Source organism: Haemophilus pittmaniae (genome assembly GCF_900186995.1).
GTDB classification, from domain to species: Bacteria; Pseudomonadota; Gammaproteobacteria; order Enterobacterales; family Pasteurellaceae; genus Haemophilus_D; species Haemophilus_D pittmaniae.
In genome coordinates, this window is sequence record NZ_LT906463.1 from 978026 (window position 1) to 1035696 (window position 57671).

The window sequence follows — 57671 nt, forward strand, 5'->3', positions numbered from 1 at the left end:
CAGGCGCAACTGGTGCTACTGGTGCAACAGGTGCTACAGGTGCAACCGGTGCAACAGGTGAAACAGGCGCTACAGGTGCTACTGGTGCTACTGGTGCAACAGGTGAAACTGGTGCTACAGGCGCAACTGGTGCTACTGGTGCGACAGGTGCTACTGGTGCAACAGGTGCTACAGGTGCTACAGGTGAAACAGGTGCTACAGGTGCTACAGGTGCAACTGGTGCTACAGGTGCTACAGGCGCAACCGGTGAAACTGGTGCAACCGGTGCGACAGGTGAAACTGGTGCTACAGGCGCAACTGGTGCTACAGGCGCAACTGGTGCTACTGGTGCTACAGGCGCAACTGGTGCGACAGGTGCAACAGGTGCAACAGGTGCAACAGGTGAAACTGGTGCTACCGGCGCAACAGGTGCTACAGGCGCAACCGGTGCGACAGGTGAAACAGGTGCAACAGGTGCTACTGGTGCAACAGGTGAAACTGGTGCGACAGGTGCGACAGGTGCAACTGGTGCTACAGGCGCAACAGGTGCAACAGGTGCAACCGGTGCTACAGGTGCTACAGGTGCGACAGGTGCAACTGGTGCTACAGGTGCAACCGGTGCGACAGGTGCAACTGGTGCTACAGGCGCTACCGGTGCTACAGGTGCTACAGGTGCAACCGGTGCAACAGGTGAAACAGGCGCTACAGGTGCTACTGGTGCTACTGGTGCTACTGGTGCAACAGGTGAAACTGGTGCTACAGGCGCAACTGGTGCTACTGGTGCGACAGGTGCGACAGGTGCAACTGGTGCTACAGGCGCAACAGGTGCAACAGGTGCAACCGGTGCTACAGGTGCTACAGGTGCGACAGGTGCAACTGGTGCTACAGGTGCAACCGGTGCGACAGGTGCAACTGGTGCTACAGGCGCTACCGGTGCTACAGGTGCTACAGGTGCAACCGGTGCAACAGGTGAAACAGGCGCTACAGGTGCTACTGGTGCTACTGGTGCTACTGGTGCAACAGGTGAAACTGGTGCTACAGGCGCAACTGGTGCTACTGGTGCTACAGGTGCTACAGGTGCAACAGGTGCTACAGGTGCTACAGGTGAAACAGGTGCTACAGGTGCGACAGGTGCAACTGGTGCTACAGGTGCTACAGGTGCAACTGGTGCTACAGGCGCAACTGGTGCTACTGGTGCTACAGGCGCAACTGGTGCGACAGGTGAAACTGGTGCAACCGGTGCAACCGGTGCAACAGGTGCTACAGGCGCTACCGGTGCTACTGGTGCGACAGGTGCAACAGGTGCAACCGGTGCTACAGGTGCTACAGGTGCTACAGGTGCAACCGGTGCAACTGGTGCTACAGGCGCTACCGGTGCTACAGGTGCTACAGGTGCAACAGGTGCTACTGGTGCAACAGGTGAAACTGGTGCGACAGGTGCGACAGGTGCAACTGGTGCTACAGGCGCAACAGGTGCAACAGGTGCAACCGGTGCTACAGGTGCTACAGGTGCTACAGGTGCAACCGGTGCAACTGGTGCTACAGGCGCTACCGGTGCTACAGGTGCTACAGGTGCTACAGGTGCAACCGGTGCAACAGGTGAAACAGGTGCTACTGGTGCTACTGGTGCTACTGGTGCAACAGGTGAAACTGGTGCTACAGGTGCAACCGGTGCGACAGGCGCAACTGGTGCTACTGGTGCTACAGGCGCAACTGGTGCTACAGGCGCTACTGGTGCAACAGGTGAAACTGGTGCTACAGGTGCAACCGGTGCGACAGGCGCAACTGGTGCTACTGGTGCTACAGGCGCAACTGGTGCAACAGGTGCTACAGGCGCTACTGGTGCTACAGGCGCAACCGGTGCTACAGGTGCGACAGGTGCTACAGGCGCTACCGGTGCGACAGGTGAAACTGGTGCTACAGGTGCTACAGGTGCTACAGGCGCAACAGGTGCTACAGGCGCAACAGGTGCTACAGGTGCTACAGGCGCAACCGGTGCTACTGGTGCGACAGGTGCTACAGGCGCAACCGGTGCGACAGGTGAAACTGGTGCTACAGGCGCAACTGGTGCTACAGGCGCAACCGGTGCGACAGGCGCAACTGGTGCGACAGGCGCTACAGGTGCTACAGGCGCAACTGGTGCGACAGGTGCTACAGGTGCAACTGGTGCTACAGGCGCAACTGGTGCGACAGGTCCTAAAGGTGATACAGGTCCAGAAGAGCATGTAAGTGTTGTAGCTAAAGATAACACCGTAAATGTTGACAATACGGCTAGAAACGCCAATGGAACAGTTAAGTACGAAGTAAGTGCTAATACCACTAACGTGACCGTAAATCCAAACGGAACTACGAAAGTAGATACCACTAATGGCGGTACAGGTGATAACTTAGTGAACGCAACCACAGTTGTGAATGCGATTAACAATGCATCATTTAACGTGACTACTGGTGCTCATGTAGATGCAGTAGTAACTGATACTGCTGGCGGTGTAACGACACAAGTGAAACCGGGATCAACCGTAACTATCACTTCCGGTAAAAACGTAGCAGTAAATCAAACTGTTGATGCACAAGGTAATCCGACTTTCGTTATCTCAACAACGAATGATGTAAGTCATAACAATGTGACTGCGAATAATGTGACTGCAACCAACGTTACAGCACAAAATGTAACCGCGAACAATGTAACTGCAAACAATGTAACCGCAGGTAATACAACCACAACTAACCTAACAGTTAAAAATGGCGGTAATATCGATATGGGCGGTAACCAAGTTCATAACGTAGCTAACGGTACTAATCCAACTGATGCGGTGAACTTGAGCCAATTGAATGCAACCAAAACTGTGGTGAAAGAAGGTAACCAAACTAAAGTTACTGCAACACCTAATGCAACTACCGGCGGTACGGATTACAAAGTGGATGTAAACACCACTAACTTATCCAACAATACTACCGATGGTAAAATCACTGTTCCGAGTGATGGTGGTTTAGTGACAGCAATTGATGTGGCTAACGCAATCAATGCAGCTTACTGGAAAGTGGGTGATAATGCAGGTACTGTGAAACACAATGTTTCTGCTGGTCACCAAGTGAACTTCGTAAACGGTAAAGCAACAAGCTCTAACGTTACTGTTGAAGCGAATGGTGTAAGTACTGTGACTTACGATGTGAATGCTGGCGATGGCTTACATATCGATGGCAATAATAAATTAGTTGCAAATGTTACCGACATTCAAGCTGGTGATAATGTTACTGTGAACAATAACAATGGTGTTTACACCATCAGTGCAAACAATACGCAAGCTAGCGTAAGTACTGATCCAAACAAAGGTATCACTGTAACTCCAACCACTAACGCGAACGGTACAACTAACTATAAAGTAACCGTTGATATCGATAACGACACTATTACCGTGAATAATCAAGGTAAATTAGTGGCGACAGCGAGTGGTTCAACTAACTTTAACGTGTCCACATCCAATGCGGGCAATAAAGTAGCCAATAAAGAAAGTGGTACGAAGACAACGCATATTACCGGCGGTAAAACCATCAATTACGCTGCAGGTAAAAACATTGCGATTGACCAAAACAATGGCGATATCCTCATCTCAACAACTGAAGATGTAAGCCATAACAGCGTAACCACTAACGACTTAACAGTGAATGAAGGCGGTAACATCAATATGGGTGGCAACCAAGTTCATAACGTGAAAGCCGGTACAGAAGATACGGATGCAGTAAATGTTTCTCAATTACGTAGCAACATCACTAACGTGAACAACCGTATCAATAAAGTACAAAAAGAAGCCCGTGGCGGTATCGCTGGTGCTAACGCTGCAGCTGGTTTACCACAGGTTTACATCCCTGGTAAATCCATGGTGGCTGCTTCTGCCGGTACTTTCAAAGGCGAAAGCGCATTAGCAGTGGGTTACTCACGCTCTAGCGACAACGGTAAAGTGGTTCTTAAAATCCAAGGTAACGCCAACACCCAAGGCGACTTGGGTGGCTCTGTGGGCGTCGGTTACCAATGGTAATCTCTAGCGTTTAGCTACTAACTCAAACCCGGCTTCGGCCGGGTTTTTTGTTTTTTATTTGTAGGAACAGACTTTATGTCTGTCCTAATAGGTTACGAGGAGTAAGGCGAAGTATAAAAGCTGTTTCTGATGTTTGTGAGGCCTTATCAAACGCCCCTATGAAATCCAAAGTTTTTTCGAAAATGATGTATAAGTCATTGATTTTATTGATATTTATTTAAAAGGGCGGGATCGCGGGAACAATATTAAGGTTTCCGCTTGAGTTTTGGGGCGATCAGGGTTTTAGGATATAATCTGGCTATCTTATAGATTTGATTATTTAGAGAAAAAACATGATAAAAGAGACAATTGCTGTTTTATATATTGTTCAGGGGAATGATTTTGCGGCTTGGGATAATTTTTACCGCTCATCGGAAGAATTTCTTTTGCCGGGACAACATAAGCAATATTTTGTATTCAGTGATGATGAATCTATTACTCGTAATAGCAACGTCTCAATAGTGAGAACGAATGGCTTAAAGGATAGCAAAAGTCGTTTTTGGTTATTCTCTGCTATTGAAAATCAGCTAGCGGAATTTACTTATGTCTATGCGTTTTCTTCTCACATTCGCTTCGTATCACCAGTCGTGTCTGAAGACATTACACCAACACCGAATAGTCCTTTTGTAGTTTACCGTCAATATCCGAATCTTGATCATGTTTTAGCGAATGAATTTCCTTATGAAAGAGCCGTGAATGCAAATAGTTATGTACCCTATGGCGCGGGAGAACAGTATTTGACTTGTGCGCTATTTGGTGGAATGCGGGATTCTTTTATTTCTGCTTGTCGATGTATTGATGCTGCGATTGAGGATGATCGTTATCGTCACATTGCCTCACTTAACGCTGAGGATAAGCAACTAAATCAGTATTTTCTTTATAAAAATAATATGAACGTGCTATCGGCAAATTGGATTCGGAAAGCAAATGAGCCCTGGAAACGTTATGCCAAAATGCTTGATGTCATTCAGGAGGGCTCTTTTGACATACCGGTAGATGTACTGGAGAGCGTTAAAAATATCCATGAAATATTTCGTTATGCACCGCATAGCTCTTTTCTCGATTTGCAGGAAAACGTAGCAAAAAGTTGGCGTGCTTTATTAAAGGCTTATTTGTATGGTCAATTAACGACATTTGATTTTCCAGCGAAGAAACCTGACTTGGTTGGCAAGAACATTATTTGGCAATATTGGGGGCAAGGCATTGATGATGGGTTACCAGAACTCACAAAGGTGTGTTTTGCTTCAGTCGATAGAAATAAAGGGGATTATACGGTTATTCGGGTAGATGATGCCTCTTTGGCTGAATATATCGATTTGCCGGACTTTATGTGGCAAAAGAGAGGTGGTGCATTTTCTGCGGCATTATTTTCCGATGTGGTACGTCTGGTTTTGTTATATGTGTATGGTGGTATCTGGGTAGATGCGACAATTATTTTTTCCTCACCTTTACCAAAAGAACTTTTAGAGCAGGATTTCTTCCTTTTCCATCGGGATATTGGCAATTCCAATAAGGCCTATTGGGAACGGATTAATAAGGATTATTTCTGTTGGAACAAGGAACATAAGGTGAATAGTCTAAATAGTTTCATTATTGCGAAGCCTTGGCATGTTGTGACAGAAACCTTGTTACAGTTGCTATTAAATTATTGGAAAACGCAAGATCATGTACCTTGTTACTATATTTTCCAGATTCTTTTTGATCAGGTGATGAAATATGATTTAGATAATCAAAGACTATTGATTCGGGATGATACGTTTCCTCATGAACTATCTATGAAATTGTGGAGTGACTATAACGCGGAAGAAATTAATGATTTGTTTAGTCGTTGTAGTGTACATAAGTTGACGGGTCATGCGAATCTAGCCGATTGCGGAGAAAATTCGGTGTGGCAACATTTAAAAAGAGAATACTTAGGTTAGTTTTTAAATAATGAAAAAGAGGGCTATAAAACAGCCCTCTTTTTTATGAGTATTCAAACAATACTGTTATTGCGTTAATCTTTCTTTAGCAAAATTTAGGTTTGCTTGGAAACGTTCTTTATCACGCTGAGGAATTGTTGGATTGGCCAATAATTCGACGCAGAGGTCATGACAAAGTTGATAATTTTCTACCCAGTAAGCACTTACTGCCAATTCGTCCTTAGCTTGCCATTCGTAAATTGGGTAGTTTACAAAGAGTCTATCATTACTTGGTGGAATACTTACCGCAGCCATTGCGTAGATGTAGGCTAATTTAATCCGATCATTAAGGCGTAAGTGACGCGCTAAGAAATATAAACTTTCAGCGCGTTGTGGGCGGTATTCATAAGCCGTGAGAAATGCTTGTTGCACTTCATCTAATGGGTAATCTAATTGTGCTTTTAATTGCGCAATTCGTAGTAATGAGTAATAAATTTCTTCTACCCAACCACCAAGTGCGACCCGCTTTTTGTAGGTATCTAATGCTTTTTTCAGATTACCGGAGTCATGCCAGGTTTGTGCTAAATAGAAGGTACAGCGTTGGATGAGACCTTCTCTACGATCCCAGAGACCTTCTTCCATTGCTTTTTGTTTTTTTGCTTCGCTGGCTTTTTCGAGCGCTTTCAGTTTTCTAATTTCAGCAGTTAATAATTTGGCATCGCGTTCAAATTTATCACTTTTAGAACCTCCGTCTGTAAAATCTGGAAGTTCGATACCGGTCAATAATTCTGAAGTACCATTGCCTTCAATAGAATCACAGTATTCATGGGTTGCTCCCCAATAACGGTAACGCTGACGGCCGGTTAATCGACCATTTACTAGACGAATATTGGAATATCTTATGGCGGTATTTTTTTGAATGACGGAATAGGCTGGTGCGCCTTGTAACTGTGATTTCCATTCTGGATCGATCACTTCTAAGGTCATATCGGCATCGCATAAGAAAATATAATCGGCTTTGTTTTCAGCCAATTCCAATGCTTCGCTACGATTGTGGGAAAAGTTGACCCAAGGTCGTTCAACTAATTCACCAGGGATTTTATGTTTCGCCATAAAATCTTTAATGATTTGTTGGGTGCCGTCGGTTGAGCCGGTGTCTACCACAACCCAATAATCAATTTGATCAACCATGGAACTCATGCAGCGTTCGATGATTGCTGACTCATTTTTTACGATAGCATTCCAGCAAATCGTCTTTTTATCGGTTTTCTTTGTTGCAGTCATTTTGGATTCCTTTAATTATGCTGATTTACTTAAGTGCCGGCATTACGGCGAAACATCAGTATTATAGCGGAAATGTGGTAGGTTTTTTATTTTAGGGGGATTTTATTTTGATTAAGTGGGAATTTTTATTCGCTTCATAAAATAAAAGTGCGATTCATTGAATCGCACTTTTTCTTTGAGTTAGCGGTTTATTTTGACTCGCTTTCTTGGCGAAGTTTAGCCGCTTTTACGAAACCTTCGAATAATGGATGACCATCACGAGGTGTGGAGGTGAATTCCGGGTGGAATTGACAAGCCACAAACCATGGGTGATTTGGAACTTCGATGATTTCTACTAATTTACGATCCGCAGATAAACCTGTTACTTTTAAGCCGGCTTTTTCGATTTGCGGAAGTAGGTTGTTATTTACTTCATAGCGGTGACGGTGACGTTCTTCAATGGTTTCTTTACCATAAAGTTCACGGGCCTTGGAACCTTCAATCAAGTGGCATTGTTGTGCCCCAAGACGCATAGTACCGCCGAGATCAGAATTATCATCACGAACTTCCACATTACCTTCAGCATCTTGCCATTCGGTGATAAGACCAACAACCGGTTGTTCGCAATTGCGATCAAATTCGGAGGAGTTAGCTTTTTCTAAGCCGGCAACATGGCGGGCATATTCGATCAAGGCAATTTGCATCCCTAAACAAATACCTAAATAAGGCACGTTATTTTCACGGGCATATTGCGCGGTTAAAATTTTGCCTTCCACACCACGGTAGCCAAAGCCGCCAGGGACTAAAATACCATCTAGGCCTTTTAATACATCAGTGCCTTTAGTTTCTACATCTTGTGAATCAATGTATTTGATATGTACGCTTAAACGATTTTTCAAACCGGCATGCTTTAAGGCTTCATTCACTGATTTATAGGCATCCGGCAATTCAGTATATTTACCGACCATACCAATGGTGACATCGCCAACCGGGTTGGCTTCTTGATAAAGCACTTGTTCCCATTCAGAAAGGTCTGCTTCCGGGCAATTGAGACCAAAACGTTGACAAACAAATTGATCCAAACCTTGGGATTTTAGTAGTGCCGGAATTTGATAGATTGAATTCACATCTTTGAGTGAAATGACAGCACGTTCCGGTACGTTACAGAATAATGCAATCTTAGCGCGTTCATTTGGTGGGATCATGCGATCTGAACGGCAGATTAAAACATCCGGTTGGATACCAATGGACAATAATTCTTTTACGGAATGTTGAGTTGGTTTAGTTTTTACTTCGCCCGCAGTCGGAATATATGGCACGAGGGTTAAGTGCATAAATAGAGTATGTTCACGACCGACTTGCACGGCAAGTTGGCGTAGCGCTTCTAAAAATGGTAGGGATTCAATATCACCAACCGTACCGCCCACTTCCACAATTACCACATCATGGCCTTGTGCTCCGGCGATGACACGATCTTTAATTTCATTGGTGATATGCGGGATAACCTGAATCGTTGCACCTAAGTAGTCGCCGCGGCGTTCTTTACGCAATACTTCAGAGTAAATCTTACCGGTGGTGAAGTTGTTGCGTTTGGTCATTTTGGTGCGGATAAAACGTTCATAGTGACCTAGGTCGAGATCGGTTTCAGCACCGTCTTGGGTCACGAATACTTCACCGTGTTGGGTAGGGCTCATGGTACCCGGGTCAACGTTAATATAAGGATCCAATTTCATAATAGTGACGTTGAGTCCGCGGGCTTCCAAAATTGCCGCAAGAGATGCTGCGGCGATGCCTTTACCTAAGGAAGAAACCACGCCGCCCGTGACAAAGATATAATTTGTAGTCATAGATAATCCTAAAAGATGTTGGGATATATAAAGGTTGAGCCAATCACAAACCAGCGCTAAAAGATGCGGTTTTCAAAAGTGAAGAATTTTGAGAGTTGGATTGAGATAAGTGGCTATCAGGACGGGCGGATAGTCTACAGGAATTGGGGCGCGAACTCAAACGGCAATTACAATTCAAAAATTTCTAAAAAACACAAATAAAATCAATTGCAAATGGTTATCAAAGTAGTGCTTTGTCCATAAAAACAATGCGGGATTTTGATTGTGTAAATTTAGGTTCTCTGTATAATGCCAGCAATTTCTTTATAGGAATGTGAAGAGGAGAAGAGCTATCATGCGCTATTATGTGGGGTATTTTTATGAATGAGAAATATCTTTTTGCACATTACTTGCGGGGGCTCGCAGTTTTAAGCGTATTATTCTGTCATTTAGGGGCTGCTTTTTTTGTGGATAATGCGCATTTATCTTCTTTAATTAATGTTCCTCCAATTCCTGAACCTAGCTATCCTTGGATAACAAGAGAGCTTGTACCTAGTGATTTTCCTGCCTTTATGGGGCCATTCGGTGTGGCTGTATTTTTTCTAATCAGTGGTTTTGTAATACCCATTTCGATTGAAAAATATAACCTTAAAAAATTCTTATCTAAGCGTTTTTTCAGGTTATATCCAACTTATGTTGTAGTATTTACTCTGAATATGATAATTGCTCTGATTGGATATTTCATTTATAAGAATGATATACAGGAATATCCATATTCATTCTTTGATGTTGTAACTTCATATTTTATTGGGTTAAATACCTATATTGCTGGAACAAGATGGTTAGATCCTGTTGCTTGGACGCTTGGTATTGAGATTGCCTTTTATGTTGTATCAGTAAGTTTCTTTAAACTTTTTTCATTAATTTTTAAAAGACCGACGATCTCTATTTTTGATGTGATTATTCTTGGCTTGCTACTTCATATTACTTCAGTATTCATATCCCATCATTCAGATATTATTTTTCAAAAATTTAATTTCATCAATGTTGGTACTTTTATCAAGGCTTCATACTTGATGTCTTTTATGTTAATGGGGACGTCATTTTTCTTGTATGTTAAATCTAGAATCAAATTAAATACTTTAATATATGTTTTATTGTGGCAGTATTTCTCATTCATGTATACCTTGATGCAGCTTAGACCTGAGCATCTTTACCAGCCTATAAATAATTTAATGAGTTGGTTTGCGATTGCTATTCTAGTGTTTAGTCTTGCATTTTCTTATAATGATAAGATGAAGGAACATAGAATAATGGCTTTTTTGGGCGATATTAGTTATTCACTTTATCTTTGTCACTCATATATTGGTTACTTTTGTTTAACAATAATTATTAACCATGGTCTTATGTCAAGATCGGCAGCTGTTCTTTTTTCAGCAGGAATTAGTATTATTATTTCATATTTTATTCATAAGAAAATAGAAATAAAGTCAACAAAAATTACTTTTCAAAACGTATCTAATGCTTTGAACTTGAATAAGTTTAGGGGGGTAAATGATTAATAAATTAGTATCAAAGTTTAAACGATTTTATGCATTTAATGAGCTATTAAAACAGCTTGTTGTAAGAGATGTTAAATTAAAGTATAGAAGAAGTTATTTAGGTTATCTTTGGAGTGTTTTAAACCCATTGATGTTAATGGGAGTTTTAGTATTTGTATTTTCTAATATTTTTAGATCAAACATTCCTAATTTCCCTCTTTACCTATTAACTGGGCAAATTATTTTTAATTTTATGGTGGAAGCAACAAATATGTCAGTAGGGTCTATTACTGGCAATGCTGCACTATTGAAAAAAACTTATGTGCCCAAATATGTATTTACTATATCAAAAGTCGGAAGTTCTTTGGTTAATTTAGTATTTTCATTAGGTGCGTTATTATTAGTAATGATAGTAACTAAGGCTGATTTTTCATTAGCCTTAATATTTTTTCCTATTGTTATTTTTCAGGTGTTTATATTTAGTTTGGGAGTTGGCTTATTTTTAGCAGCGGTGACAGTATTCTTTAGAGATGTTCAGTATTTATGGGGAGTATTTATTTCTATGTGGATGTATTGTACTCCAATATTCTACCCTGTATCTATTATCCCTGAGAAATATTTGTTTTATTATAAAGCATTAAATCCAATGTATTTATATGTTGAACAATTTAGAAATATTATTTTATCTGCAACATTTCCTGATTTGAAATTAATTCTAGCAGGCTTTGCAGTTGCTTTTATTGCGTTAATTTTTGGCGCATGGTACTTCAATAAAAAACAAGACGAATTTATTTTATATATATGATGAACGACACTGTGATTAAAGTTACCGATGCTACTGTGCGCTTTAATATGGCGACAGAAAGCTTCAATGGGCTAAAAGAATACATAATCAAAATGCTGAAAGGTGATTTGATGTTTCAAGAGTTTTTGGCGTTAAAAGATGTAAATCTTGAAGTAAAACGTGGGGAATCTTGGGGTTTAATTGGTACTAATGGTTCAGGAAAATCCACACTTTTAAAACTAATCTGTGGCATTTTAAAACCTTACAAAGGTACTGTTGAAGTGCATGGCAATATTGCTCCTCTTATTGAGCTAGGTGCTGGTTTTGATGGTGAACTTACCGCAAGAGAAAATATTTATCTTAATGGAGCACTTTTAGGGCATAAAAAAGCCTTTATGGAGCAGCATTTTGATGAAATTATTGAGTTTGCTGAGCTGCAAAATTTTGTGGATGTGCCAATTAAAAACTTTTCATCAGGGATGGCAGCGCGCCTAGGCTTTGCCGTGGCAACCATTGTGAAACCTGAAATTTTAATTGTGGATGAAGTGCTTGCCGTAGGCGATGCCGCGTTCCAAGAAAAATGTAAAAAACGTATGGAAGATATGCTCTCTGGTGGCACAACTTTGCTTTTTGTTTCCCATTCTATCGATCAAGTTAAAGCGCTTTGCCAAAATGTGATTTGGTTGGATAAAGGCGTTGTTCGAGCCAGTGGTAACGCTGAAGATGTGATCCCACTTTATGCAGGGTAATAGCTATGAATAAAGGCGAGTTAAAAGAAATTTTAGAAAATGGTGAAAATTCAGGAATTGAATTTAAGCGTGATGATATTCGCCCTTAGCAACTGGCTAAAGAAATTGTCACTTTGGCTAATTTCCAAGGTGGCAAAATTTTATTCGGTGGTAGAAGATGATGGTTCTGTTTCAGGTATTCAGCGAGAAAATCTTGAAGAATGGATGATGAATGTTTTTCGTGACAAGATTCATCCAACGGCTGAGCTTCCTTCAGGACTGGTAGAACCTAATGCTGAAACAATGCAAGCAATTTATGATGCAGAAAACAATATTAATTTATATAGATATTCTAATATTGATGGGCTTAAAAAAGATTTAGGTTGGTAACACTATGTTTGATGTTATTTTGACTAGTCAATTCAAAAAAGGACGTGAAGAAATATCAGAATAACTCAAAGGCTAAAGGTGTTATTTTAAAGGTTATTGAGTTACTTCAAACAGGTAATTTACTGCCTAGAGAGTATAAAGAACATGCTTTAATAGGCAATTATATTGGCTATCTAGAATGTCGTGGCCGTCCTGATTGATTACTTATATAAAAGAGATATAGAAAACAAGAGATAACATTATATAGAGTTGGCTCTCATTCTGAATTGTTTAAATAAAATGATATATATTTCAATCCCCGTACATGAAAAAATAGAAATAATCATTGATCAAGCTAAGAATTTTTATAAGTTCTTCCCCGAAGCAATGATTGTTTTGCATTTATCAAAAGGTGCAGCATTTTCTTTAGATAATTTGAAATCTGAATTATCTAAAGAAAATGTTAATAATGTGTTGGTGAACCCTAAACAAATGGAAACTAGTTGGGGGGGGATTTTAAATGCACATTTAGAAAATATTCGCTATATACTAACTTTAGGTGATGCAGAAAAAGTTATTTTCCATTCTTCAAATGACATGCTTGTTAAAAAAGGTGTATTTGACTATGTGAAAAATAGAAAAAATATTTTTAATCAACGTCCTATAAGCGAAGATTCATTTTGGTGGGTAGGCAGAAGAGCACTAAAAGATCTTCCTATGATGAACTTCTTTAATAATCACTTGCTAGGCTCTCAAATAGAAGGTTCCATGTATGAAATATCATTATTGGAAGAGCTTATTAAAGAAGTTGATAAAAACCCTAATTTATTAAAAAGTAATAGACAATATCCTAAAGAAGAGATTATTTTTTCTTCATTTGCGAATAAGAAAAATATAGAGAATAACGGACTTCCATACATTTTTTCTGAAGTGCATAGATTCGATCATACATTTTTTAAATATATAAATAAGTATCTAGCTCTATTTGATAGAAATGGAATCACCTATAAAGCATTAAAGTATATAATTAACTTGTTGGTTTTAAGGTTGTTAAAGTACCAAATAAATATTAGAGATATTAATGCAATAGTGGATTCTAATGCAGAATATTTTAAAGGCTATACTGAACTCATTGATGGAAAAAATATCAAATGGTCTGTGTTTGATATTAATAATATTTTTGGAGTTAAGAGAGTTAGTAGAGATATGCAGAACACTATTAGAATTAGTATAAATAACATTAATGGAGATTTATAATGAATCCAAAAGATATCACAGTCATTTTTCAAGGTGCAACAAAACCATATACTGCGGAAGATGGGCTTGTATTTCATGATACCTTAAAAAAATTAAAAAAAATTCTTCCGGGTTGTAAGGTAATATTATCTACTTGGGAGGGATCTATAATTCCAGATTCATGGGAATTAGATGAAATTATATTTAATAAAGATCCTGGCTCATTTATTGGTATTCATAGAGTAGATCCTGCTCATCAGAATAATATTAATAGACAAATTGTATCTACATATAATGCATTGTTAAAAACAAAAACTAAATATGCAGTTAAGATGCGTTCAGATGCTGAGCTAACGCATGCTGGATTTTTAGACTATTTTAAGAAATTTGGAAGCGATAGTACTATTGTAACTTGTTCTTTATTTACTATTGATGGAACAACTTATCATCATATGCCGTTTCATACTAGTGATTGGTTTCAGTTTGGAACTACACAACGATTGTTAGAATACTGGGGATGTGAACATCTGACAAAGGAAGATGCTGAATGGTACTTATCTCATGACTATGCGAAAGGAAGTACCTATTGGGATAGAGAGCTTTTACCAAGATTAGTTGTAGAACAGTACTTGACAGTATCTTATGCAAATAAATTAGGCTATGTTGTTCCTCAATACCATAATGATGCGCGGATTGAGGTGATGGAGTCATATAGAGAATTTCTTGCGCGTGAGGTTGTTGTTCTAGATCCTTGGCAAATAGGGTTTAATTTCCCTAAATATCATCGAGACTATCATTCAATGTTTGCTTCAATGAATTGTATCATGTTCGCTGATTGGTATTATAACTACATTAATTTAACCAAGCCTAAATTTGTAGATAAAGGTTATTATCTAGCAGGAGTTGCACGTAATAAGAAAAAAAATCTATTACGTTTTATGATGAAGTTAGTGAAACCAATTGAAGATTATTGGTATCCATCTAAATTTAGAAAATTAATCACTAAATTTGTATTGAAGTTTAAATTATTTTAATTGATATATTTAGGAATTCATTATGTTTGTCATCCCAATGGCGGGATTAAGCTCCCGTTTTTTTAAAGCAGGTTATACTAAACCTAAATATCAACTTGATTTAAACGGTGAAAGTGTTTTTGCTTGGTCCGTAAAATCTTTTGCGCGATATTTCAAATCAGATAAATTTGTTTTTATTTATCGTGATGTTTATAAAACTAAGGATTTTCTAGAAGTAGAAATTAAAAACTTAGGTATCACTGATTATGAATTAGTTTGTTTACCCGAAGAAACCTTAGGTCAGGCTGATACAGTTTATCAAGGTATCAAGCATATTAAAGAAGATAAAGAGATTTATATTTTTAATATCGATTCTAGAATAATTGACTTTGTGAAACCAAATTGGGTCAATGAATGTGATGGTTATCTAGAAGTTTTTAAAGGTGAAGGAGACCATTGGTCTTTTGCTATGCCTGATGGATCGTCTAAAAACGTTATTCGCACCACTGAGAAAGAACGAATCTCTGATTTGTGTAGCGATGGTTTATATTATTTTAAAAATAAATCTGTATTTGAAAAATTGTTTTTAGATGCCAAACATTCAGGTAATACTACAAAAAATGAATATTACATAGCGCCACTTTATAATGAATTGATTTCCCAAGGGAAAAATGTTTTCTATGATTTAATTCCTACAGATAAGATCTTATTTTGTGGAACACCGGATGAATATCTAGCATTATTAAATAAGTAGGAGCCATAATATGAAACGTTTAATTATGGATTTAGATAATACCATTACTCTTACAGAGAATGGCGATTATAGAAATGCTAAACCGATAATTCCGGTAATTGAAAAGTTACGCGAATATAAAGCAAAGGGCTTTGAAATCGTTATTAGCTCAAGCCGTAATATGCGAACTTATGAGGGAAATGTCGGGAAGATTAATGTGAATACTTTGCCAATTATTATGGATTGGTTAGATCGCCATAGTGTACCTTATGATGAAATTTATGTAGGAAAACCTTGGTGTGGTCATGATGGGTTCTATGTGGATGATAGAGCATTGCGTCCCGATGAATTTATTAATTTAACTTACGATGAGATTCGTAAATTAACAAAAATGGATGGTGAATATGATTCTAATTAATTCAGCAGACTATGTTAATGTTGAATTCCGTAATGAATTCGGTGCTATTCCGCCTTGTTTCTTACCTATTGGTAATCGCAAGCTTTTAACATATCAAGTCACAGCCTTACGGCAGAGTTTTGGGCGTCATCAACGTATTGTTGTTTCGTTACCTAAAAACTATGCTTTGAGTATTGATGAAAAGTCGCTTTTGGAAAGTTTGAATATTCAAACTGTCTCTGTTCCTGAAGGTATCTCTCTTGGGATGGCAGTTCTTTATGTTTTAAATACTGTCGGATTTGATGGTGATGTATTGAGACTATTACATGGCGATACTTTACTTAATTCATTTCCTCAAGAAAAAGATTGTATTGCGTTGGCAACGACTCAAGATGATTATGGATGGGAATTTGAACAGAAAAAAGATAATAAATTGGTTTGGTGCGGTTATTTTTCATTTACATCTACTCAAAATTTAATTCGTGCCTTAGCAACAACTCAGGGAAATTTTACTAAGTCGGTTCAAATGTATGCAAATGAAGAGCCTAGTTTAGTATATAAAGAAGTTGATAATTGGTATGACTTAGGGCATATAAATACCTATTTCCGTTCTCGTTCAGCAATTACCACACAGCGTGCATTTAATTCATTAAAAATTGAAAATGGCGTTGTTTGGAAATCAGGTACGCCACCAAGAAAAATTGAAGCTGAGGCTAATTGGTTTAAGGAGTTACCGGTAAGATTGAGACGTTTCACTCCGCAACTTATTCAATCAGGTATCACAGAACAAGGTAATCCGTTTTATGAAACCGAATATTTGCCATTTTTACCACTTAATGAGATTTTTGTTCATGGTAAAAATACCGTAGGTTTTTGGGACAATATTTTGAGTCTGATTGCTCTTTATATGAGTGAGTCTAGAAAATGTTTTCCAAATGGTGATGAAGAACTTTGCCAAAAGATTCATGAGGATTCGGTTGCATTGTATGCCGATAAAACCTATGACCGTCTTGAGACCTATGCTAAACATCAGGGTATCGACTTAGATCAACCAACCCGCTATAACGGTGTTCAACTACCAAGTTTGCGTCAAATAGCTAAAGAGTGTATTGAACAAACATTAGCATTACCTGAAGTATTAACGGTAAGCCATGGTGATTTGTGTTTTAGCAATATTATGTTTGATTCTCGCAGTAATGGTATTAAAGTTATCGACCCTCGTGGATTAAATGCTAAGCAAGAATTAACCATTTATGGCAATCAAACTTATGATCTAGCAAAACTTTGTCACTCATTTATTGGTTTGTATGATTTTATTATTGCAGACTCCTTTACTCTGGAAAAATCAGAGCAATTGGGAGTGAAACTGAATTTCAATGTAGATAACCGTTTAGAGGAAATTCAGCGCTCCTTTATGGAAGTACAATTACTGCCAGAGGTGACAAATAAACAAATTATTGCACCAACAATTTTATTGTTCTTGTCTATGATTCCATTACATTTTGATAAGCCACATAGACAGGAAGCTATGTTAGCTAATGCATTAAGATTGTATGTTGATTGGTTAAGATGAAAAAATTCCTTCTAGTCGGTGCTGGTTTCTCAAGTGCGGTCATCGCTCGCGAGTTAGCAGAGAATGGTTATAAAACCGTTGTTATTGATTCTCGTAGCCATGTGGCAGGTAACTGCCACTCCGAGCGTGATGCTGAAACTAATGTTATGGTGCATGTTTATGGCCCACATATTTTTCATACGGATAATGAAAGAGTATGGACTTATGTGAACAACTTTGGTGAGTTTATGCCGTTTGTTAATCGTGTAAAAACGATTAGTCGAGGCGCAGTGTATTCATTACCGATTAATTTGCATACCATCAACCAATTCTTTGGCAAAACTTGCTCACCGAAAGAAGCAAAAGCTTTAATTGAGGCTCAAGCAGACTTGTCTATTACCGATCCACAAACCTTTGAAGAGCAAGCAATGCGTTTTGTCGGTAAGGATTTGTATAAAGCGTTTTTCTATGGTTACACGAAAAAACAATGGGGTGTTGAGCCAAAAGAGTTACCAGCAAGTATTTTAAAACGTTTACCTGTGCGCTTTAACTATGACGATAACTACTTCGCACATAAATTCCAAGGTATGCCGAAAGAGGGATATACACAAATTGTGGACGCAATTTTAGATCATGAAAATATTGAAGTACGTTTAAATACGCCATTTACTGAATCAATGAAAGCAGAATTTGATCATATTTTCTGGTCAGGTCCGTTAGATGCGTACTTCGGATTTGAGTTAGGCCGCTTAGGTTATCGTACCTTAGATTTTGAGGCATTCCGTGATGAAGGCGATTTCCAAGGTAATGCGGTAATTAACTATGGTGATGAAGAAGTACCATATACTCGTATTTCAGAACACAAACACTTTGCACCATGGGAACAACACGAGAAAACAATTTGTTATCGTGAATTTAGCCGCGTATGTGGTGAAAATGATATTCCGTATTACCCGATTCGATTAGTAAAAGATAAAGCACTTTTACAACAATATGTTGAAAAGGCAAATAAAGAAACGCAAGTGACTTTTGTGGGGCGTTTAGGTACTTATCGTTATTTGGATATGGATGTGACGATTAAAGAAGCGTTAGAAACTGCTGATGCGGTGAAAGAATCGTTAGAAAAACAGAGCGCCATTAAATCATTTTATGTGAATATGGATTAAGTGTAGCGAACTTTGTATCGAGCCATATACGATTTCGTGTATGGCTTTTGTTTAATAAGATTGAGTTGATTATGCGTACTGAAAAATCAATTTGTGCGGTGGTGGTTACTTTCAACCGCAAAAAATTATTGCTGCATTGTTTAAATGCATTAAAAGAGCAAACTCACGCACTATCTCATGTTGTGGTAATTGATAATGCGAGTACTGATGGCACAGTAGATTTTTTAGCACAGCATGGTTGGAAAAATAGTGATACGTTCACTTTGGTTACACTGCCTGAAAATCGAGGTGGAGCAGGAGGCTTCCATGAGGGAATCAAATATGCCTTTGAGCAAGGCTTTGATTATATTTGGTTGATGGATGATGATGGTTTTCCTGCGGAGGATTGTCTCGAAAAACTAATCCCTTATACGACTGATAATTGTTATATCGGTCCAGTAGTGATTGATTGTGAGGGTACAGAGAAACTGAGCTTTAGTTTGCGTTTACCAAAAACATTACAGGTTATCGATCGCTATTCAGATATCCCCGATTCTTTAAAAGTAGAGAATCAAATTAAAGACATAGTGTTACCTTTTAATGGTACCTTGATTGGCAAAGAACTGGTGCGTCAGATGGGATTGCCTATGCAGGAATATTTCATTTGGGGAGATGAACGGGAGTACACGATGCGTGCTGAAGTGAATCGCGCTAAAATTTTAACCGTGGTTGATGCATTGTTTTATCATCCTATTGCGAGTTCAATTTCCGAACCCATGTTTTTTGGTAAATTGCGTTTTAATAACGCTCATTCTGACTTAAAACAATATTGTTTTTGTCGTAATACGATAGCTACTTTTGCCAAACATAAAGGACTTGTTTATGCCTTGGCCTTTTTTGTTAAAACCACGTGGTTTTATGCTTTTACCCAACCGAGTATTTCCCGGCTACTATTCGCCTGGCGTGCGATGTGGCATGGGCTAAGCGGTGATTTTTCTCATCATAAAGAGTATTTAAAAGCGTCATGAAGCAGATAAAAATCCTAACGGTTACCCATAAATCCTATGACTTTCCTCAAGATGAAATTTATCAACCTATTCAGGTCGGTCGAGTCTTGAGTACTGTGGATTTAGGCATTTTATCTGATAATGAAGGAATCAATATTTCCGGTAAAAATAAAAATTTTTGTGAGCTTACTGCAATTTACTGGGCTTGGAAAAATCATTTCTTTGCTGATTGTGATTATGTTGGGTTGACTCATTATCGCCGTTTTTTTAAAGGTTCAGGTTGTCAGCTAAAAGGGAAAGCTATTTTATCGGCATCAGAGATCTTTACATTGATGCAAAACTACGATGCGATTGTGCCTCGACATCGCAATTATTGGATTGAAAGTATTTATAGCCATTATCGGCATGCTCATCATATTAGTGATCTTGATTGTGCCAGAGACATTATCAAAGAATATTTTCCTGATTATATTCCCGCTTTTAATCGAGTAATGCAGGGGAAAACGCTTTATCTTTATAATATGTTCGTGCTAAAGAAAACTGATTTTGATGCTTATTGTGATTGGTTGTTTAGGATTCTTTTTGAGTTAGAAAAACGTTTAGACCTACAAGACTATGATGCCTATCAGCAAAGGGTTTTTGGTTTTATAGCTGAGCGTTTGTTTAATGTTTGGTTGGTGTATCGTCAGTTAAAAATTTGTGAAGTGTCGGTAGTAAATTTAGAAGGCGAACATTTGTTTAAAAAAGCGATCAATTTATTAAAACGGAAATTTTTAAGATAAGGACTGCGCTATGCATAAAATTACGTGGTGTAAATTTATCCTACTAGCCACTGATTTTTTAACACTTTTTAGCTCATTATTCATTGCCTATGAGGTATTGGATATTGCCCGTAGCGGTCGTTTTTATTTTCCGTTGGATGAGTTTGATGCTTATGTATTGATTCATGCCTGTGTATCTCTCGTTGGTGTGCTATGGTTTTGGATACGCCTACGACACTATACTTATCGAAAACCATTCTGGTTTGAGCTAAAAGAAATTTTCCGTACATTACTGATTCTTTTTATTATTGAATTGGCGATAGTCGCTTTTTCCCGTCTTTATGTTTCTCGTTATTTCTGGTCGGTGACTTGGGGGTGTATTTTTGTTTTGGTACCTCTTTTGCGGATTCTCATAAAAAATGTATTAATAAAAACCGGATGGTATTTAAAGGAAACAATCATTATCGGTAATGGTAAGAATGCTAAAGAGGTTTTTGATGCATTGAATAATGAACCTTACTTGGGTTTAGATATAAAACTATTTGTTACTACGGAAGAGTACAATTCTGAATTTATTGACGCTGTTCCGGTGATGCGACATAACCCAGAATTACTTATGCGTTTGGTTTCGGTTGATTTTACTCAGTTTATTCTTGCAGTAGATGAGGAAAATAGTACTAAACAGGATTTCTGGCTACGCTATTTGATTCGTAAAGGGTGTCGTTCTATTTCGGTTATTCCTGATTTTCGAGGCATTCCGCTTTATGGTACCGACATGTCCTTTTTGTTTAGCCAAGAAATGGTACTATTTCGAGTTAATAATAATTTGGCTAAACGATCATCCAAATTAATCAAGAGGATTTTTGATGTTGTGGCTTCTACGCTATTGATGATCGTGTTATCTCCTTTGTTTTTATTATTGAGTTTACTGATTTGTCGGGATGGCGGAGCGGTAATTTATCGTCATCCACGTATAGGCCAGGGCAAGAAAACCTTCAATTGTTTAAAATTTAGAACCATGGTGAGTAATTCTGAGGCGGTTTTAGCAAATTTATTAGCAACCGATCCACAAGCCAGAGCCGAATGGGAACAAGACTTCAAACTTAAAAATGATCCGCGTATCACTAAGCTGGGTAAGTTTATGCGTCGAACTAGTATTGATGAATTACCACAACTTTGGAATGTCCTGAAAGGCGAAATGAGTTTGGTTGGCCCTCGCCCGATTATCCAAGAAGAGTTAGCTTATTATGGGGATGATGTGGACTATTATTTAATGGCAAAGCCGGGTATGACCGGATTATGGCAGGTAAGCGGACGTAATAATGTAAGCTATGAAAATCGCGTTTATTTTGATGCTTGGTATGCCAAAAATTGGTCGCTTTGGAATGATTTGGTTATTTTATTGAAAACCCTTAAAGTGGTACTCAAAAGAGATGGTGCTTATTAGTGTGATTATAGCGAGTGTTGTTAATGGCTAATCGAATTCTTATTACCGGTGGTTCGGGGTTTATTGGTTCAGCGTTGATTCGCTATTTGATTAATCACACAAATGATAACGTCATTAATCTTGATAAGCTAACTTATGCGGCAAACCACTTGGCTTTGCAGTCTGTGGAAGCTAATCCTCGATATAGCTTTGAACAAATAGATATTGGCGATCAGAAAGCTTTACAAATGGCTTTTGAACGCTATCAACCCGATGCAGTCATGCACTTGGCGGCGGAAAGCCATGTGGATCGCTCTATTGCAGGCGCTGCTAATTTTATTCAGACCAATATTGTGGGGACTTATACTTTGTTAGAGGTTGCTAAAAATTATTGGTATAGCTTGAGCGAGGCTAAGAAGTCGGCTTTTCGGTTTCATCATATATCCACCGATGAGGTTTATGGTGATTTATCACTTACGGAACCCGCTTTTACCGAACATTCACCTTACCATCCAAGTAGTCCTTATTCGGCATCTAAAGCCGCTAGTGATCATTTAGTACAAGCTTGGCATCGTACATATGGCTTACCAATACTCATTACGAATAGTTCCAATAATTATGGCGCCTACCAGCATTCAGAAAAGCTTATTCCTTTAATAATTTCAAATGCGCTTAGTGGAAAAATATTGCCGGTTTATGGTGATGGGCAGCAAATTCGCGATTGGCTGTTTGTCGATGATCATGTGCAAGCTTTGTATCGAGTGCTGACAGAAGGTCGGATTGGTGAAAGCTATAATATTGGTGGAAATTGTGAGAAAACGAATCTTGAAGTCGTTAATGCTATTTGTGAATTGCTTGAAGAATTTGTGCCGAACAAACCGAGTCATATTAAGCGCTATACAGATTTGATCCGCAATGTGCAAGATCGCCCGGGCCATGATGTACGCTATTCATTGGATTGCTCAAAAATCTATAATGAGTTAGCTTGGCAACCGCAAACAAGCTTTGAACAAGGACTTCGTAAAACCGTGAAGTGGTATTTAGAAAATACAGATAAATAAAGGAAAATCATAATGCAAATTACCCTTTCAAACTCCCCGGCCTCCGATAATTGGGGCAAGAATGCTGTCTTAAGTTTTAATCAAGAGCAGCAAGCCGTTATTCATCTTAAAGAGGATGAGAAATCTAATCTCGCCCTAGTTCAAAAGGCCGCACGTAAATTGCGCAGTCAAGGTATTAGAGATGTTGAGTTGGTCGGTGAAGCTTGGCAATTGGAAAATAGTTGGGCTTTTTATCAAGGTTTTTATACAGCGAAGCAAGATTATTCGATTGAGTTTCCTCATTTAGATGATGGGCCACAAGATGAATTATTAGCCCGTATTGAATGTAGTGATTTTGTACGTGAAATTATTAATGAACCGGCACAAACACTTACCCCAATTAAATTAGCGGAACGTGCAGCGGAGTTTATTTCGACACAAGCTGAAAATTATGCTGATAAAAATGCAGTCAGTTTTACGATTATTGCCGGTGAAGCGCTGAATGAGCAGAATTATCAAGGCATTTTTAGCGTGGGACGAGGTTCAGCCAATCCACCTGCAATGTTGCAATTAGATTATAACCCAACCGATAATCCGGATGCGCCGGTATTGGCTTGCTTGGTTGGTAAAGGCATTACCTTTGATAGTGGTGGTTATAGTATCAAACCAAGTGATGGTATGAGCACTATGCGTACTGATATGGGCGGCGCAGCACTATTAACTGGCGCATTAGGGCTAGCAATTGCGCGCGGTTTAAATCAACGGGTAAAACTGTATTTATGCTGTGCCGAGAATCTTGTGAGTGGTAATGCATTTAAGTTGGGCGATATTATCACCTATAAAAATGGTGTGACTGCTGAAATTTTAAATACCGATGCGGAAGGTCGTTTGGTATTAGCGGATGGTTTAATTGAAGCAGATAGTCAAAATCCACAATTTATTGTAGATTGTGCTACCTTAACCGGAGCCGCAAAAGTAGCGGTGGGAAATGACTACCATTGCGCACTGTCGATGGATGATGAGTTGGTGAAGAGCCTGTTCCAGGCTGCTACAGAAGAAAATGAACCTTTCTGGCGTTTGCCTTTTGAAGAATTCCATCGAGCTCAAATTAGCTCTTCCTTTGCGGACATTGCGAATACCGGTACGGTGCCGGTGGGCGCGGGAGCAAGTACCGCGACGGCATTTTTATCGTATTTTGTGAAAAACTATCAACAACATTGGTTGCATATTGATTGTTCGGCAACTTATCGTAAATCCGGTAGTGATTTATGGGCTGTTGGAGCAACCGGAATCGGTGTGAAAACCTTAGCGAATTTATTATTAACAAAGTCAATTTAAGTGGGATTTTTTTATGACAGAACGTACTTTTTCAATTATTAAACCTGATGCAGTAAAGCGTAATTTAATCGGTACTATTTTAGGGCGTTTTGAATCGCAAGGGTTTCGTGTGGTTGCGCTAAAAATGTTGCAATTAACCAAAGAGCAAGCACAAGGTTTTTATGCCGAACATCAAGGCAAACCATTTTTTGAGTCACTAGTCGATTACATGGTTTCCGGTCCAATAGTGGTTTCGGTGTTGGAAAAAGAAAATGCCGTGAAAGATTACCGTGCCTTGATTGGTGCCACCAATCCGGCGAATGCGGCAGAGGGGACAATTCGTAAAGATTTTGCCTTGAGTCAACAGGAGAATTCGGTGCATGGCTCGGATGGTATCGAAAGCGCCCAACGGGAAATTGCCTATTTCTTCGTGGCCAATGAAATCCAAGAATAATTGATACCACAAAGCCTCCATGCGGAGGCTTTTTATTTGGACATCGCTTTAATATTTGTTAGTCGTTCCTTTGAGCTGTCGAAACGCCCCCACGAAAATCAGAGATTTTTCTAAAAATAGAATGTAAGTTATTGATTTTATTAGGAATGGTTTAAAAAATGAATTTTTCTAGTTATTTTTCTGAATAAAACACATAAAAAAACGCCACAGCAGTGGCGTTTTTCATTCATCAGGCATTAAATTAGGCCTTCGACTTTTCGGTTTTCTCAACGGTAATAATTGACCAAAAATAAGCCAAAAGTACCAGTAAGATAGCGGCACCAAACATCAACCCAATAACATCAACAAAGAAAAACGTTTCCAACACGGGTTGGGTGAAAATTCCTTGTGCATAACGAATCACAAACGTGATGATATAAATCCATAATACCCAAGTGAGGATATCCAAGAGGACGCTTTTAAATTTCATCTTCATTGGAAGGTGCTTTCCTTTATTAATGACCATGAGTCTTTGTAGTTCTACGGATGACATAACTAAACTCCTCTATCCGGGCTTGTCCAAACGGCCAATCTGGCCTTATTACGAAAGATGGCTTTCGGAATACCTACCAGTAATGTAACTGTATTTAGCAACCAATAAACATAGGGATACCAAATACAGGACAGGCTGTATTGCAGCAAGCCTTTTTCATATCGTGAATCGATATATAAACTTAAGAGACATTGTAAGAAAAATGAAAAGAACATAATGGCAATATTGGTTTCAAATAGTCCCCAATTGTAGATATCTACGCCCATTACGACTTTTCTATATAATGACACGGCTAATAGCGAGACTAATAGCACCGCCCAAATAGCCGTGACAAAATATTCGGCATACATCGGCCACAAGCGACGATTTTTCCAGCGCCACACCTGTGGGAAGTATTTCATAATTGTTTCTGCGCCGCCTTGAGCCCAACGTAAACGTTGTTTGTAAAGGCCTCCAAGACGCTCAGGCATTAGCACCCAGCAGAGCGCCCGCGGTTCATACATAATATTGTAGCCTGCCGTTTGAATTTTCCAGCTGACATCAATATCTTCGGTGATCATATTGGTACTCCAACCGCCGATTTGCTCCATCACATCTTTACGGAATAAACAGCAAACACCGGATACAGTGAAGATTGTTCCCATTAGACATTGAGCCCGTTTGATTAAGCCGATAATCGAACTAAATTCAGATACCTGCAAACGGCCGAGTAACGTACTCCGATTGCGTACTCGTGGGTTACCTGTAGCCGCGCCATATTTCGGGTTGAGCTCAAGGGACTGCACCATATAATCAAGGGCATCGTAGTCTAATACGGCATCGCCATCGATGCAGGCGACATATTTCCCCTTGGCAACAAGCAGCGCATGGTTTAACGCACTGGCTTTGCCTTGGTTTTCTTGATGAAGGGCTACAACCCGAGAATCTTTGTCGGCCCAACGATCGATAATTTCAGCGGTATTGTCCTTACTGCCATCGTTAATAAAGATTAATTCATAGTTTGGGTAATGTATTTGCAATAAGTAGGGAATTGCCTCATCAAGGTTATCCCCTTCGTTATAGCAAGGGATCATTACACTAACCATGGGCACTTCTTCCTTAGGCATGCTCTGAAATGGTGGCGTACCTAATTTCCCTTCCATAAAAACATAATAGCAGAGCGCCGCCATTACCCAATAGATTGCCATACCGGCAGGGTAGATGAAAACAAAGATCCCTAAGATTTCTAATATACTCATATGAATCCTTAAGGCTTGGCTGCGCTAGTATTAACGGACATATAAGGCTTCATTTTTTGCATATCCGGTTGATTGCTAATGAAATTATCGGGTTCGTAACCGTAGCTGTAAATATTGTATTGCTGCAGTAGTTTTATCCAATCGATAAGTTCTTTTTCCGGAACAGGGGTTTTTGTCCGCCAGTTGGTAGCTTGTAGTTCAAACAATACCTTTTCCAATGGTACGCTCTCACGTACTTTTTCAATTAGGTTTTTTAACCAATCTTTAGCCGCGCCATCAGAAATAACCTGTTCATTTTCCATATATGGCATCGCCATGACGATGGTTTTATCGTAATGCTTGGTAAAGGCTTGTAAGTTTTGCGCAAACCACTCCTCTGCTTTAGGATTTACGACTGTTATAGCATCAAGATTACGGGCCGTTTTCAAACCACGGGAACCATCCATCACATAAGGTTTTAACGTATTCGCTAATTGATCCGTTACCTTAATTAAATCTTGAGTTTTTTGCTTAGCCGCATCGCTTACCGTATTTCCCTCGCTGTGGCTTGGTTGGCCTTCAAAATCGGTTAGGAATGCATCATTACCGAACAAAATACCATCGAATTTAGCGTAGAAGGATAAATCGTTATAGATCGATTTAAGAATTTCAATGTTTTTGGCATCGTAAGGCGACAAACGCAAAGATTTATCGGTTGCCGGTTTGCCGGTGCGACTATCGGTGACAAATTGTGCATTTGGTACTTTGGCGCGGATGTCAAAAGCAAGTACCGGCATCCAGGCATATACTTTTACGCCGGCACGAGTTTCCAATTGCCAGGCAATACGTCCGAAAATATCATCGCGTACCGGTAAGTAGCTATTTGGGAAATAAAGTGCATCGGCCACACCGTCACCATCGGGATCGGAGTAGGCTTGTAGATAAACGGTAGTCACACCGTATTTGTAAATGCGGTCGATTAGTTTATCTAAATTTTTGGCCTGCTGGATTTTGTTGTCATCGTAAATAGAGTCTAAGTTAACATGTACGGTACGTTGAATTTTGCTTTCATCATCAATACCGTCAAGGAAGCTCTTCATTGTCGCGAAATCAGTTTCAGCGGTGACTAACAAGCGACCAACATGCTTATCACCGACTTTGTTAATGATTTTTTCACCAAGACCAAAGTGATGGGGCATTTTTGCCTGTCTGGCGACTTCAACAGCAGTCTCGTTAAATTTACCGTAAGGCCATACCATAATTCTTGGTGGTTTACCTAAGTTGCGGTAAATACTTTGTGCTGACTGAGTGAAATCCTGTGTTAAACGCTGTCTATATTCTGCTTTGGTTTCGTATTTATTGTCGATGTATGTTGGGGAGATTATCGCAGGAATTTGGCTACGCCCCGGATTGGCGAGTACGCCATGGTGCGAGTCGTAGGTGTGTGAGGCGATTTCCACTAAACCACTTTGTTCCATTTCACGAATTTCTTGCCAAGTGACGAATAAATTGCGTGGTAACATTTTATTGGCGTAGTGAATTTTTCCGTCCGCCGGAGTATCGATCCAACCAACCACAGGGGCAAATACAGCAGGGTAGTTGTATGCTTTAAGGATTGGATAGATCACGTTATACATGGTTCTATAACCATCATCGAAACTGAGCAGAACAGCCTTTTCTGGCAAAGTGCCCTTGCCATTTTCAGCATCAATCACTTGCTGCCAGCTGATGATGTTATAACCATTTTGTCTCAACCAATTGAAGTGGTTGACTAACATAGAAGCAGAAAGAGTTTGTGGGAAAAAGTTCTTTTCTTCCTTTGGGGCTGTATCATCAACCACCGAGTGATAGCCCAATACACTATAGTAATCTTGGGCGAATGCGGTTGTTGAGAATACTGCAAGAGAAAAAACTAACAGTTGTTTTAACTTTTTAGAGAGATTCATAAAAAACACCAAGTATTAGTAATACAAAGAGAAATTTAAATTTCCGAAATTATTATATTCAGCGGCACCATCGTAGATATTTTTCTTACGTCCGAATTCATAAGATATACCGTATTTTTTGCCGATACGCCACTCATTCCCATAACTGACCGACCAAGTTCTTTCACGCGGCAAATCCTGCTGTTTGTAAGAGCCTAGGTTACCTTTAAGGTGGTGAGTCAAGATCAAGCGGTGATCAAGTGGCTGGTAGTAACTTAAATCAGCGCCGAAATCTAAGCCAAGCGCTTTTGACGGATTATAGTAATTAGCCGTATCGATAAGTTTGTTTTTAGTATGGTCGATACGGAAACTGTTGGTTAATGTCCAACGGTCATGTTTGAACGTTTGGGTATTTAACCAGAAATTCAGATCTCGACGTAGGTTGCCGTCCGTAAAACGGGTCAGATAAGCACCGGCGCCGGCCCGTAAAACATCTGAATAAGTATAGGCCGCAGAAAAACCGCCGCCTCGGGTATACACATCCTGTGCGGCAGCTCTGGCCGGTACATTGACCCCATTATAATGGCCACTTAGGCTAAAATCCCAATGTTGATTTAATTCGTAGTCTAAGTTGGCTAACGCATAGCCGCGTTTGTTCAAATGAATACCTTTACCTGCTTCTAAGTTAAGGTTAAACGGATAAAAGTTTAATTCCGTACCAGCACCAACGAAACGGGCAGTAAGGGTTTCTTCTGATACCGGTGAGCGGGTTTCGCCATAGCGCACGTAAACATCATGGCCGTCAGCGGTTTTCGGGCTATAGATAGCATAATTTTGTGAGCTTTCATTGCCCTGTTTGGTTGGTGCAGAAGTTCGATGTTGAATACCAACAGCGCCAACGATACGGCCGGAGTGGGCTAGTTCGTAGTTATCGATTACCGATTTCGCTTCCATTCGTTCATTTTCAGTGAAACCGGAAACTAAGCGGCTTGCTGTGGGTAAATCATTTTTGGCTAAGGCCAGTTCTGTTTTCGCATAGCGTATTTCTTTTTGATCCGCTTCGGTAAAGAATACGGCGGCACGATTTAACCAATATTCAGCGTCATCAAAATTATTTCTACTGCGTTCCAATTCAGCTTTTTGCATTAATACCCAAGGGTCGCCGGGAGTTTGTTCTAAAGCCCGTTTATCGATCATTTGCTGGGCTAATGAGGCATTGCCGCGCCATAATGCAAGGCGAGCTAAGCCAAAATAGCGCATGTCATAGGACGGATTGGTAATTCGTGTCGTATGGGTATAGTCGTTGATTGAAGAATTGTTACTCACCTGCTCCAAATAACGTTGGGCAAGTGGGAATTTGCCTGCATCGCTGGCACTGGAGGCAAGCTTAAAGAGCAACCCATCGGACGGTTTTTGTTTTTTATCCAACAGTTTTTGCTCAATTGCTTGATAGCGCTTCAAGGCTTCATGTGGAGAGCCTTTTTGCGCCCAATAATCGGCAAAGGCTTCTTCCAAATAAGCCGGCGGATTAGCTTGTTTTTGTAATTCTTCGTAATCTTTGCGTATGTCTTTCAATTTACCCAAACGTACCCCGAGAGCAAAGTGATCCGCTAGGGTTTGCGGATAAAGCGGATTGTCTTGGGTCAAATTACCGAGTAGAGCGCCTAGACGCTCAAAGGAATTATTTAATTCGCGATTATTTTGTGCAATTTTAGCTGAGACGATGGCTCCATCATGTTCCAGCCATAACTTATCTTTAGTGTTGAACAAATCGCCATGCTCGCGCATTAATTTTTCTTGTAGCGGACGCATATTATATTTAGATGCTAAACGGTAAAGATTGCGCACCAAGTCAGCATTTTTCGGATCTTTCTCCAACATGGATTGCCAACGTCCGAGTTTTGCCATATCGGCTTCGGACGCATCTAAGAAATAATTCTGAGCATCTTTAAAACCGCCATTTTGGCCAAAACGTTTTTTATAGTTGGCCAAAGCATTTTTCGCGGCCGGATAGCGTTTTAATTCGGTAGCAACTAAGGCTGTACCTAACCAACCATTTTGATTGTTCGGGAATTTTTTAGCCAATTGCTCATAAAGCGCATAGGAGCGTTCAAATTGTTTTTCATTGCGAGCGGCTTTTCCTAGGTTTTCTAATTCGCTTTCCGATAATTGGGAAGGCGAGCATTCGGGACAAACCTGTAAAGCTTTAGCGGATTGACCGCTACGTAGATAAAGCGCGATTAGATCATCACGCACTTTGCGATCGTTGGTGCGTTGATAAAGCGCATCCAATTGTGAAATGGCTTGTTGCAACTGTGCATCACCTTGACGGGAAAAGATGATGATTTTTTCACGAGCAACATCAGTAGGTGTTTGGTTAGCTAGAAGAGAAGGGGCTGTTGTGGCGGTGCAAAGGCTCAACAGCACAGACCTCATCGTAGAGGATGAAAGTTTCATAGTACAAATCCGGTATTCTTATATTACATCTAGAGACTTTACGTTCTGACCGAGTTTTATCGGCTGAGTTCTATTTTAAAAGGTCGAACCAGTTAAGCCGTACTAAGGACAAAATGTTGAAATAACATGAGTAGGCACTAGAAACGCCCTTTTGTTTTTTAGAGTTTTTCCTAAAATGTGATGTAAGTCATTGATTTTATTAGTGTTGGTTAAAAATGGAAATTTAGCCAAAAGCAACATCTAAAACCATCATCAGGGCAAACCCGAGCATCAGACTTAAGGTTGATAAATCCGTATTACCATTGCTTTGTGATTCAGGGATCAGTTCTTCGACCACCACAAAAATCATAGCGCCCGCGGCAAAAGCCAATGCATACGGTAAGATAGAAGTCATACTGATGACAAATAGTGCACCAATGACAGCCCCTATAGGTTCGACAATCGCGGAAAAACTTCCATATAAAAAAAGCGCTTAGGCGGCTTTTCCCTTCCGCCCGTAAAGGCATGGAAAGCGCTGCACCTTCCGGCATGTTTTGCAGACCGATGCCGAGAGTGAGTCCAATTGCACTCATTAATACCGGCATGGCGTCGATACCGTCCCCCAATGTTGCTAGTGCGCCAAAGGCAACGCCCACGGCTAAACCTTCGGGAAGGTTATGAATGGTGATGGCTAGAAATAGCAACATGGATTTTGATAAGCCTTTTTTTATTGACGGACCCTCGGCTTCTTCAATTGGCTTATTTAAATGTAAGTGGGGCACCACAAAATCGACTAGGCGTAAAAATCCGCCACCAAGTAAAAAACCGATTAAAGTGGGAAGCCAGTAATAGGTATCACCGTTGGTCTTACCAAATTCGAGAGAGGGTTCTAACAGTGACCAAAAGGAGGCTGCAATCATGACACCGGCGGCAAATCCCATCATAGCATCAAGGAATTTGCGGTTGACTTGTTTAAACAAAAAAACTGGTGCGGAGCCAATAATGGTGCATAACCAGGTAAATAATCCGGCGAATAGCGCTAGAAGGGCCGGATGAAAAGATAATAGTGCGTTCATTTTTACTCCACAAAAATGCACCCTAACTATACTTACCGCCGAATTAAAGCACAATCTCTTAATCTGATAGGTATGACCCACTGATTCTGTTGTGCAAATAAAATGCGGTGAAAGGTTGAAAAAGGAGGGGGTTTATTGCGATAATCCCCGATCATTTTTTAGGGTGGTCTCCTTAGCGCAGAATGTCGATTGCGATGTAAATAGCGTATTAGAACCGGGGATTACACATGTTTATCACTTTTTTAGTATTAGAAAAATAACAATGGCAGAAACTCGTAATATTTTTTTAGTTGGCCCAATGGGCGCAGGAAAGAGCACAATTGGGCGTCAGTTGGCGCAGCAGTTGAAAATGGACTTTTTGGATTCGGACGCGGTTATTGAAGAACGCGCCGGCGCGGATATCAGCTGGATTTTTGATTTGGAAGGCGAAGAAGGCTTCCGTAAACGCGAAGAAAAAATTATTAATGAACTTACCCAAATGCAGGGAATTGTGCTGTCCACTGGTGGCGGAGCAATCATGTCGAAGGAAAACCGCAATTATCTTTCCGCCCGCGGTATTGTGATTTATTTACAAACCACCGTCGATAAACAATATCAACGAACTCAACGGGATAAAAATCGTCCACTACTGCAAGGTGCAGAAGATCCCCGCCAAGTATTGGAAGATTTAGCCAAAATCCGTAATCCGCTGTATGAAGAGGTAGCTGATATTACGTTGCCTACTGATGAGCAAAATGCCAAGGTGATGGTGAATCAGATTGTGGATTTAATTGATAATTTAAATGGCTTAAATAGCGGCCTTTAAGGAAAGAAGATGTTGTGTGTCAATGTTGAGTTAAAAGAACGCAGTTATCCCATCTCTATTGGGGAGAGATTGCTCCAGGACGCATCTAGTTATCCCCTCAAATCAGGCGATAAAGTGATGATCGTTAGTAACCCGACAGTGGCATCCTATTATTTGGAAACCGTACGCAAAACACTAACGACTATCGGATGTTCGGTAGAATCAGTGCTCTTGCCTGATGGTGAAAAATATAAAACTTTAGAATCCTTAAATCTTATTTTTACGGCACTGCTCAAACATAACCATGGTCGTGATACTACGATTATTGCGTTAGGTGGTGGTGTTATTGGTGATGTAGCGGGTTTTGCGGCAGCGAGTTATCAACGCGGTGTCCGTTTTATTCAGATTCCAACGACCTTACTTGCTCAAGTAGACTCTTCTGTTGGTGGTAAAACGGCAGTCAATCATGAATTAGGCAAGAATATGATTGGTGCGTTTTATCAGCCATCAGCAGTGATTATTGATACGCTCACCTTAAATACTTTGCCTAAACGTGAAGTGAATGCCGGTCTTGCCGAAGTCATCAAATATGGTGCGATTTTGGATTATCCGTTCTTTGAATGGTTGGAAGCTCATATTGATGAATTGGTAGCCTTAAATCAGGAATCCTTAAAATATTGTATTGCTCGTTGTTGCCAGATTAAAGCCGATGTGGTTGCCCGTGATGAAACGGAAAAAGGCGATCGTGCGTTGCTTAATTTAGGGCACACTTTTGGTCATGCGATTGAAACCCATTTAGGATATGGTAATTGGTTGCATGGGGAAGCGGTTGCTGCAGGTTCGATGATGGCGGCAGCATTATCCGAGTTATTGGGCGATCTTTCGGTTGAGGATGTGGCGCGTTTAGAAAAATTATTTGCTCGAGCCAATTTGCCAACGGTTTCACCGGATGCTATGCAACCAGAAGATTATTTACCGCATATGATGCGTGATAAGAAAGTATTAGCCGGTAAATTACGTCTAGTTCTATTAAAATCCCTCGGTCAAGCCTATGTGGCGGCCGACACGGATAAAGAGCTGGTGCTTACGGCGATTCGTCGTTGTACCCAATGTGATTAAGCGGTAATTTTTCCGTCCCCATCCTTGTCATGCCGCGTCCTAAAAATAAAACTAATGCGCATATTAAACACCGACCGTTCCTGAAGTGGGCGGGCGGTAAGTATCGCTTAACGGATGACATTAATAAAACCTTTCCGAAAAATAAACAATGCCTAATTGAACCCTTTGTTGGTGCTGGGGCGGTGTTTCTGAATTCTCATTTTGAACGCTATATCTTGGCGGATATTAATCCCGATTTAATTCATTTGTTTAATATCGTTAAGGATGATGTTGAGGGTTATATTACTGCCTGTAAACCGATTTTCTTTGCCGAGAATGCCAATAGTGCAGCTTATTATTATGAAAAGCGACGCCAATTCAATCATTCAACGGATCCCTTCGAGCGTTCGGTGCTCTTTCTGTATTTAAATCGTTTTGGATTTAATGGACTTTGTCGTTATAACAGTAAAAATGAATTTAATGTTCCTTTCGGCGCTTACAAGAATCATTATTTCCCGGAAGATGAATTACGTTATTTTGCCCATAAAGCGCAACATGCTCAGTTTATTTGTGCTGATTTTCAACAGACTTTTACCTTAGCCGATAAACATTGCGTGATCTATTGTGATCCGCCTTATGCCCCCTTACCGCAGGATTCTAATTTCACAGGTTATGCAGGAAACAATTTTGGTTTTAATGAGCAAAAGGCCTTGGCTGAATGTGCTTTACTGGCACAAAAAGAGCGGCAAATTTGTGTGGTGATTTCAAATCATGATACTCAATTTACCCGTGAAATTTATAAGGGAGCCAAATTTAAGCGGATCAAAGTACAACGCTCAATTAGTCAAAGCGCCGAGCGCCGGGTTAAAGTGAAGGAATTAATTGCAGTATTTCGCGCCTAACCAGTTTGTCGGGACGCATTGCGGAAATCATGTCTAGGATTGAAGATTTGGGTTGATTTTGATCTCAAACCGTTGAATATCAGGGTAATGTGTTTGAATTTGAGTGAGTAAACGAGCCTGCTGAAATAGAATACTTTGGCGTACCATGGCGTTAGCTGCTTCAATAAAAAGCGTCTGATTGGAGATATTGCCAAATCGTAAAAAGGGCAGTAGTTCAGCAGGAAAGAGCGGGCGCAGCTTTTCGTTGGTTTCGTTAATTTGTAACCCCTTCTGCATAATTTTAGCAAATTGAGAGCCTTCCAACACATCAACAATATTCATTGCTTTGTGATAACGCGGAGACTTGTTTTGCATAAAATTACCCCAATAATATGACAGTCTAGACAATTTCCGTTACAATACACGCAATTTTTGCCCGAGACAATGACAGATGCAAACAAGCAAAATTAAACCGCATTTTTGGTCGCGATTGCTATTCAGCGTTATCGCGTTTTTTGCGCTACCTGTCGCACAAGAATTAGATACCGCTAACACCAATATGGTAGGTGGTAATTATCAAACTGAAACCCAAAGCATTGTTTCAGAAACCTTGGCTACCGTTCGGGAGTTACGTCAAGGTTCATTGCAACCGCACACTTCCTCACATGCGGTTGAAAGAATGCTTACCCCTCGCTATCAGAGCGATGTATTCTTCTCTTTTCTCCCTCAACATGCGCCAATCCGCGCAGGGCCTTTATTCTCTTAAAACATTTTGCTAACAGGTGCCAAAGTCTTTTGGCGCTATAATTTTTTGTTTTTATTTTAAGAGAGACTATATGAGCTTTTTAACTAAAATTTTTGGCAGCCGTAACGATCGTATTTTACGTAAATTGAGAAAACAGGTTGCTAAGATCAATAAACTTGAACCTCAATTTGAAGCTTTAAGTGATGACCAATTAAAAGCGAAAACCGATGAATTTCGCACTCGCTTACAAAATGGTGAAACCCTACAACAAATTTTACCGGAAGCCTTTGCAACCGTGCGCGAAGCCAGTAAACGGGTCATGGGAATGCGCCATTTTGATGTGCAGCTAATTGGTGGGATGGTATTGACCAACCGTTGTATTGCAGAAATGCGTACCGGTGAAGGGAAAACCCTAACAGCCACCTTGTCCTCCTATTTGATGGCTTTGGAAGGAAAAGGCGTGCATGTGGTGACTGTGAATGATTACTTAGCGCGTCGTGATGCTGAAACCAACCGTCCATTATTTGAATTTTTAGGGATGACTGTTGGTGTTAATGTACCGGGTTTACCACCAGAAGCCAAACGAGCGGCTTACGCTGCAGATATTACTTATGCAACCAACAGTGAATTGGGGTTTGACTACTTACGCGATAATTTGGCCCATTCCAAGGAAGAACGTTTTCAACGTCATTTAGGCTATGCGTTAGTGGATGAGGTGGACTCAATTCTAATTGATGAAGCCCGTACACCATTGATTATTTCCGGTCAGGCGGAGGATAGTTCCGAGCTCTATATGGCGGTGGATAAACTAATCCCAATCTTGATTAAACAGGAAAAAGAAGATACTGAAGAATTCCAAGGTGACGGTGACTATACCCTTGATCTGAAAACTAAACAGGCTTACCTCACCGAACGTGGTCAGGAAAAAGTTGAAGATTGGTTGATTGCTCAAGGTTTAATGCCAGAAGGTGATTCCCTTTATTCACCGGGCCGCATTATGTTATTACATCATGTAATGGCGGCATTGCGAGCACATACCCTGTTTGAACGGGATGTGGATTATATCGTAAAAGACGGTGAAATCGTGATCGTTGATGAACATACCGGTCGTACGATGGCAGGACGTCGTTGGTCCGATGGTTTGCATCAGGCAATCGAAGCAAAAGAAAAAGTAGAAATTAAGAGTGAAAACCAAACGGTCGCTTCGATTTCCTATCAAAACTACTTCCGTTTATACGACCGCTTGGCCGGGATGACCGGTACTGCGGATACCGAGGCCTTTGAGTTCCAACAAATTTATGGTTTGGAGACTGTAGTAATTCCAACCAATCGTCCGATGATTCGTGATGACCGCACCGATGTTATGTTTGAAAACGAACAATATAAATTCGATGCGATCATTGAAGACATCAAAGATTGTGTGGCCCGCCAACAACCGGTATTAGTCGGTACGGTGTCGGTAGAGAAATCAGAATTGCTTTCTAACGCATTAAATCAAGCAGGGATTAAGCATAATGTGCTAAACGCTAAATTCCATGAACAGGAAGCGGAAATCGTAGCTGAAGCCGGTGCACCGGGTGCTGTCACTATCGCTACCAATATGGCCGGTCGTGGTACCGATATTATTTTGGGCGGTAACTGGAAAGCACAAGCCACTAAATTAGAAAGCCCGACCGCTGCACAGATTGATGCCTTGAAAGCTGAATGGGAGAAGAATCACGAGATCGTGAAGAACGCAGGTGGTTTGCATATTATCGGTACTGAGCGCCATGAATCGCGTCGTATCGACAACCAGTTGCGTGGCCGTTCCGGTCGTCAAGGTGACCCGGGTTCTTCCCGTTTCTATCTGTCCTTGGATGATGGTTTGATGCGCATTTATCTCACTGAGGGTAAACTTAATATGATGCGTAAAGCCTTTACCCAGCCGGGCGAGGCGATGGAATCCAAACTATTGGCAAAAGTGATTGCGTCAGCTCAAGCAAAAGTGGAAGCTTATAACTTTGATGGTCGTAAGAATTTGCTTGAATATGATGATGTGGCTAATGACCAACGTCATGCCATTTATGAGCAACGCAACTATTTATTGGATAACGATGATATTTCTGACACCATCAAAGCCATTCGCAGCGATGTGTTTAATGATGTGATTGATCAATATATTCCACCGCAATCTTTGGAAGAACAATGGGATATCAAAGGCTTGGAAGAGCGTTTGCTACAAGAATTTGGTTTAGCGCTACCGATCGCCCATTGGTTGGAAGAAAACAACAATTTACATGAGGAAAATCTACGCGAACGGATCATTCAGGAAGCGGAAGATGAATATGCAGCCAAAGAAGTATTAGCGGGGTCAGAGACTATGCGCCATTTTGAAAAAGGCGTGATGTTACAAACCCTTGATGAACTTTGGAAAGAGCACTTGGCGTCTATGGACTATTTACGTCAAGGTATTCATTTACGCGGTTATGCACAAAAAGATCCGAAGCAGGAATACAAAAAAGAGTCCTTCCGGATGTTTACGGAAATGCTAGATTCCTTGAAACATCATGTGATTGGCACACTAACCCGCGTGAAAGTGCGTACTCAGGAAGAAATTGAGGAAAGTGAGCGCCAACGTGTAGAGGCGGCAGAACGCGAAGCGGCTAGCTATCGCGAATTAGGTGATGAACCAAACACGGCCAATAACACACAGGAAAGTAGTGATCCTTATGCCGATCAGCACATCGGGCGTAATGAGCCTTGCCCATGTGGTAGTGGTAAAAAATATAAACATTGCCACGGTAATCGTGCCCGTTATGCTTAGGGCTTGATTTTAAAGGGAAAATAGGTTTTTTATCTATCTCTAATAAAATCAATGACTTAGCAGTTGTTTTTGGCAAAACTTTTTAAATCGAGGGGGCGTTTAAGGCCCCCGTTTTATAAAGGATAAACTTATGGACAAACCCCGACGACAGGTGGCTGCCGGTATTATTCGTAATGAATTTGGACAAATTTATTTAACCCAACGTTTAGAAGGGCAAGATTTTGCCCAATCCCTCGAATTTCCCGGTGGCAAAGTGGATACGGGTGAAACACCCGAGCAAGCGTTAAAAAGAGAATTGGAAGAAGAAATTGGTATTCATGTACTAAACGCCGAATTATATGAACGTTTTCAATTTGAATATCCGACGAAAATTTTAGATTTCAGTTTTTATCTTGTCACCGAATGGATCGGTGAGCCTTTTGGCCGCGAGGGGCAAGAAGGATTCTGGTTGGAACAACGGGATTTGGATCCTGCGCAGTTTCCACCGGCCAATGCCAAGCTTATTCAGCGTCTATTAGCGGAATCCTAAATCTCATCAATAAAAAAGACCCGATATGTATCGGGTCTTACTAGAAAAAAGCTTAATTATTTAACCATTGCCGCTTTAACTTGTTTCAATTGTTCAGTGGCTTGGGTACAAGCTTGCTCTTGAGCTGCTTCTGGTAATGCAGACAATTGTTGTTTGCTTGCATCATATTGTTGTTTTAGCATGGCTTGTTGGTCCGCAGGTACTGCTTTTACGAAGGTATCGATTTCAGCAAAATATTTTTCACAGCTTTGAGATAAAGCCGCAGATGCTGACATTGCACAAGCGGATAATAATGCTGCAAATAGTACTTTTTTCATTTTATTCTCCAATTTGGTTTGAAAACGTCATCTGGAATTAGACGACAGCTTATTGTATTCCTTTCAATCCTGAAAAACACAACAATTTCTAAAGATTGTGATCAAGCGCAAAATTCGACGGAAAAGGCTTCCAGTTGTTGCCAAATATCACCGTTGAACTGCTGTTTTGCACTACGTTCTATTTCGGCAAGCTGTTGACAGAAAAGATAGAGTTTATGGTAGGTTAGACGTTGCACCGCTTGAGTAAACAAAGCACGACGATTTTGCCATATTTTGAGCCGATCAAAAGCGGCTTTTAATGTCTGTTGCGGTAATTTATCTTGTAAATGATAAGGTTGTTGTGGGCGGCTTAATTCCAACAAAACCAAGAGTTCGCGTTGTATGGTGCGCAACAGGATGATCGGTTGGACATCTTCCGCCTGCAATCCCTGCAAAATACGCTTGGCTCTTCCCGCCTTGCCGGCTAATAGGGCATCTACCCATTGGAATGGTGTAAATACCGAGGATTGCTCCACCACAGCTTGCACTCTGACATAATTAAGCTTTTTATCGCCATATAGTAAATCCAGCAACTGTAGTGCCTGTTTGAGGGCGAGCAGGTTATTTTCATAGCTATAGCAAAGCAATTGAATGGCCTCGTTATCGGCCTGTAATCCCATTGTTTTAATTCTGCCGGCTAACCATTTAGGTAGATTTTCCGGAGTTGGAGTTTGGCAGTTGATCAACAGACTATTGGGAAAACGTTCATTTAGCGTTGTAAACCAGCCCTGTTGTTCGGTGGTTTTATTTAATTTAGGGAGAACAAGAATCAATAGTCGTTCTTCATGGAGGAGGGAAATTAGCTGTTGTAACTTTTTCTGCTGAGTAGCATTGAGGTTTTCCGGACATTCTAATAGTAGAATTTGTTTATTAGAAAAAAGCCCGACTTCCTGCAAGGACTGTTCCAGCGCATCCCAATCGGTATTGCTATCGATGGTAAGTCGCTCTTTTTCGCTAAAGTCGGCTATTGTCGCCTGTTCGCTAATTTGTGCTTCGCATTCCCCAAGCAACAAGGGATCGCTTCCAGCCAGCAGATAGACGGGTGCAAGCCGCTGTGCTAGCTGTTGAGAAAGCTGCTCAGGGAAGATACGAATCATTGTTGAGTACTATGTTGTAGGCCTGCCATTTTACCGATCAATTGGCGCGCAGCCTGATTACGCATATCGTTCCAAATCACATCACGTTCTGCCGACTTAGCTAAGGCAGCACGAGAGTTATCGAAGAAAGTGCGGTTGACTTTGGTACTGATCGGATAGGTATTACCATTAGCCAGGCGCACGCTAGCTTCTACGTTTAATGCAAGTACTTTTTCCGCTTCACGACCTTGTTTGAAAATGGATGCAACATCATTTGAGGTTGATTCCTTATTCAAACGCAATACCGGAACACCTTGAGTTGCAGGCACAATATTGACGTTATTGGCTTGTAGCTGACGGCGTAATGCCATCGACATTTCGCCATAAGGATCGCTACTTTCAAAGGCTAGGGTACGTAATTCCGGGGGAACCAAAGCACCGTTATCCAAATGCCATCCACAAGCGGTGAGTAGCGCGGTTGCAGCAACTAAACCGAGGGTTTTGATTGATTTCATCATAAGCGTTTCCTTTCAAATTGCGGCATGGGATATGCCCATACCGCATTGCCGGATTATTGCGGTTTAACTACCATATTTAATAATTTACCCGGCACATAAATCGCTTTTAGGATTTGTGTGTTTTCGGTAAATTTCTTCACATTTTCATCTGCAAATGCAACCGCTTTCACGGTTTCTTCATCCGCCTCAGCTGCAACAGTCACTTTACCACGAACTTTACCGTTGACTTGTACCACGATAAGTTTTTCGTCTTCTACCATCGCAGCTTCGTCAGCTTTCACCCATTCTGCATGGTCGATGTTGCTTTCGTTGCCTAAAGCTTTCCATAATTCAAAGCAGATATGTGGTGTGATTGGGTAAAGCATACGCACCACAGCGCTCAATGCTTCTGCCATAACCGCACGATCTTGTTCGCTTTCTAATGGCGCACGGGTTAATTTATTCATTAACTCCATCACTGCTGCGATAGCGGTATTGAACGTTTGACGGCGACCAATATCATCGCTCACTTTGGCGATTGTTTTATGCACATCACGGCGAAGTGCTTTTTGATCTGCAGAAAGTGCGGTCACATCTAAAGCGGTTTTTGCAGGATTTTGGCTGTATTCATACACTAAATTCCATACACGACCTAAGAAACGTTTAGCCCCTTCAACACCAGATTCTTGCCATTCAAGCGTCATTTCTGCAGGAGACGCGAACATCATGAAGAGACGCACGGTATCTGCACCGTATTTTTCCACCATCTCTTGTGGGTCGATACCGTTGTTTTTAGATTTCGACATTTTGGTCATACCGGTATGCACCAATTCACGACCTTCCGGATCAGTGGCTTTGATAATACGACCTTTTTCATCACGCTCAGGGGTCACTTGCGTTGGGCTCACCCAAATACGCTCGTTGGTTGGACTGGTGTAGTAGAATGCATCGGCTAACACCATACCTTGGCATAATAATTTTTGTGCCGGCTCATCGCTGCTTACGAAACCTGCATCACGCAATAATTTGTGGAAGAAACGGAAATAGAGCAAGTGCATGGTCGCGTGTTCAATACCACCGATATATTGATCCACCGGTAACCAGTAGTTAGCTTCCTCTTTATCCAACATGCCTTCAGCATAGCTTGGTGAGGTGTAGCGCGCATAGTACCAAGAGGATTCCATAAAGGTATCAAAGGTATCGGTTTCTTTTAATGCAGGCTCACCGTTGAATGTGGTTTTTGCCCAGTTAGGATCCGCTTTAATTGGACTTTTCACGCCATCCATGACCACATCTTCCGGCAGAATAATCGGTAAATCTTCGATTGGTGCCGGTACGGTTTCACCGTTTGCTAAGGTGAGCATTGGAATTGGGGCGCCCCAATAACGTTGACGAGAAACGCCCCAGTCACGTAAACGATAGTTCACTTGGCGTTTACCTACGCCTAATTTTTCTAATTTGTCTGCGATACCGTTGAATGCGCCATTAAAATCCAAACCATCAAACTCAGCTGAGTTAACTAATTTACCGTGTTCGACGAAAGCTTGTTTAGTTAAATCAATTTCTTCATCGGCAAGCGGTGCGATTACTTGTTTAATTGGTAAATCGTATTTTTGAGCAAATTCAAAGTCGCGTTGGTCGTGCGCTGGAACTGCCATTACCGCGCCAGTACCGTAATGCATTAATACAAAGTTAGCGACCCAAATCGGTAATTTTTCACCGGTTAATGGATGAATGGCGAATAAGCCGGTTGCCATCCCTTTTTTCTCCATAGTGGCAAGGTCTGCTTCTGCCACTTTGGCATTTTTTGCTTCACGGATGAATTCAGCCAATTGAGGATTTTTTTCTGCTGCTAATTCTGCTAATGGGTGAGCAGCTGCGATACCTAAATAGCTTACGCCATAGAAGGTATCTGGACGGGTCGTATAAACCGCAACTTTCTCTGCGGTATCTGCCACATCAAAAGTAATTTCCACCCCTTCAGAACGGCCGATCCAGTTACGTTGCATGGTTTTTACCATATCCGGCCATTGTGGTAGTTGGTCTAACCCACCTAATAATTGTTCAGCGTAATCAGTAATTTTAATGAACCATTGTGGGATTTCTTTTTGTTCCACAGGAGTATCGCAACGCCAGCAGCAACCTTCGTGAACTTGTTCATTAGCTAACACGGTTTCATCGTTCGGACACCAGTTTACGGTTGAGGTTTTTTTGTACACTAAGCCTTTTTTATAAAGCTCAGTGAAGAACCATTGTTCCCATTTATAGTATTCTGGACGGCAGGTCGCAATTTCGCGATCCCAGTCATAACCAAAGCCCAACATTTTGAGCTGGTTTTTCATGTATTCAATATTTTCGTAAGTCCATTTTGCAGGTGCAGTTTTATTTTTAATTGCAGCCCCTTCAGCCGGTAAACCAAATGCATCCCAACCAATCGGCTGTAACACATTTTTGCCATTCATACGTTGATAACGAGAAACCACATCACCGATGGTGTAGTTACGCACATGGCCCATGTGTAAACGACCAGATGGGTAAGGGAACATTGAAAGGCAGTAGTATTTCTCTTTAGAGGTATCTTTGATGGCTTTGAAGACTTTATTTTCAGCCCAATATTGCTGAACCGCAGGTTCAATCAAATCGGGACGGTAATGTTGTTGCATAGAAAATCACCTTAAATAGACACCGCCGGAAATGTGGCGGTAAAGCGGATAAAAAAACGCGCATAGGATAGCTTAAAACGCTTAAGAATGGTAGAGGAGAGCACAAAAAGAGCCGTTACAAAGCAGGGTTTTGCAGGGCTTTTTAGAGCAGGGATTGAATCTCCGGAGGGAGCAATTTGGGCGCTGGAATCCAAACCTGTTTGTGACGATTGAGTTCACCCTTTTCTAAGATAATGGTACTTTTGGGTACTTTGAATAATTTGCTTAAAAATTTCACCAAATACGCGTTGGCCTGGCCATCAATTGGTGGTGCGGTGATACTGATTTTAAGTTCATCGCCATGCAGACCAAGGATTTGATCCTTGGAGGCCTTTGGTTGTAGCAAAATATGCAGGCGTAAGCCCTCGGCGGTTTGTTCAATTGCGGACATCGTTTGTTATGTGGAAAGAGACAAAATGGGGCGTAATAAACGCCCCATGAAAATAAAAGTTTTCTTAGAAAATGCTTGTAAGTATTTGATTTTATTAGGGTATGGTAAAAATCTAAAGTTCGCGAGAATTAACCCGCGAAGACCCAAAGCTGCCATAGATTACCTAATAAATCCAACATCAAATTATTTAACAACAATAAAACTAACAGTACGACCATCGGTGAAAAATCGATCATGCCAAGAGTCGGTAGAATGCGGCGGATCGGACGTAATAGTGGTTCATTTAGCTGATTAATTTGGAAGTAAATACTCGCGCCGGCGTTTGTTTGTGCAAACCAACTGAGGAGCGCGCCAAGCAGTAGCACATAAAATATGGTCACGCCAATCGATTTAATAATACCGAGAACGCCTAATAGCACAATACCGACAATATCGAAATTCAAGATGAATAATACGAATTTCAGTGCATTTAAGATAAAAATCATCACTAATGCCGCAATATCGACATTTTTAATCGGTCGGAATACGCTCCGTAGTGGGGCTAGAACCGGCTGGGTGCATTTCACCACAAATTGCGAAAGTGGTGTGTAGAAGTCCGCCCGGGCCAATTGTAGCCACACCCGCAAGACTAAAATGATGCAATATAAGTTAATGATTGAACCAATACTGCTTATTAAAAATTGTGAAGTTTGGGAAAAAGCCATTACAACCAACCTTTGCGTTTAAAGTAAATATAAGGCGTCAATGCTGCTAGCATCATGAGGCCAAGAGCCATTGGATAACCGTATTTGAAATGCAATTCCGGCATGACATCAAAGTTCATCCCATAAGTGGAGGCCACGAGTGTTGCCGGTAGGAACATTACGGAAACCACCGAGAAGAATTTCATAATTTTATTCTGTTCGATATTGATATAACCCATGGCCGCCTGCATGAGGAAGTTCACTTTTTGGAACAGGGATTCATTGTGCGGTTGTAGGGATTCAATATCGCGTAGAATTTCCCGCGCCTGCTCTAAAAGTTCGGTCGGTAAACGGGTTTTACGTACTAAGAAACTCAGCGCACGTTGCGTATCCATCAAACATTGGCGCACCTTGGAACTGGTATCTTCTTGTTCAGTGAGGGTGCCCAGCGCATCATCAAAGGCCTCATCTTGAGTTCCCTTCAAAATAACGTGGCTTAATTGTTCCAAATCTGCATAGACGTTTTCAATGACATCAGCCAATTGCTCGATTTTGGTTTCGAATAAATCCAATAACACCTCATAGGCATTACATTCGAGCAAACGCTGGCTACGCGAGCGCATCCGATAAAGGCGGAATGCCGGCAGTTCGCGATCGCGCAGAGTGAATAAACGACCATCACGAATGGTGAACGCTACACTGGCGAGATCGGCGAAGTTATTTTCATCTTCGCAGTAGAAAAAGGAGTGTAAGTGCAGGCCATCTTCGTCCTCAAAGAAACGAGCGGATGCTTCGATGTCTTCCAATTCTAAATAAGAGGCGAGGCTTTGGCCGAGGTTTTCCTGCAACATATCCCGTTCTTCCATGGTCGGTTCAAGCAGATCTAGCCAAACGGCGGCATTGAGATCGCTTTGCTCGTCATCGATACGGATGAGGCGGGAGTCTTCAATAGCGAATGCGTTAATCATTGGTCATACTCCTGAGAGGATTATGAACAGCTAACTGTGAACAAAAAAGGTCAAACGAATTACGCCGCACGCGGGCGGTGATTGGGTTAAATTATAGATTTTCGTTTGATGCAAGATGCCGAAAAAGGGAGGTAAATGTCTTACCGGCGACGCCGCCGATAAATTCAGGCGGAGTCTAGTGCGATATTCGGTATCGACTGTGACTGTCCAAAGTGTGTGTCCTTCTGGTGAAAAAATCGGGGCGCATAATACGCGCAGAAAACGCGCCCGTCAAGGGGCGCGCCGGATTTAAGCCAGAATAAAAAACAATTAATTAACGTACTGATTAATTGCTGCACCAACTTCTTGATCTTGATAGATATCGTTCACGATGCTTTTAAAGGTGTCGTTTAACACTTTTTGGATTTCATCATTGTTGGCATTAAAGGCGCCGGATTGGGAACGAGTGGCGTTAAAGACTTTGTTAAAGTTGCCTCTTGGGCCTTGTACATAAGCCACGACTTGGATTTTCGTATTGATGTTATAGCGAAGATTGCCTTGCTCGACGGTAGCATTGAAGGATTTTACTTCCATGGTTACGCCGGCATTGGCATTGTTTGGTGAACCGATACGAAATCCTTTGCTAACCAAGTTCTGTTGCATGACTTGTTGGAATAATTGCGCCGGTGCAGGTTGGGCATTAAGTTTGACCAATTCGCCCATGCGAGTATAGCTCGCGATATCCGAGTTGCTACGGCTGTCCTTGCTGCTAACGGTAACGATCGCCGATTGCGCCATGTTCATTGAAGCGGTTGGTGCCGGCGGAGTGAAACTTAAGGTGTTGGATTGTGATACACAACCGCTGGTGGCTACTGCGCCGGCAGCGATAAGCAGAGCGGATAAGGTTTTAATTTTATGGGTTAATTTCATAATTTCCTCAATTGATTTGGCAAAAGCCTGATTATTGTGGCAAACTCGCGCGCCAATGTATAGCTTTTGGAGAGCAAAATGTCAAAACAAGACGAACTTTACGCCCGTATTCAGGCAGCCTTTCATCCTGAATTTGTGACGGTAGAAAATGAAAGCCATATGCACAGTTCGGGACGTGGTGCCGATTCCCATTTTAAATTGGTGATTGTCAGCAGCGCATTTGAAGGTATGCGCAAAGTGCAACGTCATCAACAGCTTTATCAATTATTTGCCGATGATTTGAAAAACGGTATTCATGCCTTAGCATTGCATTTATATACGCCTGCGGAATGGCAACTGGCCGGTGAGGCTTTTCCTAAATCGCCGAATTGTGCCGGCGTTGGTCTCTAAACGCCCCTTTCAAATTTAACATTTTTCCTAAAAACGACTCTAAGTTATTGATTTTATTAGAGGTGTTTAAAAAATATTTCTCTTTGTTTGTACAGAGGTGGACGATTAAATTTTTAAGCATAAATCTTGATAATAATCGTTATCATTGCCAATATTCTTTTGAATTGATAGAATCCGCTTCCGCTGACTCGGAAGTGGTTTTTTTATTTTTTCTTATGTGAGATGTTCGTCTCAATCATAACTTTGCGCTGTTTTGAACCGTGCAGGGTTTCCCGCCGATAAGCCATTCATTATTTGTTTTACCAGCACCAAATAAACTATTCGTTGCTTAGATATGATAGGGAATTATTTGGTGCGATTGAGGAATTTCTATGACGGGACCTTTTCGCTTAAGTCGCAGCGCCTTGCTGGTTTGTTCTTTTTCGATGCCATTGATGGCATTTGCCGACACCTCGACAGATACCGCAAATGCTCTACAACTCGACACTATTGTCGTGTCTGATACCCCCTTTAGCCAACAAACCGGCACTCAAAAAATCACCGAACAACAAATTCGTCTGAAGCCAAGCAAAGATGGCAATATTACTGAATTATTGCGTAATAACCCCAACGTGCAGTTTTCAAATTCTGCCGATACCTCGGAGTCAGGTGGTGAAATTGCACCGAATGAAGTTTCTATTCACGGTGCAGCTTTCTATAGCAACAATTACACAATCGATAATCTTTCCAACAATGATAATTTAAATCCGGCCTCCGATAATTCGCTTAAGGCAGGCAAAGATGTTGACGGCTATAGCCCAATGGATTTACCCGGTGGTGGGACACAGGCCTTTTGGATTGATAGTAGTCTGCTTAAGAATGTGGAAGTGTTTGATAGCAATGTCTCTGCAAAACATGGCAACTTTACCGGTGGTGTGATTAATGCTGAGTTAAAGGATCCGGATTTACGCAAGTTCAGCGGCAAGGTGTTTTATCGGATAACTCGGGATGATTGGGCATCTTTTAAAGTGGATAACGAGGAAAAATTTAGTCGCGCCGAAACCTTGGGAAGCCAGCCGCAATTTACCAAACAGCAATATGGTATTGTGCTGAATCAACCGATTGGTGACAAAGGCGGATTGCTTTTTCAATATACTCGTTCGGAATCAAAAATCCCTTATCACAATAAGAATTTAGGTACTTGGGTCAATCAACGTCGTACTAATGAGACGTTCCTATTGCGTGGGGTTTATTTGCCGGATAACGGTGATCTCTTAAAAGCCACGCTCATGTATTCACCGCACGAATCCCGCTATTACAAAGCAGATATCAAAAACGGGCAGTTTACCAATACCGGTGGCGGCGTACAGGTGAATTTGCAGTGGGATCATGATTTTAATTGGGGGAAAATGAAAACGACCCTCGGTTACAAAAAAAGCGGCAATAAAATTGAGCACGAATCCGATGTGTATAATTATTACGTAACCGAAATCGATTGGTGTTCCAGCTACAATAGTAGAACCGGTGCCTGCATTTATGGCGCAGAGGGGGGCTATGGTACATACCAAACAGAAAAACAAACCTGGACGATAAAACAGGATTTTGATGTTACGGCTTTTGACACCGGTCCATTACAGCATAAATTGGGATTTGGTTGGGAAGTGGATTTGGCCAAGGCTAAATATCAGCGTGAAAATGATGCTTATACCAACACCTATGCCCTTATTAACGCTAGAAGACCGGCGTTAGGACAGTATTTAAAAACCTATACGCTATATCCTAAGCGCGATGTTTCCGTGGGGGATAATACCTATGCCGCCTATTTAGAAGATTCTATTACTTGGAAACGTTTAAATGTTACTTTGGGCGCGCGCGTGGATTACGATGAGTATTTAGGCAATACTAATATCGCACCACGTTTTTCTGCCTCTTACGATTTGTTTGGCGATGGTACTACGCGTCTGTTTGGTGGTATTAACCGTTATTATGCAGGGACGGTGTTGTCCTATAAATTGAGAAACAGTATTGGCCAGAATACGCTATATTCGCGCACCTCAAGTACGGGGGCATTTACCGAAAAAGCCCGTAATACCAGCTATGATGTTTCTGATCTAAAAACGCCTTATAGTGATGAATACAATTTAGGTGTGGAACAGCAATTATTCGGCACTAAATGGACGTTTAAATGGGTTAATCGTAAAGAGCGCAATCAATTTACCCGCACTTCACAACGTATCAATAACCTGTTGACCTACAATATGACTAATGCGGGTAAGAGCAACAATGATACCTACTCATTAACCATTAGTCCGTTGCAACCTTATAAAATGAAATTTGCAGAGGTTGGCTTCAATTTGGGGGCGCAGATCAGCAAAATGAAATCTAATTACAACAGCTATGATGTGGCCGCGTTGGATGATGGTATTGATATGATGATTTTAAACGGGAAATTACAATCCATCAGCGATGGTTTACCGGCAACGGACTACAATACGCCTTGGTCAACCTTCCTTGAGTTGAATACACATTTTCCACAGTTAAACTTAGATTGGAGTCAACGTTTCAGTTATAACTCCGGCTATCGTTACTATGCTACGGATACCGGCAACTGCCCTGCAATTAGTGATGCTTGTGGTAGCTATGCCGGTAAGGTCAAAGTCTATGATGAGAAAACCCAAGGCAGTTATTTTAATCTTGACTGGCGTTTCCTTTATAAGCAGCCGATTTATCAGGGACAATATTTGGAATTTAGTCTGGACATTAATAATGTGTTGAATCGCAAGGTATTGGCTACCACCAGCGGTTCTACCTCGACCTACAAAATGGGTCGAAATTTCTGGTTGGGTGTGAGTTACAACTGGTAGTTTGGGGATATTGCACAAAAGCAGGCTAGAGCCTGCTTTTTTCTTGCCCTTAAAACGCCCCCTTGAAAATAAGAGTTTTCTTTAAAACGGAATGTAAGTTATTGATTTTATTAGGGTTGATTTAAAAATGGGCATAAAGGATATTTTCGATGTTATTTAAAGGAGAAGGCGAGGTGATTTGTAGCTTCTTGATAAATCACCTCGCCATTTTTTTGGTTTTAAATATCACTCCCTTTCAGATCTCGGCTGTAAACTTTGTGTATTACATCATGCAGATTTTCGCTGATACGGTTAGCAATAATTAAATCGGCACGTTGTTTAAATTCAGTCAGATCTTTTATGACTTCTGAGCCTTGGAAATCGGCACCATTAAATTCCGGCTCATAGACGATAATAGGCACATTTTGTTTTTTAATGCGTTTCATCACACTAAGTTGATTCATTTTTTGTACCATGCTCCAAAATTAAAGAAAATTATTTGCCCAGAATCGCGGCTACTTCTTTGCTTATACAATCCAAACCGTCAAAGCGAATAGTTTCGCGTGCATTACGTTGTTGTTTTTGGTTTGCTAGCCAGTTGGTTAATGCTTCAGAGTTGAGAGCATTCGGGTGAAGACAATCAATTATTCCCATTTCAGCCAGACGAGAAGCTCTAATCCACTGTTCGGTTCTTGGTGTGATTCGAGGGACAATCAATGCCTTTTTATTAAAGGATAAGATTTCTGTCGTTGTGTTATAACCACCCATTGAAATAATACATTCCGCAATTTTCATTAGTTTGAGCGGCTCTGGTACAAAGTCCACCACTTTTATATTAGGACGATGATGTGCAATATTGTGTAAGATTTCACGTTGAGCTTCTGGCATTAATGCACCAGTAATGAGTAGCCCCATCCAGTTTGCTGGCAAAGTGGCTTCTATAAAGGCTTTAGCTAATTCGACCCCATCTTGGCCACCACCTACAGCGCACATAGCGTAGGGTTTGGTTAAGTCATTGTCATCAATGGTATCTAACCCCTGTACTTCCATCCGCTGTGTTTGATCAAGATAACCGACATAATGTAATTTCTCGCTAATATCAGTCGGTAAATTGTATTCTTTAGCAAGATCGTAAATAGCTTTATCGCCATAAACCCAAATACGGTCAAAATAAAGACGGATAATTTCTAAATTCTTTAGTTTGCTCCATTGTTTTTCTACCGCTTCGGGTTCATCAATAATATCTCGTAGTCCTAAAACAATATGTGTTCCTCTACTAGCTAGCTCAGGCAAAATATTATCGAGTTCATTCATTGCCCCACGCGGAACATTGTCGATTATCATAATATCTGGCTCAAAAGCCTTTAATTAGGCATGAATGATCTCTTTGCGAATTTTTACTAAGCGTTTAATATCCGTACCTAAGAATTTCGGAATATAGTGGCCTTCCTTGGTTTTAAAATAAGTTGGCATCGTTATGGAGTCAGCTCCTTTAGGCAGCCTAAAGGCTCCAGGCTCTCGTACGCCAGAAAGTAGTAAAACATCGGCATTAGGATTGGCTTCAAGAATGGATTGCGCAAGTAGCATATTGCGACGAATATGTCCAAATCCCATGGTGTCATGGGAATAAAGAGCAATACGAGGAGGATGATTTGAGGTTGATAAACCTGACATATCAAATATTCCAATCAAGTTATCTGTTTAACTAGTTTTATTGATTAAATTACTATATTTTATGGTTTATTTTTTAAACAATATGTGAATTAAAAGATTCATAAAGAATAAAGAAAATTAGATTTTTATTATTGTAAATATTAATCAATAAATTATCGGTATCACCTCAGGTTGTAAGCTTTATAGAAGATCTAGTAATAAATAACAATATCGTTCGCTGTACAAAAACTATACGTTAAGGATTTTTTGCTTTTTTATAGAGGGAAATTAAAGTGCAAAATATATTTTTAAGGAATATATAAAATCATAGGAATGCAATAGTAGCGCGGTTTTTAAATGATCAGACTGAGATATTTTATGATTTTTTGGCAAGCTATCATTTTTCTTTTTTGTGCCCCTCTTACCTCTTACTTTAATAAGCTATAAATTTTAACGTTAACAAATATTTCACAAAAACTGTGGGTTAAAGTGGAAAAAGAGTCCGTTTTTCGCTAGAATAGGGCGCTTTTAATTTTCGAATTTCAATTTCTCGCTAGCATGGGACTCTGCACCCTCTGTCGAGAAGTTAAACAGATTTGAGTATTTAATTTATGTGGCAGTTAATAATGCTTTGATCCTAAAGTGTTTTCTGTCACGCTCAATCTCGCGAGATTGCTTTTAAAGTGTATGCTTTGATTGCAATTGTGTTTTTAACCTTGAAAAGTAGTGCAAACAGTATGATTACAATCAAGAAAGGCTTGGATCTTCCTATTGCAGGAAAACCGGCACAAGTAATCCACAGCGCCAATGCTGTGAATCAGGTTGCGATTCTGGGTGAAGAGTATGTGGGAATGCGTCCTTCTATGAAGGTACGCGAAGGCGATGTTGTGCAAAAGGGCCAAGTGCTTTTTGAAGACAAGAAAAACCCTGGAGTGGTTTTCACAGCCCCTGCGAGTGGTACTATCACCGCGATTAATCGTGGCGAAAAACGCGTATTACAATCCGTTGTTATTGATGTTCAGGGCGACGGTAGTGTTGCTTTCGACAAATATGATACGAGCTCGTTAAATACCCTTTCTTCCGAACAGGTCAAACAAAATTTAGTCAAATCCGGTTTGTGGACGGCATTTCGTACCCGTCCGTTTAGCAAAGTACCGGGATTGGATAGCGAACCTGCGTCAGTTTTCGTAAATGCAATGGATACCAATCCGTTGGCTGCCGATCCTGAGGTGGTGCTGAAAGAGCATTGGCAGGATTTTATCAACGGTCTTACCGTATTAAGCCGTTTGTACCCAAATAAACCATTACGTTTGTGTAAAGCAGGCGATAGCAATATTCCAACTGTGGATTTAGCTAATTTGGAAGTGCATGATTTTGGTGGTGTTCACCCTGCTGGCTTAGTAGGTACACATATCCACTTTATCGATCCGGTTGGTGTACACAAAACCGTGTGGCATATCAATTACCAAGATGTGATTGCAATTGGTAAATTGTTTACTGAAGGTGAATTATATAGTGGTCGGGTAATTTCTCTTGCCGGTCCGCAAGTAAAAGAGCCTCGTTTAGTACGTACGGTTATCGGAGCCAACCTTTCCCAATTAACAGCCGGTGAATTAAAAGACGGTAATAACCGTGTGATTTCCGGTTCTGTTCTTTGCGGTCAAATTGCCAAAGATGCTCATGACTATTTAGGTCGTTATGCATTACAGGTGTCAGTGATTGCAGAAGGTAATGAGAAAGAATTCTTAGGCTGGATTACGCCACAATCGAACAAATATTCGATTACCCGTACCGTATTAGGTCACTTTAGTAAGAAATTATTCAACTTCACTACTGCAGAAAATGGAGGTGAGCGTGCAATGGTACCAATCGGTAGCTATGAGCGCGTAATGCCGTTGGATATTTTACCGACATTATTATTACGTGATTTAATCGTGGGCGATACCGATGGTGCACAAGCATTAGGTTGTCTTGAATTAGATGAAGAAGACTTAGCGTTATGTTCTTTCGTTTGCCCGGGCAAATATGAATACGGTTCAATCTTGCGTCAAGTATTAGATAAGATTGAGAAGGAAGGTTAAAAATGGGTTTAAAAAATCTTTTTGAAAAAATGGAACCCGCGTTTTTACCAGGCGGTAAATACAGCAAGCTTTATCCGATCTTTGAATCGATTTATACCTTGCTTTATACACCAGGTACGGTAACGCACAAAAACACACACGTTCGTGATGCGTTAGACTCAAAACGTATGATGATTACGGTTTTCCTTGCGTTGTTCCCCGCCATTTTCTACGGGATGTACAATGTGGGTAACCAAGCGATCCCTGCTCTAAATCAATTAGGCAATTTAGATCAATTAATTGCTAACGATTGGCACTATGCGCTTGCAAGTTCATTAGGTTTAGATTTAACCAATAATGCGACTTGGGGCTCAAAAATGGCGTTAGGGGCGATCTTCTTCTTACCAATTTACTTAGTGGTATTTACCGTTTGTACAATTTGGGAATTATTGTTCTCAGTAGTGCGTGGTCACGAAGTAAATGAAGGGATGTTCGTTTCAACCATTTTATTTGCGTTAATCGTTCCACCAACATTGCCATTATGGCAAGCAGCACTTGGTATCAGCTTTGGTATCGTGGTAGCAAAAGAAATCTTCGGTGGTGTAGGTCGTAACTTTATGAATCCTGCACTTGCTGGCCGTGCATTCTTATTCTTTGCTTATCCGGCGCAAATTTCCGGTGACTTAGTATGGACTGCGGCAGATGGTTTCTCAGGCGCAACCGCACTTTCACAATGGTCTCAAGGTGGTCAAGCAGCGTTACAACACACTGTAACCGGTCAACCTATTACTTGGATGGATGCATTCATCGGCAATATCCCGGGTTCAATGGGTGAGGTTTCAACCCTTGCGTTGTTAATCGGTGGTGCGTTAATTGTATTCACCCGTATTGCTTCTTGGCGCATTATGGCTGGTGTCATGATCGGTATGATTGGTACAGCAACCTTATTCAACTTAATCGGTTCTGATTCTAATCCAATGTTCTCCATGCCTTGGCATTGGCACTTTGTATTAGGTGGTTTTGCTATTGGTATGATCTTCATGGCGACAGATCCTGTATCAGCTTCATTTACGAATACCGGTAAATGGTGGTACGGTGCGTTAATTGGCGTGATGGCTGTATTAATTCGTACAGTGAACCCAGCTTATCCGGAAGGAATGATGTTAGCGATCTTATTTGCAAACTTATTTGCACCAATTTTCGATTACATCGTGGTTCAAGCAAATATCAAACGTCGGAGAGCAAGAACAAATGGCTAAATTTAATAAAGATAGCGTTAGCGGTACAGTTACCGTTGTTGTGTTGCTAAGTTTGGTGTGTTCTATTGTGGTTTCTGGTGCTGCAGTAGCATTAAAATCCAAACAAGATGAACAGAAAGCACTCGACGTTCAACGCAATATTTTAACTGTTGCAGGTTTAATGAAAGAGGATAAAGCTTCTGTTATTCAGGATACCTATAACAAATTTATTGAGCCTCGTTTAATTGATTTAAATACAGGTGATGTAGTTCAGGCTTCAGCCGATGAAATTAATAAATTTGAACCGAAAGATGCGGTAAAAGATCCTGCGAAAAGCCAAGTAATTCCGGCTGATGCAGATAAAGCCGGGATTAAAGTACGTGCAAACCAAGCCCGTGTATATTTTGTAAAAGATGAACAAGGCAATGTTAGCCAAGTAGTATTACCTATGTATGGTCGCGGTTTGTGGTCAACAATGTATGGTTTTGTTTCGGTTGCACCGGATGCGAATACCATTAAAGGGATCACTTACTACGATCAAGGTGAAACTGCAGGTCTTGGTGGTGAAATCGCGAACCCTCGTTGGCAAGCTCAGTTCGTAGATAAAAAATTATTCGATGAGCAAGGAAACCAAAAATTTAAAATCTATAAGGGTACATCCACAGATAAAGAGCATGGTGTAGATGGCTTATCTGGTGCGACTTTAACCAGCAATGGTGTACAAGGTTCATTTGATTATTGGTTCAGCCAAAATGGCTTTGGTCCATTCTTAGCGAAATTTAAAGCAGGAGAAATCAAATAATGGCTGATGCAAAAGTAAATTTGAAAGGTCTTTTATTAGATCCTATTGCTAAAAATAACCCGATTGCCTTACAAATTTTGGGTATCTGTTCTGCATTAGCGGTAACGACCCAATTACAAACTGCAATCGTAATGGCGATTGCGGTAAGTTTGGTAACCGGTTTCTCCAGTTTGTTCATTTCATTGATTCGTAACTATATTCCAAATAGTATCCGTATCATTGTGCAACTGGCGATTATCGCATCTTTAGTAATCTTGGTTGACCAAGTATTAAAAGCTTATGCTTATGGTTTGTCTAAACAGCTCTCTGTATTCGTAGGTCTTATTATTACAAACTGTATCGTAATGGGCCGTGCAGAAGCGTTTGCGATGAAATCACCTCCGTTAGAAAGCTTTGTAGATGGTATCGGTAACGGTTTAGGTTATGGAGCAATCTTATTAATTGTCGCAACTTTACGTGAATTAATCGGTTCTGGTCGTTTGCTTGGTTTCCCTGTATTCCAAACTATTCAAGACGGCGGTTGGTATCAACCAAACGGTTTATTCCTTCTTGCACCAAGTGCGTTCTTTATTATCGGCTTCGTTATTTGGGGCTTAAGAACGTGGAAACCTGAGCAACAGGAGAAATAATCAATGGAACATTATATTAGCCTATTCGTGAAGGCGATCTTCATTGAAAACATGGCGCTCTCTTTCTTCTTAGGGATGTGTACTTTCCTTGCAGTTTCTAAGAAAGTTTCCACGGCGTTTGGCCTTGGTATTGCAGTAGTCGTAGTACTTGGTATTGCGGTACCAGCTAACCAATTTGTGTACGAACACGTATTAAAAGATGGCGCATTGGTAGAAGGTGTGAGCCTTGAGTTCTTAAACTTCATTACCTTTATCGGGATTATCGCGGGTCTTGTTCAATTACTCGAAATGACCTTAGATAAATTCTTCCCTGCACTTTATAACGCATTAGGTATTTTCCTTCCACTTATCGCCGTAAACTGTGCGATCTTCGGTGGTGTATCTTTTGCCGTACAACGTGAATACAACTTCGCTGAAGCAGCAGTTTATGGTATCGGTGCTGGTGTAGGTTGGATGTTAGCAATCGTTGCGCTTGCAGGCTTAACCGAAAAAATGAAATATGCCGATGTACCGGCAGGCTTAAAAGGATTAGGGATTACCTTTATCACTGCAGGCTTGATGGCGCTTGGCTTTATGTCATTCTCTGGTATTCAGTTATAAGGAGGCATAAATGAGCGAATCTTCAATTTTATTATTAGGTGTTGCGGCATTTACGGTTATCCTTTTAGTGCTCGTTGCGATTATTTTATTCGCTAAATCAAAATTAGTAGACTCTGGCGACATCACCATTTCTATTAATGATGATCCTGAAAAAGCGATCACTTTACCAGCTGGCGGCAAATTACTTGGTGCTTTAGCTAGTAAAGGTATCTTCGTTTCTTCTGCATGTGGTGGCGGTGGTTCTTGTGGCCAATGCTTAGTGAAAGTAAAAAGCGGTGGTGGTGAAATTTTACCTACCGAACTTTCTCATATCAGTAAACGTGAAGCGAAAGAAGGTTATCGTTTAGCTTGCCAAGTAAACGTAAAAGGCAGCATGGACGTTGAATTACCAGAAGAAATCTTTGGTGTGAAAAAATGGGAATGTACGGTTATTTCTAACGATAACAAAGCAACCTTCATCAAAGAGCTTAAATTGGCTATTCCTGAAGGCGAAGAAGTACCTTTCCGCGCAGGTGGTTATATTCAAATCGAAGCTGATCCACATACGGTTTACTATAAAGATTTCGATATTCCAGAAGAATACCACGAAGATTGGGACAAATACGACTTATGGCGTTACGTGTCTAAAGTGGACGAACATATTATCCGTGCTTACTCAATGGCTTCATACCCAGAAGAGAAAGGCATCATTATGCTTAACGTGCGTATTGCAACACCTCCGCCACGTCAACCTGATGCCCCTCCAGGTCAAATGTCTTCATACATTTGGTCATTAAAAGCCGGTGATAAAGTGACAATTTCAGGTCCATTCGGTGAGTTCTTCGCGAAAGAAACCGATAACGAAATGGTCTTCATCGGTGGTGGTGCGGGTATGGCACCAATGCGTTCTCATATCTTTGACCAATTAAAACGTTTGCACTCTAAACGTAAAATGTCATTCTGGTATGGTGCACGTTCTAAACGTGAAATGTTCTATGTAGAAGATTTTGATCAGCTTCAAGCAGAAAATCCGAACTTTACATGGCACGTAGCATTATCTGATCCGTTACCGGAAGATAATTGGACAGGTTACACCGGCTTTATTCACAACGTACTTTATGAAAACTACTTGAAAAATCATGAAGCACCAGAAGATTGTGAATACTACATGTGTGGACCTCCGGTAATGAATGCTGCGGTAATCAAAATGTTGAAAGACCTCGGTGTTGAAGATGAAAACATCTTATTGGATGACTTCGGTGGTTGATTTTAGTTAATCAAAACATCATGAAAACTGACCGCACTTTGTGATGAAGTGCGGTCAATATTTAAGATGGATTAC

General features: G+C 40.8%; 50 protein-coding genes and 3 pseudogenes (1 of these 53 cut by a window edge). 34 read left to right on the forward strand and 19 right to left on the reverse strand.

What is annotated here, in order from left to right:
* Both CKV74_RS10625 and CKV74_RS04880 read left to right on the forward strand, forming a co-directional pair.
* Window positions 1-4016, forward strand: the 3' portion of a protein-coding gene (locus tag CKV74_RS10625; RefSeq protein ID WP_095176813.1) for an ESPR-type extended signal peptide-containing protein. Its footprint begins 2380 nt before the window's first position; only the last 4016 of its 6396 coding nucleotides appear in the window; the start codon falls outside the window, past its left edge; it ends in the stop codon at window positions 4014-4016.
* Window positions 4017-4348: 332 nt separating this feature from the next.
* Complete coding sequence (locus CKV74_RS04880; protein ID WP_007242050.1) at window positions 4349-5977, forward strand: capsular polysaccharide synthesis protein; 1629 nt, start codon at window positions 4349-4351, stop codon at window positions 5975-5977.
* Window positions 5978-6043: 66 nt separating this feature from the next.
* Here the strand turns inward: CKV74_RS04880 and CKV74_RS04885 are convergent, their stop codons facing one another.
* The gene (locus CKV74_RS04885; RefSeq protein ID WP_095176814.1) at window positions 6044-7240 is read right to left on the reverse strand and encodes a glycosyltransferase; all 1197 of its coding nucleotides are present in this window, start codon (window positions 7238-7240) and stop codon (window positions 6044-6046) included.
* A 188-nt stretch (window positions 7241-7428) separates the two neighbouring features.
* Window positions 7429-9066 (reverse strand): glutamine hydrolyzing CTP synthase, encoded by a 1638-nt coding sequence (gene pyrG / locus CKV74_RS04890; RefSeq protein ID WP_007241971.1) that lies wholly within the window; start codon window positions 9064-9066, stop codon window positions 7429-7431.
* A 359-nt stretch (window positions 9067-9425) separates the two neighbouring features.
* On the opposite strand from pyrG, the gene CKV74_RS04895 reads away from it, so the two are divergent.
* The 17 genes from CKV74_RS04895 (at window position 9426) to ndk (ending at window position 24548) form a co-directional block, all read left to right on the forward strand.
* Window positions 9426-10607, forward strand: a complete 1182-nt coding sequence (locus CKV74_RS04895) for an acyltransferase family protein (protein WP_164703785.1) — start codon at window positions 9426-9428, stop codon at window positions 10605-10607.
* Window positions 10600-11391 carry an ABC transporter permease gene (locus CKV74_RS04900; RefSeq protein ID WP_095176816.1) on the forward strand — a complete coding sequence of 264 codons (792 nt, stop codon included), beginning with the start codon at window positions 10600-10602 and terminating at the stop codon, window positions 11389-11391. Before CKV74_RS04895 ends, CKV74_RS04900 begins: the two co-directional genes overlap by 8 nt.
* A complete protein-coding gene (locus tag CKV74_RS04905; protein WP_007241916.1) occupies window positions 11388-12119 on the forward strand; it encodes an ABC transporter ATP-binding protein in 732 nt (243 codons plus the stop codon). Before CKV74_RS04900 ends, CKV74_RS04905 begins: the two co-directional genes overlap by 4 nt.
* 39 nt (window positions 12120-12158) lie before the next feature.
* On the forward strand, window positions 12159-12488 hold the full coding sequence (locus tag CKV74_RS10545) for a hypothetical protein (protein ID WP_007242006.1): 330 nt from the start codon (window positions 12159-12161) through the stop codon (window positions 12486-12488).
* A 44-nt stretch (window positions 12489-12532) separates the two neighbouring features.
* A complete protein-coding gene (locus CKV74_RS10655; protein ID WP_197691646.1) occupies window positions 12533-12688 on the forward strand; it encodes a type II toxin-antitoxin system YafQ family toxin in 156 nt (51 codons plus the stop codon).
* Window positions 12689-12767: 79 nt separating this feature from the next.
* On the forward strand, window positions 12768-13724 hold the full coding sequence (locus tag CKV74_RS04920) for a hypothetical protein (RefSeq protein ID WP_095176817.1): 957 nt from the start codon (window positions 12768-12770) through the stop codon (window positions 13722-13724).
* Window positions 13724-14737, forward strand: coding sequence for a WavE lipopolysaccharide synthesis family protein (locus CKV74_RS04925; RefSeq protein ID WP_095176818.1), 1014 nt, complete (start codon window positions 13724-13726; stop codon window positions 14735-14737). Before CKV74_RS04920 ends, CKV74_RS04925 begins: the two co-directional genes overlap by 1 nt.
* Before the next feature lie 22 nt (window positions 14738-14759).
* A complete protein-coding gene (locus CKV74_RS04930; RefSeq protein ID WP_095176819.1) occupies window positions 14760-15470 on the forward strand; it encodes a glycosyltransferase family 2 protein in 711 nt (236 codons plus the stop codon).
* 10 nt (window positions 15471-15480) lie between these two features.
* Window positions 15481-15867 (forward strand): HAD-IIIC family phosphatase, encoded by a 387-nt coding sequence (locus CKV74_RS04935; RefSeq protein ID WP_007242046.1) that lies wholly within the window; start codon window positions 15481-15483, stop codon window positions 15865-15867.
* A complete protein-coding gene (locus CKV74_RS04940) occupies window positions 15854-17419 on the forward strand; it encodes an aminoglycoside phosphotransferase family protein (protein WP_007241948.1) in 1566 nt (521 codons plus the stop codon). The genes CKV74_RS04935 and CKV74_RS04940 overlap by 14 nt, the downstream gene beginning before the upstream one ends.
* Window positions 17416-18564, forward strand: a complete 1149-nt coding sequence (glf, locus tag CKV74_RS04945) for a UDP-galactopyranose mutase (RefSeq protein ID WP_095176820.1) — start codon at window positions 17416-17418, stop codon at window positions 18562-18564. Before CKV74_RS04940 ends, glf begins: the two co-directional genes overlap by 4 nt.
* Window positions 18565-18635: 71 nt before the next feature.
* Entirely contained in the window at window positions 18636-19571 is a 936-nt protein-coding gene (locus tag CKV74_RS04950; RefSeq protein ID WP_007241979.1) for a glycosyltransferase family 2 protein, read from the forward strand.
* Window positions 19568-20332: a DUF4422 domain-containing protein gene (locus CKV74_RS04955; RefSeq protein ID WP_007242039.1), complete on the forward strand. Its 765-nt coding sequence runs from the start codon at window positions 19568-19570 to the stop codon at window positions 20330-20332. The genes CKV74_RS04950 and CKV74_RS04955 overlap by 4 nt, the downstream gene beginning before the upstream one ends.
* 10 nt (window positions 20333-20342) lie before the next feature.
* Entirely contained in the window at window positions 20343-21758 is a 1416-nt protein-coding gene (wbaP, locus tag CKV74_RS04960; RefSeq protein WP_007241914.1) for an undecaprenyl-phosphate galactose phosphotransferase WbaP, read from the forward strand.
* 23 nt (window positions 21759-21781) lie between these two features.
* Window positions 21782-22798 carry a dTDP-glucose 4,6-dehydratase gene (gene rfbB / locus CKV74_RS04965; protein WP_007242049.1) on the forward strand — a complete coding sequence of 339 codons (1017 nt, stop codon included), beginning with the start codon at window positions 21782-21784 and terminating at the stop codon, window positions 22796-22798.
* A 12-nt stretch (window positions 22799-22810) separates the two neighbouring features.
* Complete coding sequence (gene pepB / locus CKV74_RS04970; protein WP_007242025.1) at window positions 22811-24115, forward strand: aminopeptidase PepB; 1305 nt, start codon at window positions 22811-22813, stop codon at window positions 24113-24115.
* A 13-nt stretch (window positions 24116-24128) separates the two neighbouring features.
* Entirely contained in the window at window positions 24129-24548 is a 420-nt protein-coding gene (gene ndk, locus CKV74_RS04975; protein WP_007242016.1) for a nucleoside-diphosphate kinase, read from the forward strand.
* A 241-nt stretch (window positions 24549-24789) separates the two neighbouring features.
* Here the strand turns inward: ndk and CKV74_RS04980 are convergent, their stop codons facing one another.
* The 5 genes and pseudogenes from CKV74_RS04980 to CKV74_RS05000 form a co-directional block, all read right to left on the reverse strand.
* Window positions 24790-25080: a hypothetical protein gene (locus CKV74_RS04980; protein WP_039847777.1), complete on the reverse strand. Its 291-nt coding sequence runs from the start codon at window positions 25078-25080 to the stop codon at window positions 24790-24792.
* 2 nt (window positions 25081-25082) lie between these two features.
* Complete coding sequence (gene pgaC, locus CKV74_RS04985; RefSeq protein WP_095176821.1) at window positions 25083-26318, reverse strand: poly-beta-1,6-N-acetyl-D-glucosamine synthase; 1236 nt, start codon at window positions 26316-26318, stop codon at window positions 25083-25085.
* 8 nt (window positions 26319-26326) lie between these two features.
* Window positions 26327-28243 (reverse strand): poly-beta-1,6-N-acetyl-D-glucosamine N-deacetylase PgaB, encoded by a 1917-nt coding sequence (gene pgaB, locus CKV74_RS04990; protein ID WP_007242035.1) that lies wholly within the window; start codon window positions 28241-28243, stop codon window positions 26327-26329.
* 15 nt (window positions 28244-28258) lie between these two features.
* Window positions 28259-30679, reverse strand: coding sequence for a poly-beta-1,6 N-acetyl-D-glucosamine export porin PgaA (gene pgaA, locus CKV74_RS04995; protein ID WP_095176822.1), 2421 nt, complete (start codon window positions 30677-30679; stop codon window positions 28259-28261).
* Window positions 30680-30902: 223 nt separating this feature from the next.
* Window positions 30903-31734, reverse strand: a pseudogene (locus tag CKV74_RS05000) (ZIP family metal transporter).
* A gap of 262 nt (window positions 31735-31996) precedes the next feature.
* On the opposite strand from CKV74_RS05000, the gene aroK reads away from it, so the two are divergent.
* The 3 genes from aroK to CKV74_RS05015 are packed head-to-tail and all read left to right on the forward strand — an operon-like array spanning window position 31997 to window position 34518.
* Window positions 31997-32539: a shikimate kinase AroK gene (gene aroK, locus CKV74_RS05005; RefSeq protein ID WP_007241987.1), complete on the forward strand. Its 543-nt coding sequence runs from the start codon at window positions 31997-31999 to the stop codon at window positions 32537-32539.
* Window positions 32540-32548: 9 nt separating this feature from the next.
* Window positions 32549-33637: a 3-dehydroquinate synthase gene (gene aroB, locus CKV74_RS05010; RefSeq protein WP_007242008.1), complete on the forward strand. Its 1089-nt coding sequence runs from the start codon at window positions 32549-32551 to the stop codon at window positions 33635-33637.
* A gap of 29 nt (window positions 33638-33666) precedes the next feature.
* On the forward strand, window positions 33667-34518 hold the full coding sequence (locus CKV74_RS05015) for a Dam family site-specific DNA-(adenine-N6)-methyltransferase (RefSeq protein WP_007242027.1): 852 nt from the start codon (window positions 33667-33669) through the stop codon (window positions 34516-34518).
* A 33-nt stretch (window positions 34519-34551) separates the two neighbouring features.
* Here the strand turns inward: CKV74_RS05015 and CKV74_RS05020 are convergent, their stop codons facing one another.
* A complete protein-coding gene (locus tag CKV74_RS05020) occupies window positions 34552-34872 on the reverse strand; it encodes a DciA family protein (RefSeq protein WP_007241941.1) in 321 nt (106 codons plus the stop codon).
* Window positions 34873-34948: 76 nt separating this feature from the next.
* On the opposite strand from CKV74_RS05020, the gene secM reads away from it, so the two are divergent.
* The 4 genes and pseudogenes from secM (at window position 34949) to mutT (ending at window position 38574) form a co-directional block, all read left to right on the forward strand.
* The gene (gene secM, locus CKV74_RS05025; protein ID WP_007242010.1) at window positions 34949-35263 is read left to right on the forward strand and encodes a secA translation cis-regulator SecM; all 315 of its coding nucleotides are present in this window, start codon (window positions 34949-34951) and stop codon (window positions 35261-35263) included.
* A gap of 70 nt (window positions 35264-35333) precedes the next feature.
* Window positions 35334-37878, forward strand: a pseudogene (gene secA / locus CKV74_RS05030) (preprotein translocase subunit SecA); the annotation flags it as partial.
* Window positions 37879-37955: 77 nt separating this feature from the next.
* Window positions 37956-38045, forward strand: a pseudogene (locus tag CKV74_RS10675) (SEC-C metal-binding domain-containing protein); the annotation flags it as partial.
* Between the two features lie 130 nt (window positions 38046-38175).
* Window positions 38176-38574 (forward strand): 8-oxo-dGTP diphosphatase MutT, encoded by a 399-nt coding sequence (gene mutT / locus CKV74_RS05035; protein WP_007242015.1) that lies wholly within the window; start codon window positions 38176-38178, stop codon window positions 38572-38574.
* Between the two features lie 56 nt (window positions 38575-38630).
* Here mutT and CKV74_RS05040 read toward each other — a convergent pair whose 3' ends face one another.
* The 8 genes from CKV74_RS05040 to CKV74_RS05075 form a co-directional block, all read right to left on the reverse strand.
* Window positions 38631-38891: a DUF5339 family protein gene (locus tag CKV74_RS05040; protein ID WP_095176824.1), complete on the reverse strand. Its 261-nt coding sequence runs from the start codon at window positions 38889-38891 to the stop codon at window positions 38631-38633.
* A 101-nt stretch (window positions 38892-38992) separates the two neighbouring features.
* Window positions 38993-40027, reverse strand: a complete 1035-nt coding sequence (gene holA / locus CKV74_RS05045; protein ID WP_039847778.1) for a DNA polymerase III subunit delta — start codon at window positions 40025-40027, stop codon at window positions 38993-38995.
* A complete protein-coding gene (locus CKV74_RS05050; protein WP_007241989.1) occupies window positions 40024-40524 on the reverse strand; it encodes an LPS-assembly lipoprotein LptE in 501 nt (166 codons plus the stop codon). Before CKV74_RS05050 ends, holA begins: the two co-directional genes overlap by 4 nt.
* A 53-nt stretch (window positions 40525-40577) precedes the next feature.
* The gene (leuS, locus tag CKV74_RS05055; protein ID WP_095176825.1) at window positions 40578-43166 is read right to left on the reverse strand and encodes a leucine--tRNA ligase; all 2589 of its coding nucleotides are present in this window, start codon (window positions 43164-43166) and stop codon (window positions 40578-40580) included.
* 142 nt (window positions 43167-43308) lie between these two features.
* Window positions 43309-43596, reverse strand: coding sequence for a DUF167 family protein YggU (yggU, locus tag CKV74_RS05060; RefSeq protein WP_007241999.1), 288 nt, complete (start codon window positions 43594-43596; stop codon window positions 43309-43311).
* A gap of 128 nt (window positions 43597-43724) precedes the next feature.
* Window positions 43725-44300 carry a YggT family protein gene (locus CKV74_RS05065; RefSeq protein ID WP_007241951.1) on the reverse strand — a complete coding sequence of 192 codons (576 nt, stop codon included), beginning with the start codon at window positions 44298-44300 and terminating at the stop codon, window positions 43725-43727.
* Window positions 44300-45247, reverse strand: a complete 948-nt coding sequence (corA, locus tag CKV74_RS05070; RefSeq protein ID WP_007241920.1) for a magnesium/cobalt transporter CorA — start codon at window positions 45245-45247, stop codon at window positions 44300-44302. Before corA ends, CKV74_RS05065 begins: the two co-directional genes overlap by 1 nt.
* A gap of 309 nt (window positions 45248-45556) precedes the next feature.
* Entirely contained in the window at window positions 45557-46156 is a 600-nt protein-coding gene (locus CKV74_RS05075) for a YajG family lipoprotein (RefSeq protein ID WP_095176826.1), read from the reverse strand.
* Between the two features lie 78 nt (window positions 46157-46234).
* On the opposite strand from CKV74_RS05075, the gene CKV74_RS05080 reads away from it, so the two are divergent.
* Window positions 46235-46546, forward strand: coding sequence for a BolA family protein (locus tag CKV74_RS05080; RefSeq protein ID WP_007242921.1), 312 nt, complete (start codon window positions 46235-46237; stop codon window positions 46544-46546).
* Window positions 46547-46917: 371 nt separating this feature from the next.
* The gene (locus CKV74_RS05085; protein ID WP_007242854.1) at window positions 46918-49389 is read left to right on the forward strand and encodes a TonB-dependent receptor plug domain-containing protein; all 2472 of its coding nucleotides are present in this window, start codon (window positions 46918-46920) and stop codon (window positions 49387-49389) included.
* Between the two features lie 218 nt (window positions 49390-49607).
* Here CKV74_RS05085 and CKV74_RS05090 read toward each other — a convergent pair whose 3' ends face one another.
* From CKV74_RS05090 to CKV74_RS10600, 3 genes are read right to left on the reverse strand one after another with little or no spacing between them, the layout of a single operon-like run.
* On the reverse strand, window positions 49608-49832 hold the full coding sequence (locus CKV74_RS05090) for a UDP-glucose 6-dehydrogenase (protein ID WP_123947610.1): 225 nt from the start codon (window positions 49830-49832) through the stop codon (window positions 49608-49610).
* A 31-nt stretch (window positions 49833-49863) separates the two neighbouring features.
* Complete coding sequence (locus CKV74_RS05095; protein WP_007242946.1) at window positions 49864-50712, reverse strand: glycosyltransferase family protein; 849 nt, start codon at window positions 50710-50712, stop codon at window positions 49864-49866.
* A 24-nt stretch (window positions 50713-50736) separates the two neighbouring features.
* On the reverse strand, window positions 50737-51042 hold the full coding sequence (locus CKV74_RS10600; RefSeq protein ID WP_007242877.1) for a hypothetical protein: 306 nt from the start codon (window positions 51040-51042) through the stop codon (window positions 50737-50739).
* 716 nt (window positions 51043-51758) lie between these two features.
* On the opposite strand from CKV74_RS10600, the gene CKV74_RS05100 reads away from it, so the two are divergent.
* The 6 genes from CKV74_RS05100 to nqrF are packed head-to-tail and all read left to right on the forward strand — an operon-like array spanning window position 51759 to window position 57596.
* Window positions 51759-53102: a Na(+)-translocating NADH-quinone reductase subunit A gene (locus CKV74_RS05100; protein ID WP_007242905.1), complete on the forward strand. Its 1344-nt coding sequence runs from the start codon at window positions 51759-51761 to the stop codon at window positions 53100-53102.
* A 2-nt stretch (window positions 53103-53104) separates the two neighbouring features.
* Window positions 53105-54340 (forward strand): NADH:ubiquinone reductase (Na(+)-transporting) subunit B, encoded by a 1236-nt coding sequence (locus CKV74_RS05105; RefSeq protein WP_007242976.1) that lies wholly within the window; start codon window positions 53105-53107, stop codon window positions 54338-54340.
* Complete coding sequence (locus tag CKV74_RS05110; protein ID WP_095176827.1) at window positions 54333-55121, forward strand: Na(+)-translocating NADH-quinone reductase subunit C; 789 nt, start codon at window positions 54333-54335, stop codon at window positions 55119-55121. Before CKV74_RS05105 ends, CKV74_RS05110 begins: the two co-directional genes overlap by 8 nt.
* Entirely contained in the window at window positions 55121-55750 is a 630-nt protein-coding gene (locus CKV74_RS05115; protein ID WP_007243078.1) for an NADH:ubiquinone reductase (Na(+)-transporting) subunit D, read from the forward strand. Before CKV74_RS05110 ends, CKV74_RS05115 begins: the two co-directional genes overlap by 1 nt.
* 3 nt (window positions 55751-55753) lie before the next feature.
* Window positions 55754-56350 carry an NADH:ubiquinone reductase (Na(+)-transporting) subunit E gene (nqrE, locus tag CKV74_RS05120; RefSeq protein WP_095176828.1) on the forward strand — a complete coding sequence of 199 codons (597 nt, stop codon included), beginning with the start codon at window positions 55754-55756 and terminating at the stop codon, window positions 56348-56350.
* A 10-nt stretch (window positions 56351-56360) separates the two neighbouring features.
* Entirely contained in the window at window positions 56361-57596 is a 1236-nt protein-coding gene (nqrF, locus tag CKV74_RS05125; RefSeq protein WP_007243031.1) for an NADH:ubiquinone reductase (Na(+)-transporting) subunit F, read from the forward strand.
* The last annotated feature ends 75 nt before the right edge of the window (window positions 57597-57671 follow it).

Coding starts and splice junctions, on each gene's coding strand:
- CKV74_RS05015 (WP_007242027.1), top strand. CDS start 33,667: ATGCCGCGTCCTAAAAATAAAACTAATGCGCATATTAAACACCGACCG.
- wbaP (WP_007241914.1), top strand. CDS start 20,343: ATGCATAAAATTACGTGGTGTAAATTTATCCTACTAGCCACTGATTTT.
- CKV74_RS05085 (WP_007242854.1), top strand. CDS start 46,918: ATGACGGGACCTTTTCGCTTAAGTCGCAGCGCCTTGCTGGTTTGTTCT.
- CKV74_RS04940 (WP_007241948.1), top strand. CDS start 15,854: ATGATTCTAATTAATTCAGCAGACTATGTTAATGTTGAATTCCGTAAT.
- mutT (WP_007242015.1), top strand. CDS start 38,176: ATGGACAAACCCCGACGACAGGTGGCTGCCGGTATTATTCGTAATGAA.
- nqrF (WP_007243031.1), top strand. CDS start 56,361: ATGAGCGAATCTTCAATTTTATTATTAGGTGTTGCGGCATTTACGGTT.
- CKV74_RS05100 (WP_007242905.1), top strand. CDS start 51,759: ATGATTACAATCAAGAAAGGCTTGGATCTTCCTATTGCAGGAAAACCG.
- aroB (WP_007242008.1), top strand. CDS start 32,549: ATGTTGTGTGTCAATGTTGAGTTAAAAGAACGCAGTTATCCCATCTCT.
- CKV74_RS05115 (WP_007243078.1), top strand. CDS start 55,121: ATGGCTGATGCAAAAGTAAATTTGAAAGGTCTTTTATTAGATCCTATT.
- CKV74_RS04925 (WP_095176818.1), top strand. CDS start 13,724: ATGAATCCAAAAGATATCACAGTCATTTTTCAAGGTGCAACAAAACCA.
- yggU (WP_007241999.1), bottom strand. CDS start 43,596: ATGTCCGCAATTGAACAAACCGCCGAGGGCTTACGCCTGCATATTTTG.
- CKV74_RS05020 (WP_007241941.1), bottom strand. CDS start 34,872: ATGCAAAACAAGTCTCCGCGTTATCACAAAGCAATGAATATTGTTGAT.
- CKV74_RS05065 (WP_007241951.1), bottom strand. CDS start 44,300: ATGGCTTTTTCCCAAACTTCACAATTTTTAATAAGCAGTATTGGTTCA.
- pyrG (WP_007241971.1), bottom strand. CDS start 9,066: ATGACTACAAATTATATCTTTGTCACGGGCGGCGTGGTTTCTTCCTTA.
- aroK (WP_007241987.1), top strand. CDS start 31,997: ATGGCAGAAACTCGTAATATTTTTTTAGTTGGCCCAATGGGCGCAGGA.
- ndk (WP_007242016.1), top strand. CDS start 24,129: ATGACAGAACGTACTTTTTCAATTATTAAACCTGATGCAGTAAAGCGT.
- CKV74_RS04895 (WP_164703785.1), top strand. CDS start 9,426: ATGAATGAGAAATATCTTTTTGCACATTACTTGCGGGGGCTCGCAGTT.
- pepB (WP_007242025.1), top strand. CDS start 22,811: ATGCAAATTACCCTTTCAAACTCCCCGGCCTCCGATAATTGGGGCAAG.
- glf (WP_095176820.1), top strand. CDS start 17,416: ATGAAAAAATTCCTTCTAGTCGGTGCTGGTTTCTCAAGTGCGGTCATC.
- CKV74_RS04980 (WP_039847777.1), bottom strand. CDS start 25,080: ATGTCATCCGTAGAACTACAAAGACTCATGGTCATTAATAAAGGAAAG.
- pgaB (WP_007242035.1), bottom strand. CDS start 28,243: ATGAATCTCTCTAAAAAGTTAAAACAACTGTTAGTTTTTTCTCTTGCA.
- CKV74_RS04900 (WP_095176816.1), top strand. CDS start 10,600: ATGATTAATAAATTAGTATCAAAGTTTAAACGATTTTATGCATTTAAT.
- CKV74_RS04930 (WP_095176819.1), top strand. CDS start 14,760: ATGTTTGTCATCCCAATGGCGGGATTAAGCTCCCGTTTTTTTAAAGCA.
- CKV74_RS05095 (WP_007242946.1), bottom strand. CDS start 50,712: ATGATAATCGACAATGTTCCGCGTGGGGCAATGAATGAACTCGATAAT.
- CKV74_RS10545 (WP_007242006.1), top strand. CDS start 12,159: ATGGTGAAAATTCAGGAATTGAATTTAAGCGTGATGATATTCGCCCTT.
- CKV74_RS04880 (WP_007242050.1), top strand. CDS start 4,349: ATGATAAAAGAGACAATTGCTGTTTTATATATTGTTCAGGGGAATGAT.
- CKV74_RS05080 (WP_007242921.1), top strand. CDS start 46,235: ATGTCAAAACAAGACGAACTTTACGCCCGTATTCAGGCAGCCTTTCAT.
- CKV74_RS04955 (WP_007242039.1), top strand. CDS start 19,568: ATGAAGCAGATAAAAATCCTAACGGTTACCCATAAATCCTATGACTTT.
- leuS (WP_095176825.1), bottom strand. CDS start 43,166: ATGCAACAACATTACCGTCCCGATTTGATTGAACCTGCGGTTCAGCAA.
- CKV74_RS05075 (WP_095176826.1), bottom strand. CDS start 46,156: ATGAAATTAACCCATAAAATTAAAACCTTATCCGCTCTGCTTATCGCT.
- CKV74_RS05105 (WP_007242976.1), top strand. CDS start 53,105: ATGGGTTTAAAAAATCTTTTTGAAAAAATGGAACCCGCGTTTTTACCA.
- corA (WP_007241920.1), bottom strand. CDS start 45,247: ATGATTAACGCATTCGCTATTGAAGACTCCCGCCTCATCCGTATCGAT.
- rfbB (WP_007242049.1), top strand. CDS start 21,782: ATGGCTAATCGAATTCTTATTACCGGTGGTTCGGGGTTTATTGGTTCA.
- secM (WP_007242010.1), top strand. CDS start 34,949: ATGCAAACAAGCAAAATTAAACCGCATTTTTGGTCGCGATTGCTATTC.
- holA (WP_039847778.1), bottom strand. CDS start 40,027: ATGATTCGTATCTTCCCTGAGCAGCTTTCTCAACAGCTAGCACAGCGG.
- pgaC (WP_095176821.1), bottom strand. CDS start 26,318: ATGAGTATATTAGAAATCTTAGGGATCTTTGTTTTCATCTACCCTGCC.
- CKV74_RS05110 (WP_095176827.1), top strand. CDS start 54,333: ATGGCTAAATTTAATAAAGATAGCGTTAGCGGTACAGTTACCGTTGTT.
- CKV74_RS04935 (WP_007242046.1), top strand. CDS start 15,481: ATGAAACGTTTAATTATGGATTTAGATAATACCATTACTCTTACAGAG.
- nqrE (WP_095176828.1), top strand. CDS start 55,754: ATGGAACATTATATTAGCCTATTCGTGAAGGCGATCTTCATTGAAAAC.
- CKV74_RS04950 (WP_007241979.1), top strand. CDS start 18,636: ATGCGTACTGAAAAATCAATTTGTGCGGTGGTGGTTACTTTCAACCGC.
- CKV74_RS04885 (WP_095176814.1), bottom strand. CDS start 7,240: ATGACTGCAACAAAGAAAACCGATAAAAAGACGATTTGCTGGAATGCT.
- CKV74_RS05040 (WP_095176824.1), bottom strand. CDS start 38,891: ATGAAAAAAGTACTATTTGCAGCATTATTATCCGCTTGTGCAATGTCA.
- CKV74_RS10600 (WP_007242877.1), bottom strand. CDS start 51,042: ATGTCAGGTTTATCAACCTCAAATCATCCTCCTCGTATTGCTCTTTAT.
- CKV74_RS04905 (WP_007241916.1), top strand. CDS start 11,388: ATGATGAACGACACTGTGATTAAAGTTACCGATGCTACTGTGCGCTTT.
- CKV74_RS04920 (WP_095176817.1), top strand. CDS start 12,768: ATGATATATATTTCAATCCCCGTACATGAAAAAATAGAAATAATCATT.
- pgaA (WP_095176822.1), bottom strand. CDS start 30,679: ATGAAACTTTCATCCTCTACGATGAGGTCTGTGCTGTTGAGCCTTTGC.
- CKV74_RS05090 (WP_123947610.1), bottom strand. CDS start 49,832: ATGAATCAACTTAGTGTGATGAAACGCATTAAAAAACAAAATGTGCCT.
- CKV74_RS05050 (WP_007241989.1), bottom strand. CDS start 40,524: ATGATGAAATCAATCAAAACCCTCGGTTTAGTTGCTGCAACCGCGCTA.